This is a genomic window from Microtetraspora glauca (assembly GCF_040656155.1).
GTDB lineage: Bacteria > Actinomycetota > Actinomycetes > Streptosporangiales > Streptosporangiaceae > Microtetraspora > Microtetraspora glauca.
The window spans coordinates 56235-113905 of sequence record NZ_JBFALK010000002.1 but is presented as its reverse complement, the minus strand read 5'-3'; the positions used below and the strand labels follow the sequence as shown (position 1 = coordinate 113905).

At 69.9% G+C, this 57671-nt stretch carries 46 protein-coding genes (2 of these 46 cut by a window edge); 21 read left to right on the top strand and 25 right to left on the bottom strand.

Annotated elements, in window-relative coordinates:
* Both AB0I59_RS03740 and AB0I59_RS03735 read right to left on the bottom strand, forming a co-directional pair.
* Window positions 1–1080 carry the start of a glycoside hydrolase family 3 C-terminal domain-containing protein gene (locus tag AB0I59_RS03740; protein WP_358129691.1) on the bottom strand. The gene continues 1758 nt to the left of window position 1, outside the view, so 1080 of the gene's 2838 nt are visible here — the first part of the coding sequence; the start codon lies at window positions 1078–1080; the stop codon falls past the left edge of the window.
* A 473-nt stretch (window positions 1081–1553) separates the two neighbouring features.
* Window positions 1554–2765: an ROK family protein gene (locus AB0I59_RS03735; protein ID WP_358129688.1), complete on the bottom strand. Its 1212-nt coding sequence runs from the start codon at window positions 2763–2765 to the stop codon at window positions 1554–1556.
* A gap of 291 nt (window positions 2766–3056) precedes the next feature.
* Here AB0I59_RS03735 and AB0I59_RS03730 point away from each other — a divergent pair, with 291 nt between their 5' ends.
* Genes AB0I59_RS03730 through AB0I59_RS03720 form a run of 3 tightly spaced genes read left to right on the top strand, consistent with a single transcriptional unit; the run spans window position 3057 to window position 6724 of the window.
* Window positions 3057–4754 (top strand): extracellular solute-binding protein, encoded by a 1698-nt coding sequence (locus AB0I59_RS03730; protein ID WP_358129686.1) that lies wholly within the window; start codon window positions 3057–3059, stop codon window positions 4752–4754.
* Complete coding sequence (locus AB0I59_RS03725) at window positions 4747–5775, top strand: ABC transporter permease (RefSeq protein WP_358129683.1); 1029 nt, start codon at window positions 4747–4749, stop codon at window positions 5773–5775. Before AB0I59_RS03730 ends, AB0I59_RS03725 begins: the two co-directional genes overlap by 8 nt.
* A 49-nt stretch (window positions 5776–5824) precedes the next feature.
* Window positions 5825–6724, top strand: a complete 900-nt coding sequence (locus tag AB0I59_RS03720) for a carbohydrate ABC transporter permease (RefSeq protein ID WP_358129681.1) — start codon at window positions 5825–5827, stop codon at window positions 6722–6724.
* Between the two features lie 72 nt (window positions 6725–6796).
* Here AB0I59_RS03720 and AB0I59_RS03715 read toward each other — a convergent pair whose 3' ends face one another.
* On the bottom strand, window positions 6797–7042 hold the full coding sequence (locus tag AB0I59_RS03715; RefSeq protein WP_061257380.1) for a metallothionein: 246 nt from the start codon (window positions 7040–7042) through the stop codon (window positions 6797–6799).
* A gap of 1108 nt (window positions 7043–8150) precedes the next feature.
* On the opposite strand from AB0I59_RS03715, the gene AB0I59_RS03710 reads away from it, so the two are divergent.
* Entirely contained in the window at window positions 8151–9326 is a 1176-nt protein-coding gene (locus AB0I59_RS03710; RefSeq protein WP_358129678.1) for an HNH endonuclease signature motif containing protein, read from the top strand.
* A gap of 668 nt (window positions 9327–9994) precedes the next feature.
* Here AB0I59_RS03710 and AB0I59_RS03705 read toward each other — a convergent pair.
* From AB0I59_RS03705 to AB0I59_RS03685, 5 genes are all read right to left on the bottom strand, one after another.
* Complete coding sequence (locus tag AB0I59_RS03705; protein ID WP_358129675.1) at window positions 9995–12931, bottom strand: glycoside hydrolase family 3 protein; 2937 nt, start codon at window positions 12929–12931, stop codon at window positions 9995–9997.
* A 103-nt stretch (window positions 12932–13034) separates the two neighbouring features.
* Window positions 13035–13880 carry a carbohydrate ABC transporter permease gene (locus AB0I59_RS03700; protein WP_061257377.1) on the bottom strand — a complete coding sequence of 282 codons (846 nt, stop codon included), beginning with the start codon at window positions 13878–13880 and terminating at the stop codon, window positions 13035–13037.
* The gene (locus AB0I59_RS03695; RefSeq protein WP_061257376.1) at window positions 13877–14695 is read right to left on the bottom strand and encodes a carbohydrate ABC transporter permease; all 819 of its coding nucleotides are present in this window, start codon (window positions 14693–14695) and stop codon (window positions 13877–13879) included. The genes AB0I59_RS03700 and AB0I59_RS03695 overlap by 4 nt, the downstream gene beginning before the upstream one ends.
* Before the next feature lie 243 nt (window positions 14696–14938).
* Window positions 14939–16258 (bottom strand): ABC transporter substrate-binding protein, encoded by a 1320-nt coding sequence (locus AB0I59_RS03690; RefSeq protein ID WP_358129671.1) that lies wholly within the window; start codon window positions 16256–16258, stop codon window positions 14939–14941.
* A gap of 18 nt (window positions 16259–16276) precedes the next feature.
* On the bottom strand, window positions 16277–18559 hold the full coding sequence (locus AB0I59_RS03685; RefSeq protein WP_358129668.1) for a TIM-barrel domain-containing protein: 2283 nt from the start codon (window positions 18557–18559) through the stop codon (window positions 16277–16279).
* A gap of 431 nt (window positions 18560–18990) precedes the next feature.
* On the opposite strand from AB0I59_RS03685, the gene AB0I59_RS03680 reads away from it, so the two are divergent.
* Together AB0I59_RS03680 and AB0I59_RS03675 are read left to right on the top strand one after the other, a co-directional pair.
* Window positions 18991–19176, top strand: a complete 186-nt coding sequence (locus AB0I59_RS03680; protein ID WP_061257373.1) for a hypothetical protein — start codon at window positions 18991–18993, stop codon at window positions 19174–19176.
* A gap of 84 nt (window positions 19177–19260) precedes the next feature.
* Complete coding sequence (locus AB0I59_RS03675; protein ID WP_358129665.1) at window positions 19261–19743, top strand: spore-associated protein A; 483 nt, start codon at window positions 19261–19263, stop codon at window positions 19741–19743.
* Window positions 19744–19884: 141 nt separating this feature from the next.
* On the opposite strand, the gene AB0I59_RS03670 is transcribed toward AB0I59_RS03675, so the two are convergent.
* The gene (locus AB0I59_RS03670; RefSeq protein ID WP_358129663.1) at window positions 19885–20691 is read right to left on the bottom strand and encodes a hypothetical protein; all 807 of its coding nucleotides are present in this window, start codon (window positions 20689–20691) and stop codon (window positions 19885–19887) included.
* Window positions 20692–21105: 414 nt separating this feature from the next.
* Window positions 21106–21327, bottom strand: a complete 222-nt coding sequence (locus tag AB0I59_RS03665; protein ID WP_358129660.1) for a Beta-galactosidase C-terminal domain — start codon at window positions 21325–21327, stop codon at window positions 21106–21108.
* On the opposite strand from AB0I59_RS03665, the gene AB0I59_RS03660 reads away from it, so the two are divergent.
* On the top strand, window positions 21319–21966 hold the full coding sequence (locus tag AB0I59_RS03660; RefSeq protein WP_358129657.1) for a beta-galactosidase: 648 nt from the start codon (window positions 21319–21321) through the stop codon (window positions 21964–21966). The two genes, AB0I59_RS03665 and AB0I59_RS03660, sit on opposite strands and share 9 nt — an antisense overlap.
* A gap of 187 nt (window positions 21967–22153) precedes the next feature.
* Window positions 22154–24163, top strand: coding sequence for a beta-galactosidase (locus tag AB0I59_RS03655; protein WP_358129655.1), 2010 nt, complete (start codon window positions 22154–22156; stop codon window positions 24161–24163).
* Between the two features lie 154 nt (window positions 24164–24317).
* Here AB0I59_RS03655 and AB0I59_RS03650 read toward each other — a convergent pair whose 3' ends face one another.
* Complete coding sequence (locus tag AB0I59_RS03650) at window positions 24318–27896, bottom strand: serine/threonine-protein kinase (RefSeq protein WP_358129653.1); 3579 nt, start codon at window positions 27894–27896, stop codon at window positions 24318–24320.
* 370 nt (window positions 27897–28266) lie between these two features.
* Between AB0I59_RS03650 and AB0I59_RS03645 the strand changes: the two genes are divergently transcribed.
* Both AB0I59_RS03645 and AB0I59_RS03640 read left to right on the top strand, forming a co-directional pair.
* Complete coding sequence (locus tag AB0I59_RS03645) at window positions 28267–28446, top strand: hypothetical protein (protein ID WP_061257366.1); 180 nt, start codon at window positions 28267–28269, stop codon at window positions 28444–28446.
* 39 nt (window positions 28447–28485) lie between these two features.
* Entirely contained in the window at window positions 28486–29127 is a 642-nt protein-coding gene (locus AB0I59_RS03640; RefSeq protein WP_358129650.1) for a pyridoxamine 5'-phosphate oxidase family protein, read from the top strand.
* Here the strand turns inward: AB0I59_RS03640 and AB0I59_RS03635 are convergent.
* From AB0I59_RS03635 to AB0I59_RS03620, 4 genes are all read right to left on the bottom strand, one after another.
* The gene (locus tag AB0I59_RS03635) at window positions 29091–29228 is read right to left on the bottom strand and encodes a hypothetical protein (protein ID WP_358129647.1); all 138 of its coding nucleotides are present in this window, start codon (window positions 29226–29228) and stop codon (window positions 29091–29093) included. The two genes, AB0I59_RS03640 and AB0I59_RS03635, sit on opposite strands and share 37 nt — an antisense overlap.
* 57 nt (window positions 29229–29285) lie before the next feature.
* A complete protein-coding gene (locus tag AB0I59_RS03630) occupies window positions 29286–29732 on the bottom strand; it encodes a hypothetical protein (RefSeq protein WP_061257364.1) in 447 nt (148 codons plus the stop codon).
* On the bottom strand, window positions 29729–30526 hold the full coding sequence (locus AB0I59_RS03625) for an SDR family oxidoreductase (RefSeq protein ID WP_358129644.1): 798 nt from the start codon (window positions 30524–30526) through the stop codon (window positions 29729–29731). Before AB0I59_RS03625 ends, AB0I59_RS03630 begins: the two co-directional genes overlap by 4 nt.
* Before the next feature lie 101 nt (window positions 30527–30627).
* Window positions 30628–31503 carry an RNA polymerase sigma-70 factor gene (locus AB0I59_RS03620; protein ID WP_358129642.1) on the bottom strand — a complete coding sequence of 292 codons (876 nt, stop codon included), beginning with the start codon at window positions 31501–31503 and terminating at the stop codon, window positions 30628–30630.
* A gap of 43 nt (window positions 31504–31546) precedes the next feature.
* Here AB0I59_RS03620 and AB0I59_RS03615 point away from each other — a divergent pair, with 43 nt between their 5' ends.
* Both AB0I59_RS03615 and AB0I59_RS03610 read left to right on the top strand, forming a co-directional pair.
* A complete protein-coding gene (locus tag AB0I59_RS03615) occupies window positions 31547–31981 on the top strand; it encodes a type III secretion system chaperone family protein (protein ID WP_358129639.1) in 435 nt (144 codons plus the stop codon).
* 66 nt (window positions 31982–32047) lie between these two features.
* On the top strand, window positions 32048–32866 hold the full coding sequence (locus AB0I59_RS03610; RefSeq protein WP_358129636.1) for an Fpg/Nei family DNA glycosylase: 819 nt from the start codon (window positions 32048–32050) through the stop codon (window positions 32864–32866).
* Between the two features lie 83 nt (window positions 32867–32949).
* Here AB0I59_RS03610 and AB0I59_RS03605 read toward each other — a convergent pair whose 3' ends face one another.
* The 4 genes from AB0I59_RS03605 to nrdR form a co-directional block, all read right to left on the bottom strand.
* Window positions 32950–33981, bottom strand: coding sequence for a nitronate monooxygenase (locus AB0I59_RS03605; protein WP_358129633.1), 1032 nt, complete (start codon window positions 33979–33981; stop codon window positions 32950–32952).
* A gap of 34 nt (window positions 33982–34015) precedes the next feature.
* Window positions 34016–34138: a hypothetical protein gene (locus AB0I59_RS03600; protein ID WP_358129630.1), complete on the bottom strand. Its 123-nt coding sequence runs from the start codon at window positions 34136–34138 to the stop codon at window positions 34016–34018.
* A 101-nt stretch (window positions 34139–34239) separates the two neighbouring features.
* The gene (locus tag AB0I59_RS03595) at window positions 34240–37086 is read right to left on the bottom strand and encodes a vitamin B12-dependent ribonucleotide reductase (RefSeq protein WP_358129627.1); all 2847 of its coding nucleotides are present in this window, start codon (window positions 37084–37086) and stop codon (window positions 34240–34242) included.
* Between the two features lie 108 nt (window positions 37087–37194).
* Window positions 37195–37656, bottom strand: a complete 462-nt coding sequence (gene nrdR, locus AB0I59_RS03590; RefSeq protein ID WP_061257357.1) for a transcriptional regulator NrdR — start codon at window positions 37654–37656, stop codon at window positions 37195–37197.
* Between the two features lie 425 nt (window positions 37657–38081).
* On the opposite strand from nrdR, the gene lexA reads away from it, so the two are divergent.
* On the top strand, window positions 38082–38783 hold the full coding sequence (lexA, locus tag AB0I59_RS03585) for a transcriptional repressor LexA (RefSeq protein ID WP_061257356.1): 702 nt from the start codon (window positions 38082–38084) through the stop codon (window positions 38781–38783).
* Between the two features lie 124 nt (window positions 38784–38907).
* The gene (locus AB0I59_RS03580; protein WP_061257355.1) at window positions 38908–40029 is read left to right on the top strand and encodes a MalY/PatB family protein; all 1122 of its coding nucleotides are present in this window, start codon (window positions 38908–38910) and stop codon (window positions 40027–40029) included.
* 72 nt (window positions 40030–40101) lie between these two features.
* Here the strand turns inward: AB0I59_RS03580 and AB0I59_RS03575 are convergent, their stop codons facing one another.
* Complete coding sequence (locus AB0I59_RS03575) at window positions 40102–41706, bottom strand: cellulase family glycosylhydrolase (RefSeq protein WP_358129623.1); 1605 nt, start codon at window positions 41704–41706, stop codon at window positions 40102–40104.
* A gap of 291 nt (window positions 41707–41997) precedes the next feature.
* Window positions 41998–44460 (bottom strand): leucine--tRNA ligase, encoded by a 2463-nt coding sequence (gene leuS / locus AB0I59_RS03570; protein ID WP_358129619.1) that lies wholly within the window; start codon window positions 44458–44460, stop codon window positions 41998–42000.
* A gap of 468 nt (window positions 44461–44928) precedes the next feature.
* Between leuS and AB0I59_RS03565 the strand changes: the two genes are divergently transcribed.
* Window positions 44929–46785, top strand: a complete 1857-nt coding sequence (locus AB0I59_RS03565; protein WP_358129617.1) for a hypothetical protein — start codon at window positions 44929–44931, stop codon at window positions 46783–46785.
* Between the two features lie 108 nt (window positions 46786–46893).
* Here AB0I59_RS03565 and AB0I59_RS03560 read toward each other — a convergent pair whose 3' ends face one another.
* Window positions 46894–48165 (bottom strand): cytochrome P450, encoded by a 1272-nt coding sequence (locus AB0I59_RS03560; RefSeq protein WP_358129614.1) that lies wholly within the window; start codon window positions 48163–48165, stop codon window positions 46894–46896.
* Between the two features lie 170 nt (window positions 48166–48335).
* Here AB0I59_RS03560 and AB0I59_RS03555 point away from each other — a divergent pair, with 170 nt between their 5' ends.
* Entirely contained in the window at window positions 48336–49859 is a 1524-nt protein-coding gene (locus AB0I59_RS03555) for a long-chain-fatty-acid--CoA ligase (protein WP_061257351.1), read from the top strand.
* Window positions 49860–49884: 25 nt separating this feature from the next.
* Here AB0I59_RS03555 and AB0I59_RS03550 read toward each other — a convergent pair whose 3' ends face one another.
* Both AB0I59_RS03550 and AB0I59_RS03545 read right to left on the bottom strand, forming a co-directional pair.
* Window positions 49885–51144: a class I SAM-dependent methyltransferase gene (locus tag AB0I59_RS03550; RefSeq protein WP_358129611.1), complete on the bottom strand. Its 1260-nt coding sequence runs from the start codon at window positions 51142–51144 to the stop codon at window positions 49885–49887.
* A 3-nt stretch (window positions 51145–51147) separates the two neighbouring features.
* Entirely contained in the window at window positions 51148–52518 is a 1371-nt protein-coding gene (locus AB0I59_RS03545) for an FAD-binding oxidoreductase (RefSeq protein WP_358129608.1), read from the bottom strand.
* Window positions 52519–52740: 222 nt separating this feature from the next.
* Between AB0I59_RS03545 and AB0I59_RS03540 the strand changes: the two genes are divergently transcribed.
* Both AB0I59_RS03540 and AB0I59_RS03535 read left to right on the top strand, forming a co-directional pair.
* Entirely contained in the window at window positions 52741–53859 is a 1119-nt protein-coding gene (locus AB0I59_RS03540) for a CaiB/BaiF CoA transferase family protein (protein WP_358129605.1), read from the top strand.
* Window positions 53859–54563 (top strand): nitroreductase family protein, encoded by a 705-nt coding sequence (locus AB0I59_RS03535; RefSeq protein WP_061257347.1) that lies wholly within the window; start codon window positions 53859–53861, stop codon window positions 54561–54563. Before AB0I59_RS03540 ends, AB0I59_RS03535 begins: the two co-directional genes overlap by 1 nt.
* Here AB0I59_RS03535 and AB0I59_RS03530 read toward each other — a convergent pair.
* Window positions 54527–55000 (bottom strand): GyrI-like domain-containing protein, encoded by a 474-nt coding sequence (locus AB0I59_RS03530; protein WP_061257346.1) that lies wholly within the window; start codon window positions 54998–55000, stop codon window positions 54527–54529. The genes AB0I59_RS03535 and AB0I59_RS03530 overlap by 37 nt on opposite strands.
* Before the next feature lie 118 nt (window positions 55001–55118).
* Here AB0I59_RS03530 and AB0I59_RS03525 point away from each other — a divergent pair, with 118 nt between their 5' ends.
* From AB0I59_RS03525 to AB0I59_RS03515, 3 genes are all read left to right on the top strand, one after another.
* On the top strand, window positions 55119–56558 hold the full coding sequence (locus tag AB0I59_RS03525) for a GuaB1 family IMP dehydrogenase-related protein (protein ID WP_228643741.1): 1440 nt from the start codon (window positions 55119–55121) through the stop codon (window positions 56556–56558).
* Between the two features lie 127 nt (window positions 56559–56685).
* Entirely contained in the window at window positions 56686–57060 is a 375-nt protein-coding gene (locus AB0I59_RS03520; RefSeq protein ID WP_061257344.1) for an FKBP-type peptidyl-prolyl cis-trans isomerase, read from the top strand.
* A 95-nt stretch (window positions 57061–57155) separates the two neighbouring features.
* Window positions 57156–57671, top strand: partial view of a glycosyltransferase family 39 protein gene (locus AB0I59_RS03515; RefSeq protein WP_358129601.1) — the beginning only. It continues 972 nt past the right edge of the window; 516 of the gene's 1488 nt are visible here — the first part of the coding sequence; it begins with the start codon at window positions 57156–57158; its stop codon lies off the right edge, out of view.

The following is a 57671-nucleotide window of genomic DNA, read 5'->3' as shown; positions in this document are numbered from 1 at the left end:
CAGCGTGATCGACTGCCGGGCCGCCTCCCGGGCGAGCCGCTGGTGCTCGGGGCGGTTGACGACCTCCTCGTCGATCCCGTCGTACGGCGTGGCCGGGTCGAACTCGCCCAGCCTGACCCTGATCGAGAGGGCGTGGCGTACCGCGGCGTCGATGTCCTCCTCGGCCAGCAGGCCGCGGTCGAGCGCCGTCCTGATGTGGCCGAGCGTGGCCTCGGTGTCGGCGTCGTCCTGGGTGAAGCTGTCCAGGCCGGCCCGGATCGCGTGCGCGTACGCCGTGGGAAGGTCCTCGTGGTAGCCCTGCAGCCCGGCGAGGTTGGCCGGGGCGTAGGCGTCGCTGACCACGAGGACGTCGTCGTCGCTCCAGGTGCGCAGCTCCTCGTTGATCAGCGGCGACAGGTGCGCGGGGCGGCCGTTGACCAGGTTGTACGACGGCATGACGGCGACGGCGGCTCCCGACTCGATGGCGGGCCTGAATGCCTTGAGCTCGTACTCGCGCAGCACCCGGGGCGGCAGGTTGCTGGAGCTGACACACCGGTCGGTCTCGTTGTTGTACGCCAGGAAGTGCTTGAGCGTGGGCGCGGTCTTGAGGACGTCGAGGTCGCCGCGCAGCCCCCGGGCGTAGGCGGTGCCCATGAGGCCGGTCAGCCAGGGGTCCTCGGAGTAGCCCTCCTCGTTGCGTCCCCAGCGGGGGTCGCGCAGCGGGTTGACGACGGGCGCCCAGACATTGCGCCCGGCGCCCGCGGGGTCCTTGTGGTGGAAGGCGATGACCTCGTCGGCGGTCGCCTCTCCCACCCGCCGGACCAGCTCGGGGTTCCAGGTGCTGGCCAGGCCGATCGCCTGGGGGAACACCGTGGCCGGGCCGAGCCAGGCGAGGCCGTGCAGCGCCTCCGTGCCGGTGCGGAACGCCGTGACGCCGAGCCGCTCGACCGGCGCCTGGTACTGGTGCAGCAGGCCGATCTTCTCCTCCAGCGTGAGCCGGCCGAGCAGGTCGCGCACCCGGTCGGCCACGGGGGCTCCGGGGTCGCGGAACGTGTCCTGCCGGGGGTCCGGCCGTTCGGGAGAGGTGATCGGTTCGTTCATCGGGGGGATCCACCTTCGTGTCGAAGCGCTTCGATGAGCCGGCGAGAGAGCGCTTCGATCGAAGCGCTTCGATTGGGACGCGGCTTGGGCAGAAAGGCGTTGCTCAGGGGGCGAAGCGCGTCTCGGCCTCGAATCGTCGAAGCGCTTCGAAGAAGAAGGAGAGGTTTCTTGCGTGTTAAATCGGGACTTAATCGGAAGGGTGCCGCCAACCCGGGCTTCGGTCAACCCCCACCCGCCAAAAAGATCGGATGACATCGCGGCGGTGCCGGTCCACCAGCGCGTACGGCACGGCGACGTGGCGGCCCTCCGCACGACGCCCTGAAAGAACGCTGAAACGGCGCTCCGAGAGGACCCGGCGCGTGTGGAAGGAACGCACACGGCGACCGGCGGGACGGCGGGAAACCGCCCCGGCGGAACCCGGGTAGGTGGGACGGCCGGCGGAACGCCCTGTGATCCGGAGGGTCGTACGGAGCTCAGGCGGGTGCGGGAAGGCGTCCGGAGTCGACCGAGTCGAGAACGCGGGCGGCGGCTCCCAGCGCGGCCGCGCCGTACCCGAGGGTGGAGACCTCGAGCCGGCAGCCGCCTCCGCCGGGCGCGATGGCCCGGCGGAACATCTCCTCCTCGGCGGGCGCGAGCAGCCACGGGGCGAGGGGCACGTAGTACCCACCCAGGACGATGACCTCGGGGTTCACCAGGTTGGCCACGACGGCGAGCCCCTTGCCGAGGTTGGCGCCGACCTCGGCGAGCAGGTCGAGGACCTCGCGGTCTCCGCCCCTGGCCCGCTGGACGACCTCGTCGATCTCCAGCTCCAGGTCGGCGGGCGAGGCGTCGGGGGCGGTGCGCGCGAGGACGGCGCCGATCCCGGCCGTGGCCTCGATGCATCCGCGGCGGCCGCAGCGGCAGTCGGGCCCGAGGGGGTCGATCTGGATGTGGCCGATCTCGCCGGTGTAGCCGCGGCCGCCCCGCCTGAGCCTGCCGTCCATGATCACACCGGCGCCGACGCCCACCTCGCCGGTGATGTAGACGAGGTCGTCCACGTTGCCGTGCGGTCCGAAGCGGCGTTCGGCCAGAGCTCCGAGGTTCGCGTCGTTGTCGACCATGACGGGGAATCCCGGATCGCGCAGCGCCTTGGCGAGGTCTCCGCACAGATCGACGTCGTGCCAGCCCAGGTTGGGCGCGATGCGCACCGCCCCCTGTACGTCGACCAGGCCGGGCACCGCGACGGTGAGGCCGAGGACCTGCCTGGCCTCCTTGCTCATGCGGCTGACGACACGGCGGGCGATGGCGGCGACCGCCGCGATGGCCTGGCCGGCGCTCGACGTGCTGCCGGGGAAGGACCGGCGCCAGTTGAGCAGTTCCTCGCCCTTGAGGTCCACGGCGACCGCGGTGATGTAGTCGACGTTCACCTCGACCCCGATCGCGGCGTACGGCGAGCCGTCCAGGACGAGCATGGTGGCGGGGCGGCCGACCCGGTTCTCGGTGAGGCCGGTCTCGCGCAGCAGCCGCCGGTCGATGAGATCGGCGACGAGGCTGGACACCGTGGCCTTGTTGAGTCCCGTCGAGGCCGCGATGTCCGCCCGCGAGCAGGGCGCGTTCTCGCGGACGAAACGGAGCACCACGGCCAGATTGGTGGCGCGGACGTCGGTGAAGTCCGCCGGCTGAGGCCCGTTGTGCGTAGTGATCAAAAGTCAGCCCCGTTCCTGCTCAGGCTCATCATGCCGCATGCGCGCGCGGGTCGACATGCCGTTGCCCCTGCCCGATCATGCTGTCCGATCACGCTGTCCGGCCGCGCGGCCGATCCGCGTCCCGCCGTCACCGATCTGTGATCGGCCGATCGCGGGAACGTGGCCGGCGAAGCCTTGTGACAACCGTCACCCTGGACTAATTTGTTTGGTCAAAAGACGAACTAACTCTACCCCGGAGATCCTCTCTCCGACACCCCTCACTGCCTCAAACATAAAGGAAGGGAACGCGCCGTGACATATCACCCCGAAGGCGCGACGACCAGCCGCCGCGGGTTCCTCGGCCTGGTGGGCCTGACGGCCGCCGTCGCCGCCGGCGGCGGGCTGCTCTCCGCGTGCAGCACGCCGACCACGCCGCGGCCCGGCTCGGGCGGGGCCACCGCGGCAGCCGCCGAGAAGCTGACGTCGCTCGTGCCCAACTTCACCGCGTTCTCCGGCGCCACCCCGGACATTCCAGGTACGGTCTCCACGCTGCCCGGCGTGCCAGACTACGCAGGCGGTTTCACGAAATATCCGGCTAACGTGGTCACGGCGCTCAGCACCAAGCAGGGCAAGGGCGGCACATACAAGGCCATGACCCCGCTGTGGGGCCCGCTCCCGCCGCCACTGTCGGACAACTCCTTCTTCCAGGACGTCAACGCCGCGATCGGCGCGACCGTGGAGTTCCAGATCGCGGACGGCAACACCTACGTCGACAAGGTCACCGCCCGCCTGGCCGGAGGCGACATCCCCGACATCATGGTCATCCCGAGCTGGGAGATCGACAAGATGGCGGACTTCAACATCGCCGTCGACAAGGCCTTCGAGGACCTCACTCCGTACCTGCAGGGAGACAAGGTCACGCCGTACACGATGCTGGCCGCGCTGCCCACCGCCGCCTGGCAGTGGTCGGTGTGGAACGGCAAGCTGATGGCGGTGCCGTTCCCCACCGAGCCCTATCCGTACGCGCTGCTGTACCGCAAGGACCTGTTCGACAAGAACGGCTGGAACGCCAACCCCAAGAACGCGGACGAGCTGTACGCACTGGGCAAGGAGATCACCGACGCCAAGGCGAAGCGCTGGGCGTTCGGCGACATCCACGAGATGGTCTGGCCGATCTTCCGCATCCCGCAGGAATGGCGGTACGAGGGCGGCAAGCTGACGCACAAGTACGAGACGCCCGAGTATGAGGCGATGCTCGAGTTCATGCGCAAGCTGTTCACCGAGAAGCTGATCCACCCGAGCGTCGCGGGCAGCAAGAACGCAGGCGAGAAGGAGCTGTTCGCCTCCGGGCAGCTGGTCGTCTACCGGGACGGCCTCGGCGGCTGGAAGGACCACCTCTACCAGCAGCGGCCGAAGAACCCCGAGTTCAACGTCGGCGCCTTCCCCCTCTTCGCGTTCGACGGCGGCAAGCCGATCATGTACCACAACAACGCGGCGGGCATCTTCACCTTCATCAAGAAGGGGCTTCCCAAGGAGCAGGTCGAGGAGATCCTCGGCATCCTCAACTACACCGCCGCGCCGTTCGGCACCAAGGAGTTCGAGACCTACATGTACGGCGTGGAGGGCAAACACTTCACCCGTGACGCGAACGGGGCGCCGCAGAAGAACGAGCTGGGCCTCAAGGAGAACACCGACACCTACATCTTCCTGGGCGGGCGCACCCTCCCGACCGACTGGGTGGCCTTCCCCGACGCGGTCAAGGCCAACGCCGCCTGGCAGAACGCGTCGTTCCAGTACATCGAGGCGCAGCCGACCGACGGCATCCGGATCCAGCGGCCGTCCAAGCTGTCCGGCCTGCAGGTCCCCACCGAGGACAAGTTCACCGACATCATGCGCGGGCGGCGTCCCGTGAGCGACGTCAAGAAGATCGTCGAGGAGTGGCGCAGGGACGGCGGGGACGAGGCCCGCGACTTCTACATGAAGGTGCTGCAGGACAACGGCCGTGCCTGAGAACCACGCGACAACCGATGTGGCGGGTGACCTGTCCGCACCCGCCACGCCGGTGACGGCGTCCGCCGACGGTGCCGGCGCCAGTGCCGCTGCCGGCGCCGGCACCGACCGCCCTCCGCTGCGCGCGCGGCTGCGGCGGGACTGGCCGCTGCTGCTGATGACGCTGCCCGCGATCGGCCTACTCGCGGTGTTCTACTACGTCCCCATCATGGGCAGCGTCATCGCCTTCCAGGACTACTCGCCGTACGTCGGGATCAAGGAGAGCCCGTGGGTCGGGCTGGCCAACTTCCAGTGGCTGATCCTGGACGCGAGCTTCTGGGACGCGACGCTGAACACGCTCGGGATCACGACCTTCCAGCTGTTCTTCTACTTCCCCGTCCCGATCCTGCTGGCGATCCTGCTGGACAGCGTCGTACGGCCCCGGCTGCGCCTGTTCATCCAGAGTGTCGTGTACATGCCGCACTTCTTCTCGTGGGTGCTGGTCGTCACGCTCTTCCAGCAGATGTTCGGCGGCGCCGGTCTGATCTCGCAGATCCTGCGCGACCACGGGTACGAGGGCCTCGACCTCATGACGAACCCGGACACCTTCCTGCTGCTCGTCACGGGCGAGACGATCTGGAAGGACGCGGGCTGGGGCACCATCATCTTCCTGGCCGCGCTGGCGGCGATCGACCAGAACCTGTACGAGGCGGCGGCCGTCGACGGCGCGAGCAGGTGGAAGCGGCTGTGGCACATCACGCTGCCGGGACTGCGTCCCGTGGTGATCCTGCTGCTGATCCTGCGGCTCGGTGACGCGCTCAACGTCGGGTTCGAACAGTTCTTCCTGCAGCGCGACGCGGTCGGCCGGGACGCGGCCGAGGTGCTCGACACGTTCGTGTACTGGCGCACGCTGCTGACCGGAGAGTGGAGCTACGGCGCCGCGGCGGGCCTGGTCAAGGGCGTCGTGGGCCTGATCCTCATCGTGATCGCGAACAAGGTCGCACACCGGTTCGGCGAGCAAGGGATCTACAAGAAGTCATGACCTCCTCCCCACGGCAGGCGTCCGGAGGCTCCCCACTTAAGGAGATTCGATGACGGCACTTCCTTCATGGGCGGAGCGCCCGAGTCCCGCCGGGCGGACGGCGAAGGGGCTGCTCCTGACGCTCATCGTGGTCAGCGTCCTGTTCCCCATCTACATGGTCGTGCTGACCAGCCTGTCCCCGCAGGAGGCGGTAACGAAGGCGGGCGGCCTGGTGACGGTGCCCGACGGGCTGTCCTTCGGCGCCTACCGGGAGCTGTTCGCCGGTGGTGTCGTGACCCGGTCCGTGCTGGTCAGCCTCGGCGTGACCGCCGTCGGCACCACCATCAGCCTGACCGTCACCGTGCTCGCCGCGTACGGGCTGTCCCGGCCGGGGTCGGTGCTGCACCGCACGTTGCTGTTCACGGTGCTGCTGACGTTCCTGTTCGTGCCGGGCCTGATCCCGAGCTATCTCGTGGTCAGCTCGCTCGGGCTGCTGGACAGCTACTGGGCGCTGATCCTGCCCAGCGCCGTCTGGGCGTTCAACCTCGTGGTCATGCGGGCGTTCTTCATGAACATCCCCAAGGAGGTGACCGACAGCGCGCGGATCGACGGCGCGAGCGAGTTCCGCATCCTCTGGCGGATCGTCCTGCCCATGTCCAAGGGCGTCACGGCGGTCATCGGCCTGTTCTACGCCGTGGGCTACTGGAACGCGTTCTTCAACGCCGTGCTGTACCTGAACGACAACGCCAAGTGGCCGCTCCAGCTCGTGCTCAGACAGTACGTCCTGCAGGGGCAGTCGCTGATCACGGGACAGGCGTCGGTCAGCTCGATCCCCGGGCAGGCGCTGCCGCCCAGCCTCGCCATCCAGATGTCGATCGTCGTCGTCGCCCTCGTCCCCGTGCTGTTCATCTATCCCTTCGTGCAGAAGCACTTCACCAAGGGCGTGATCATCGGGGCGGTCAAGGGCTGAGCCCGTCCCTCCCGCATGGCCGTGCGCGGCCCGCCGGACGTGTGCGCCGTACGGGAGGAACGGGGCGGGCCGTCACCGGCCGGCGCCGACCTTGTCGACGATCTGGGTGGCGCCCATCTCCCGCGCGCAGTGGGCACAGCAGCAGAAGTGCCCGCCGACGTCGACTCCGTGCCCCACGATGCGGCACCCGCAGTGCTCGCACACCGGCGCCATCTTGGTGATCGCGCACTCGAAGCTGTCGAAGACGTGCACCGCTCCCTGCGCGTGAACCTCGAAGCTCATGTCGTAGTCGTTGCCGCAGACTTCGCAAGCCGCCATGATTCCCCCTGAATCCTCTGCTGGCTGTCGTCTACCCTCGCGGCTCTGACGATCACCACACATAATGGTCAATCTCCCGCATGTTTCGCTGAAAGATGTGAGGGGTTGACGTGGGCCGCCACTGGCCCGTTACGACCCGAGGATCCTGAGCGGCTCGGCGACTACCGGTGTCGGACGCCGGGCTCTCGCCGTCGGTACGGCTGCTCGCCACCCCGTGTCCGGGCAAGGTGGCGAGCGCCTGCCTGGTGCCGTAGCCGAAGTATCGAGACCAGCCCGCCCATCACGAGACCAGCCCGCCCGACGCCCGTCACGAGACCGGTCCGCCCGTCAACGGTGCCCGAGCCGACCGATGGTCTCCCCCGCCACCCCGACAGCCTCCCTCCGCCACCTCGGCCGAGCTATCCACTTCTCACTGACGCGTCAGAGGCCAGTAGCGACCGGTGCCCTTGGTGCTCACCCCAGAAAGCAATTCCCCCCGAACAGAACATTCAGCAGGTTGCCTACATTAAGTACGTTAGTGACTACTCAGAGTTGTCTATAGAACGTGTGAGCGATATATTTGCCGCGGGCCGAGCGCCCAGAGGGGGAAGGGAGGCATACTCAGATGGTTGCTTCAGGTGGTGTGCTGCTGTCACCTCGCGCCGACGGCTCACAGCCTTGCTCACAGGGCTCATCTGTGCTGCCGCCGTCTTCCTCGGGGCGGCGTGCGCACCGGCGGCACAGGTCGCCGGTCGGAGCTGGTCGTTTCGCCGGTGACGCATACGGTGCCGTGCTGTTGCTCGACCGCTCTCGTCTTCGTCAGCCGGTCTCACCCCCGCCCGCCGCCGTCCAGCCCGACCTCGCTGCTGCTGCGGAGCCCGGTCCTGCCGGACAGATGACGGCAGGAGCAGGCCGCCGGGGTGAGGGGTCACGGCCGGTAAGGGAGGCGAGGAAGGCGGGCGGGGCGAGCGGGGAGGCGTCAGCCTGGGACGGGATCTGGCAGGACCGCCGAGAGACGCCGGACTCGGCCGGAGCATCCGGCAGGGGCGACCGGCCCGATCCCGGCAGGGGCGACCAGCCCGCCCCCGGGTGGGGGGACAGGCCCGATCCCGGACTTGCCGGGGCGGCGGTGGCCGACCTGCTGCGCCGCGCTGAGCAGATCGCGGTCGACACCGGCCGGATACCGGTGGATACGGAGGTGGCGATGGCGGAGATCGTGGCGCTGGCACGCGCGATCGATCTGGCCGAAGCCGCGCTGGCCGCCCGGCTCCAGGTGGCTGAGGCAGGGAAAGGCCACCAGCTGTATGGGCGGCGGTCGATCGGGGCGTGGCTGGCCCGCGCGACCGAGTCGCGTGCCGCTCGCGCGAACGAGCGCCTCACCTTGGCCCGGCAGCTACCCCGGCTGCCGGACGTGGCGGCCCGCCTGGCCCAGGGCAGCCTGTCTTTCGGTTACGCCACCACGATCGCTTCCGCTGTGCGGCATCTGGACGACGCCGAGACCGGTCTGGCTGAGCCGATCCTGCTGGAGTTGGCTGATACTTCGGCCTCCACGGTCGAGGATGTCGCCCGCGCCGGGCAGGCCATCATTGAGACCATCGATCCCGACGGTCGTCTGGCCCGGGCCGCGGCCGCAACCGAACGCCAGCATCTGACTATCGCCGACACTCTGGACGGGATGGGCCGTGTCACCGGTCTGCTGGATCCCGAGCTGACGATGCAGTTGCGGACCTGGTTGGAACCCCTCGCGGCCGCAACCGGAAGCGCTGACACGCGTGGGCATGCCCGCCGGATGGCCGATGCTTTGGCCGTCCGCTTGTCGCAGGGCGGCCGCCGCACGGTCATGCACGTGTCCGTCAGTGAGGAGACCCTGACCGGTGAGTCCGACGCTCCCGCCCATCTGGAGAACGGCAGGGCCATCCCCGCGCAGGACGCGCGCCGGATGGCTTACACCGCCGAGTTGCGGCGGGTGCTTCGTGACGCGCGGGGGATCGTCATCGGCTTCGGCCGTGCTCGCCGTCTGGCTTCCAACGATCAGCGGGAAGCGATCTTCGCCAGATATGCCACATGTTGCCGGGAGGGGTGTGACGTGCCGGCGTATCTGGCCGAGGTTGACCATATCGAGCCGTGGTACCCGTCCGGCCGGACCGATCTGGACAACCTGGCTCCGTTGTGCGCGCCTGACAACAAGTGGAAATCCCGTCATCCGGACAAGGTCGAGGTCATCGACCTACCGGATGGCACGGTGACGATGCGCTTCCACCGTTATTCCAAGCTCCGTCCCCGAGCCTGGGCCCGCAGGCAATGACAGTGACCGTAATGGACGGTGACGCAAGCCCATCGCCGTGGCCCGGGCCGCTACCGAGAGGCTACGGCCGAACGCCGCCCACGGCCACAGCCACGGGCAGGGCAGGGGCAGAACACGAAGGCCGAAGCATGCGATCGGATAGGCCGCGGTGCACGGAAGACACGAGGGCCGAGAGCATGCGATCGGATGAGCCGCAGGACAGAGAAGACACGAGGCCTGGGAGATCCTCGGCCTGGAGGTCACCTCCGCGGGCGATACGGCGGGAAAGCGGGGCGCGGGGGCGGGGGTTTGTGGAGGCCGGCGTAAGACCGTGCCGGCAACCACCGCGCCCGCGACCGCGACAGCGGTATGCACCTGATCGCAACTATCACGGCCGGCCGGAGCAAGCCCCCGTCGCCGTGCCTACGGACACCGGCCCCGGCCCCGACCCGGCTCCAACCTCCATCCTCCGCCCTGCGACGCATCATCCCGTGACGCACCATCCCGTGACGCACCATCCCGTGACGCACCATCCGTGACGCACCATCCGTGACGCCTCCCGAGCACGTGACTCCGGGCCCCCAGCATCACCGCTCAATGCATCACCCCCGGATACGCCGCGTGATGAAACCACCCTCATGTGTCGTGCCGGGGACCGGTCATTCAGGGGCGAACCTGCCCGTATGGCGCTACCTGGTGAGGGCGAGATCCTTGATCCGCAAGTCGCCGGTGAACACCAGGTAGAGGTCCTTCACGCCGGACGCCCCGCTCAGCGAAGCGGTCGCCGTACCCCAGGTGCGGACGTCACCGGTGGCGGCGACGGGGACGGTCGCGACGAGCCTTCCCGTGGGCGAGCCGAGGCGCAGTTCGAAGGAGCCGCCGCCGATCGAAGCGACACCGGCGGTCACCCGGACGGGCTTGCGCTTGAGGTCGACGTCCTCGAACACGATCCAGTCGCCCCGGGAGCCGGCCACGGCGTCGCCGCGCGCCTTCGTCTCGTCGACCAGATCGACGCCCGAGTAGCCGTCGAAGTCGATCGCCCGCGTCGTCGTGCTCAGGTCGCGGTCGGGGATCTTCTCGCCTCTGACGTCGACGGTGGTCCGCTGCCGGATGTCACCGGACGACGGGCCGACCATGACGTCGTGCGTGGCGGTCTCGACCGCGAACCTGTTCCTGGTCGCGTCCCACAGCGCCAGGTCCGCCTTGGGCAGGGTGAACGTGACGGTGGTGCTCCCGCCGGGCGCGAGGCTGACCCGCTGGAAGGCGCGCAGCTGCTTGACCGGCTGCTTCACCCGCGACTGCCGCTGGTGGGTGTAGAGCTGGACGACCTCGTCGCCCGCGCGCGATCCGGTGTTGGTGACCTTCACGCCGATCTCGTAGCCGTCGCCCTTCGGGGTGACCCGCAGTCCCTGGTATCTGAACGCGGTGTACGACAGGCCGTGGCCGAACGGATAGAGCGGGTCGCCCTTGAAGTACAGGTACGTCCGGTCGCGCTGGACGATGTCGTAGTCGAGGATGTCCGGCAGGTCGGCGGCGGAGCGGTACCAGGTCTGGGTGAGCCGCCCGGCCGGGTTGACGTCGCCGTAGAGCACGTCGGCGAGGGCGTTCCCGGTCTCGGCCCCGGCGTGGGTGGTCCACAGGATGGCCGGGACGTTCGCCTGCTCCCAGGTGATCGTCGTCGGATAGCTGTTCTCCAGCACGACGACCGTGTTCGGGTTGGCCTGCCGTACGGCCTTGACCAGCGCCTCCTGTCCTTCGGCGAGGTTCATGTCGGTCCGGTCGTGGTCCTCGCGGCCGTTGATGAACGGCATGCTGCCGACGACGACCACGGCCACGTCGGCGTCCTTGGCCTTGGCGACCGCGTCGTCCACGCCGCTGCCGACGACCTCCTTGGCGAACCTGCTCGCTTCGGCGGCCGTGGTGAGACTGAGCGTGCCGTCGGCCGCCGCCTTCACGTAGGTGTTGGGCCCGAACCAGTCGTAGGCGGTCTCGTATCCGGCGTATCTGATCAGGTAGGAGCCGTCGCCCTGCTTCTCCAGCTTGAACTGCTCCTGGACGAACCATCCGGTCGGCTGCTCCTGGTTGTTCACCAGCGTGGACCAGTTGGCGCGGCTGACGTACCTGCCGTTGGCGACGCTGCGCAGGGTCACGACGCCCTGGCCCCAGTCGAACACGTCGAACTTCTCGGTGTCGCCGGCGGTGGTCACGCCGGCCTTGAGGTCGGCTCCGGCGTCTCCGGTCCCGGCGGTGATGTACCGGCCGGTCGCGACGTCCTTGAGCGCGATCCTGTCGACGCCCTCGGAGGAGGTGACGGACGCGGCCCGCTCCTTGATCCCGGCGAGCGGTGTCACCTTGTACGGCAGCCTGCCGGAGTACCAGTCGGTGTAGAGCACGTCCGACAGCGGCCCGATGACGGCGACCTTCTTGCCGGGGGCGAGCGGCAGCGTGTTCCCCGAGTTCTTGAGCAGCACCGCCGCCTTGGCCGCGGTCTCCCTGGCCAGCTTCCGGTTCGCCGGGCTGTTCACCACGTCCTTGGTGATCGCCGCGTACGGCCCGCCGTCGGGGTCGAATTCGCCGAGCCGGAACCGGATGCTCAGGATGTGCCGTACGGCGGTGTCGACGTCGGACTCCTGGAGGAGGCCCTGGGACAGCGCGGCCTTGACGGCGGTGACGGTGGGGCCGCCCCTGTTGTCGTCCACGGTGAAGCTGTCGAGCCCGGCCTTCAGGGTCGCGGCGTCGGCCTCGGCCTGGGTGGTGTGGTACTGCTCGGAGCCGGTGAGGTTGTTGGGCCCGCCCGCGTCGGAGACGTTGAGGAGGTCTCTCGACGTCCAGGTGCGTACGACGTCGTTCAGGTCGGGGTTGACGGTGCTCGGCCGGCCGTTGACGAGGTTGTAGGCGGCCATGACGCCGGTCGCGGCGTCGGCGGAGATGGCGGGTTTGAAAGCGGCTTCGTCGTACTCGTGCTTCACCCGCGGCGGCAGGTTCGACGAGGTGGTGTCGCGGCGGATCTCGTTGTTGTTGGCGAGGTAGTGCTTGAGCGTCGGCGCCGCCTTGAGGTGGTCGGGGTCGTCGCCCTGGATGCCGGAGCCGTACGCGGTGGAGATCGCGCCGGTCAGGGTGGGGTCCTCGGAGTATCCCTCCTCGTTGCGGCCCCAGCGCGGGTCGCGCAGCAGGTTGACGACCGGCGCCCACAGGTTGAGGCCCCAGACGGTGGGGTTCTCGGCGTTGTAGCCGCGGGCCTCGTCGCCGACGGCGGAGCCGACCCGCTTGATCAGGTCCGGGTCCCAGGTGCTGGCCAGCCCGACGGCCTGCGGGAACACCGTGCCGGACGCGGTCACGACGGCGCCGTTGGCGTCGTAGTCGGTGGACCAGGCGACGCCGTGCAGCGCCTCGGTGCCGGTCTTGAACATCCGGATGCCGAGACGGTCGATGGCGGGCTGGTACTGGTGGAGCAGCGAGACCTTCTCGTCGAGGGTCAGCCTTCCGAGCAGGTCGCCGATCCGCTGGTTCAGCGGCAGCGACGGGTCGCGGAAGGGGAAGGTCTCCGCCGCCTGTGCGGGCGAGGTGCATAAGGCCGCGGCGAGGGCGAGCGCTGCCGCCGCCCACAGGGGTCGTCGAAGGGACATTGCGCCTCCAGGTCAGGTGAAGTGACGCGTGATGCCGGTCGTGCGGTGTCGGCCGCCCAGGATGCACGGCACCCTCGACGCGCGGCCGACGCCGCACGACGGGCTACTTGATCGCCCCGACCGTGATGCCGCGGGTGAGCGTGCGCTGGAAGATCAGGAAGAAGGCGACGGCGGGCACGATGCCGAGCAGCGCCGAGGCGCTCGACATGGTGGCGTCCATCATCTTCTCGCCCTGGAGCACGCCGAGAGCCACGGGCACGGTCTGGTTGTCGTTGGAGATCAGGAAGATCAGGGGCAGGAAGAACTCGTTCCAGGTCCAGATGAAGAAGAAGATCAGCAGGACGCTGAGCGTGGGGCGGCTGATCGGGACCACGATGGTCCACAGGGCCCGCCACCGGCCGGCGCCGTCGAGGGAGGCGGCCTCCAGGATCTCGCCGGGGAACTGCCCCAGGACCGCCGAGAGCAGATAAGTCCCGAAAGCCGCCTGGATAACGGTAAATATCAGGATCACGGCGAGCTTGCTGTCATACAGCCCGACTTCCTTGGACAGGTAGTAGAGCGGGTAGGCCAGCGCCTCCTGCGGCAGCGTGTTGGCCACGAGGAACAGCACCAGGATCCACAGCCGCCCCCGGACCCGCCCGATCCCCAGCGCGTACGCGTTGAGCACGGAGAGGACGACCGCGGCGACCGCGACGGTGCCGCTGATGACGAAGCTGTTCCAGAGCTTCTCCCCGAAGGCGACCCGGTTCCAGAAGTCGATGATCGCGTCGAGGTGGAAACCCTGGGGCGGGGTCAGCGGCCCACCCGCGGCGTACTCGGCGGGAGTCTTGAACGCGTTGAACGTGACGATGACGAACGGGGACAGCATCACGACGGCGAGCACGACGAGGGCCGCGAGCACCGCCCACCCGCCCGGCCCGGCTCCCGGGCGCCCGGCCGCACGGCTCATCGGTCACGCTCCTGGACCCGCAGGAAGAGGAACGTCACCACGACGATGATCAGGGCGAGCACGGTCGCGATGGCCGAGCCGTATCCGACGTTCACCTTCTGGAAGAAGTTCAGGTACGAGAAGTAGGAGGGCACCATCGTGGCGGAGCCCGGCCCTCCCCTGGTGAGCACGAAGATCGGGCCGAACACCTTCAGCGCGGCGATCGTGCAGGTGAGCAGCACGACGTAGACCTCCGGCCTGATCTGCGGGACCGTGATGTGCCAGAACCTGCGGCCCCACGAGGCCCCGTCGATCTCGGCGGCCTCGTACAGCGCGGGGTCCACCCGCTGGAGCCCCGCCATGAAGATCACGACCGGGTAGCCGAGCTGGAACCACACCATGATCGCCATGACGCTGGCCAGCGCGACGTCCGGATCACCGAGCCAGTTGACCTTCAGCCCGAAGATCTCGTTGACCGCGCCGTAGGACGGGTGCAGCATCCAGCCCCACACGACGCCCGCCACCGCGACCGGCAGCACCTGCGGCAGGTAGAACGCGGCCCGCAGGCCCGCCGCCGTACGCGTGCCGAACTTCTTGCCGATGTAGTCGAACAGCGTGGCCGCGAGGACGAGGCCGAGCATCGTCGGTAGGATCGCCATCGCGACGATGAGGGCGACGTTGTGCTGGAAGGACGTCCAGAAGCGCTCGTCCCCGGCGAGCTTGACGTAGTTGTCGAACCCGATCCACGTGGGAGTGCCGACCCCGGACCACCGGGTGAAGCTCGTCGCGACGTTCATCAGGAACGGCACGACGACGACCGCGAGGAACAGCACCATGCTGGGGATCAGGTAGGGCCAGTACCCGCCGCGTCCGGGCCGTCCCGGACGTCCCGGACGCGCGGATCGCCGAACGCGTCCCTGCCGCGCGGGCCGCGCGGGCCGCGCGGGGGGACCGCCCGTCGCCGTCGCTGGGAGTGTCACTGTTGAGCCTTTCGATCGGTACGGCTCCCGCCCGCCCGAGGCGTGGGCGGGGCGGCGGCGGAGGCCGGTCAGGTCGCCCCCGCCGCCGGATGAGCCCGGCTACTCGCCGATGTCCGCGAGGTTGTCGTTGTACGGCTGGGCGATCTCGTCGAGGACCTCGGACGGCTTCTTGCCGCCGTTGATGAGCTCCTGGACTCCGGCGACGAGGACGTCGTAGTACCCGGGGGCCGGCCAGTCGGGATAGAAGGCGAGGCCGTCCTTGGCGGAGAGCGCGTTGAAGTTCTCGATCAGCTCCTTGCTCTTCGGGTCGGTGATCGCCGCGGGGTCGGCCGCGACGGGTACGCCTCCCGAGTTGCCGAGCAGGTTCTGGATCTCCTTCTTCATCGTGATGTCGATGAAGTCGTAGGCGAGGTCCTTGTTCTTCGCCTTCTCGGGGACGACCCAGAGGTTGCCGCTGGAGCCGGGGGACATCTGGTTGCCCGGCCACAGGAAGGAGCCCCACTCGAAGTCCTTGATGTCGGACTGGAAGCGTCCGTACCACCAGCTTCCCGAGACCAGGAGGGGGAACTTGCCGGACATGAACGCCGTGCCCATGTCCTCGGCCTTCATCCCGGCCGAGTCCTTGGCGATGTAGCCCTTCTTCACCCAGTCGGCGAACGTCTCGGCGGCGTAGGTGAGCTGGGGGCCGTGGAAGTCGGTCGTGCCCTTGTAGAGCTGGTAGCCGTCGACCCAGGCCCGGTCGGCCTTGCTCAGCGCGAGCAGGTAGAAGATCTGCTGGGCGGGGTACTCGGCGCCCGCGTTGGCGATCGGCGTCACGCCCGCCTTGACGAACGTGTCCAGGGCGGCGGTGAACTCGTCGTACGTCGTGGGCACCTCGACGCCGTGCTTCGTGAAGGCGTCCTTGTTGTAGTAGACCATGACGTACTCGCCGTAGTTGGGCACGCCGTACCACTTGCCGGAGCCCATGATGCCGCGCTCGTCGTATCGCGCGGTCGTCTGCAGCGACGCGCTGAGCAGCTTGTCCCAGCCGCGTTTCGCGGCCTCGTCGGACAGGTCGGCGAGCAGCCCCTGCTTGGAGAGCAGTCCGGCGGTGGCGTTGCCCTTGTTGTACTCCATGAGGTCGGGCGCCTCGTCGGAGTTCAGCACCATGCCCGCGGTCTTCTGGATCTGCTCGAAGCCCTTCTCCTCGAACTTCACCTTCACGTTCGGGTGGCTCGCCTCGAACTGCTTGACGGCCTCGGCCCACGCCTTGCCCATGGCGCTGTCCGCGCCCTCGTAGTGCCAGAGCGTGAGCGTCCGCGCCTCCCCCGTCCCGCCGTCCTTGCCGCCCGGTGAGTCCGCCGACCCTCCGCAGGCGGCGATGGTCAGCGCGGCCGCGGCGAGGGCCGCCGCCACCGCGGTCTTGCGTGTCTTGCGCATGGTCCTTCTCCAGGGGTGCTAGTTGATGACGACCTCGGCGCCGGGGCCCACGAACTCGACGCCGGAGATCCGCTTGGGGCCCTCGACGGCGACGATCAGGCGGTCGCCGTCGCGGGTGGCGGTGACGGTGGTGTCACCGTCGGGGTCCCTGATGACCTGCCGGGTCCCGTCGTCCGCGACGCCGTAGCCGACCAGCGTGATCAGGGGGTCGTCCGCGACCGTGTCACCGGGCTCGGTCACCGGGATGAGCGCGCCGTGCCGTACGAACAGGGGGATCCGGTCGAGCGGCGGCGCGACCCTGATGTGGCGGCCGCCGTCGTGGATGTCACCGGTCCAGTGGTCCACCCACCGGCCCGCCGGGAGGTAGACGTCACGGACGCCGTCCGCCGAGATCATCGGCGCGACGAGCAGGTCCGTGCCGAGGAGGTACTCCAGGTCGGCCTGCCAGGCCGCGGGGTCGTCCGGGTGGTCCACGCACAGCGCGCGCATCATGGGCGCGCCGGTCCGCGCGGCGTCCACCGCGGCCGAGTAGATGTACGGCATGAGCCGGTAGCGGAGCCGGAGCGCCTCGATCGCGGCCCGCTCGGCGTCCGGCGGGAACTCCCACGGCTCGCGGCTGGTGGTGCCGTGGAACCGGACGAGCGGCGACAGCGCCGCGAACTGGGACCAGCGGATGTAGAGGTCGGGCGTCGGGGTGCCGGTGAAGCCGCCCGCGTCGTGGCTCCAGTACGGGATGCCGGACAGGCCGTGCGACAGGCCGCCGCGGATCGTGCTGCCCATCGCCGGATAGATCGCGTCGACGTCGCCGCTCCACTGCGCCGCGTGCCGCTGGCCGCCGAGGAAGGAGGAGCGCGCCCACACCATGCCGTGCCCGGCGACCTCCCGGGTGACGCCCGCGACCAGGTCGTTGAACAGCAGTGCGTAGACGTTGTGCAGGTCGGTGCCGGTCATCCCGTTGGCGGCCACCGCGTCGTACGGCACGCCCTCGGCGAAGTCGGTCTTGAATACGGCGACGCCCTCGCGGAGCCGGTCGCGCAGCAGGCCCCTGAACCACTCCGCGGCGCCGGGGTGGGTGAAGTCGACGATGCCGCACGGCGGGTACGAGCCGTGCCAGGAGTCGGCGACGTACACCTCGCCGTCGGGTTTGGTGAGGAAGTATCCCTTCTCGGCGGCCTCGGCGAAGGCCGGGCTGAGGTGGGAGATGTACGGGTTCATCCAGAGGCAGACCTGGAAGCCCTGCTCCTTGAGCGTGGCGAGCATGCCTTCCGGGTCGGGGAAGTTCTCGCTGTCCCACCGCAGGTCGGACCAATGCCCGTCGGTCTGCCAGTAGGTGTCCAGGTGGAGGACGTCGCACGGGATGCCCCGCTCCCTGATCTTCCTCGCCCGCTCCAGCACCCGCTCCTGGCTGTCGCGGAAGAACCCCGAGGAGATCCAGGTGCCGAACGCCCACCTGGGCGGCAGTTCGGGCCGGCAGGTCAGCCCGTCGAACCGGTCGAGCACCTCAGCCGGGGTGGGCCCGGCGATCACGTAGTAGTCGATCAGGTCGTCCGGCGCGATGATCTGCACGTCGCTGTGCGTGGACTGGCACATGTCGAACTCCACCGGCGTGCCGCTGTCCACGAGGACGCCGTAGCCCCTGGAGGACAGGTAGAACGGCACGTTCTTGTACGCGCGCTGCGAGTCGGCGCCGAACGCGTCGAAGTTCCACATCAGCGGCCGCTGGCCGCGCTTGTTCACGGGGGTGAACGACTCGCCGAACCCGGCGAACGCCTCGTCCGCGGGCGCGAGGAAGGTCTCGTGGTAGGCCACTGCGGCGCCGTCGACGAGCGAGCGGCCAAATGGGAGGGTGCGCAGCCGCCCGCTGATGTCCTTCCTGCCGGGATCCTGCTCGACCAGCGTGCGCCCGGCCCTGTCGGTGAAGCGGACGTTCCACGGGTCCAGCCGGATCTCGGCCCGCAGCGACCCCGCGTCCAGCGCCACCCGGCCTTCACCGGCCTCCACCACCGCCCCGCCGTACACACCCGGGGTGACCATGGTGATCGCGCGGGCGGACCGGGTCCGGGCGTCGGCGTCCTGGCCGAGCCGTACCCGGATCACGCCCTCGCCCGCAACGGCGACCCGCACGACGAGCGTCTCCTCCGCCGAGGTGACCACTTTCAGCGTCACGCCGTGGCCGTCTGAGGCCACCACCTCGGCACGCCGCACCGCGGACAGCCCCTCCTCCCCGTGCTCGCGTACGGGGAGCTCCGGGGGGTCCGCGCTGAAGTACTCGTGCGCGATCAGGGGAGGACGGTACGGCATCGCTGCACTCCATCGGTCATCCGAATACTGTGCGAATTAGTTTGCCGACCATCCCAACAAACGTCAACGGGTCCATGGCCGCGGAGGCAGCCCAGGGGATGCCACATTCGGATATTTCGGATCTTCCCTAATGATCCTTTACAGACGCGGTCAATTTCGGCATACTCGACCGGGCCAAGATCGGGTCGCCCGGACCGGGCGGTCTCCCCCGAAGGATTGGAACCGGATGATCAAGTTCGTCAAGGCGGGGGCCCTGACGCTCACCACGATCACAACCGTCACCCTCCCCCCGCCGGCTCCCCCGACGGCTAGAAGTCCGCGCACGGAGGCCGCCTCGACCGGGGCAACTGCGGCTAATTAAGGAATCGCTGTCCGTTTTATCCACTTTTGAGGTAATATCGGGGGTTAATTGACGCGGAAGGGATGCCCCCATGGCCAGCTTCGTTCACGTGATGCCACTCGACGACGTCATCGGCCATGAAGGCACCCCCGACTGTGTCTGCGGGCCGGGAGGCGAGCCGGTCGAGACCGTCGCCACCCGCGAGCCGGTGGGCATGATCTACCACCACCACGCCGTCCGCCCCTGCCACCAATGGGAAGCCTCGGCCGAGGCGTAAGCCCGAATTTGGGGTAAACGTCACACCCAAAAGCGGATAAACGATCTAGCGTGACTCTCTGAAATGATCGGAGAAAGGACACCAGTGATCAGTTCCTCCGCCAAGAGGGCGTGCGTCGGCGTGGCCCTCACGATGACGGCCTTCGCCGGCGTCACCGCCGCCGCCATGCCCGCGCAGGCGGCCGCCACCAGCGCACGGAGCATCTGCGGATCGGGCTACACCGTCCAGGTCAACAAGGTTCCCGTGAAGACCCACTACGGCGACGTCTACGGGTACCTCTACCTGCTGTACAACCGCAGCAACGGGTACAACTGCGTCACCGTTGTCAAAACCAAGTACGTGGGCAAGGCCAGCTACATGACGGCCTCGCTGGACGTGAAGCGCGGCGGCAGCCGTACCGACAGCGGCAACTTCAAGAAGTACGCCGGCCCGGTGCGGCTGGAGGCCGCGGGCAAGTGCGTCAAGTACTGGGCGACCATGCACCTGCCGAGCGACTCGCCGAACGCCCGGAACCAGAGCACCGTCGCCTACGGCGGCAGCCTGAAGACGTGGAAGCACTGCCGCTGACCCCGTGGTGACCGTACGGCTCCCGCCGCTCGTCGTGGGAGCCGTACGGCGCGCGCGCCAGTGCTTGACCGCCGGCTCACCGTGCACGTGCGAGGCGGCCGGGGTGCCGAAAGTCCGGCAGCTCGGCGAGCCTGGACACGATCAGATCTCGGCGACCGACCCGCACTCCCCCTCCTTGAGGGCGGGCGTGTCGTCGTCGTAGGCGTCCGCCTGGCCGATGCTGTTCCACTCGCCCACGTACGCGGGATGCGCGAACCCGTCCTTCGAATCGCACTCCGTACCCGCCGTCCACATGTCGACGCTCTCGCCGTCCCAGTGACGTAGCGGGCCGCCCGGCTCGTCCCGCCAGTACTCGTGCCGAGCCTTGACGAAGGCCATCACGCGGATGATGGGGGTCTCCTCACCCAAGGGGCGAACCGCGTAGATCGTCCTGATCGTGTAGTTCACCCGCAGCTCGGGCCGGCCTTGCTCGTTATTGCCCACCTCGGCGGCCATCTGGCCCTGGACCTTGATGGCGTCGCCGACCAGTTCAGCCGAGCCAGGGGCGAAACTGGTCACCCAGACCCGGGTGTTCTTCTTCTGGTCCTTGCTGTCCAGGTTCTCCAGGAAGAACGTCCGCTGCTCGGGATCCAGCAGGTTCGCGAAGGCGTCGGGTTTCCCACCGAGCAGCGTCCGCCGGTCGAGATGGGCCGCCTCCAGCAGCCGCTTGCTCATCTGGAAGGCCTCTTCGACGTCCTTCGCGGAGAAGCTCCCCACCTCCCGTGCCTCGGGAACAACGATGCCGTCGGCTCCCTCGGCGAAGTTCTCCGCGGGCGACCCCTGGAAGGGCCGGCTCTCGGTGATCACCGCCGGGTCGGTCACCATGTCCTCAATCACTCCGCAACCCGTGAGCGCTGCGGCGACCAGGGATCCCGCCATCATGATCCGCGCCATACCGTGGTTCGACATGGCAGGAATTATGCAGTGATCTACCACTCCTTTTTCGCCGCGTTCGCCGCGAAAGCCCTCGCCCGGGAGACGGCCACGTACTGCCGACCTGGGGCGCCCGCCCCTCCGGCTGAGGAGCGGGCGCCTTTCGTGTCAGCGGCCGGCTGAGGTGACGAGCCGGTCCGCTTCCTCATGCAGTGCCTCGACGAGGACGAGCTCGAGGCGGAGCTCGGCGACGAGGCGGTCGAGTGGATCCATCCGGGCCTCCCTGCCCCGGGAGACGCCCCATCAGTCACACTGGTTCACAAACCCGGGCGAATCCGGACGCAAGCCGGCGGGAAGCCATCGGAGGACACCGGCGGCCATCGGAAAGCCCGAAGTCATGCAGGCGCCGGGTCAGGCCCCACCGGGAGACGCTCATCGACGTCATCACTGTCAGGCGCGGATCACGGTGACCTCGCCGGGCGGTACGGTGACCGCCCCCGCGTGCGACACACCGTCGAACACGTCGACCCCCGTCACCCCGTGGACCGTGACCGGCTCGTCACCGTGGTTGACGAGGAAGACGTGCGCGCCCCGCCGTACGAACTCCAGAGTGTCGGGCAGGTCGCGCGGCCGGGACACGCCCGCCTGGTCGAGGGCCTCGCGATGTGGCACGTGCACAACGAGTACGGCTGGGCGAACGCGCACTGCTACTGCGAGACCTCCGCCGAGGCGTTCCGGGACTGGCTGCGTGACCGGCACGGCTCCGTCGCCGCGCTGAACCGCGCGTGGGGGACGACCTTCTGGGGGCTCAGCTACGGCTCGTTCGACAAGGTGGAGCCCCCCAGGCTCGCCCCGCCGGGGCTGCTCACCGCGCTCCAGCTCGACTTCATGCGCTTCTCCGTCGACGCGCACATCGCCAACTTCCGCCGCGAGCGCGACATCATCCGCCGGCACTGCGACCTGCCGGTCACCACCAACTGGACCCGGCGGAGCGGCGAGACCGCGATGGCGCAGCTGCTTGAGCGCTCCCCCGACCTGGACGCCGTCTTCGTGGCCAGCGACCTGATGGCGGCCGGCGCCCTGGCGACGCTCAGGGCCGCCGGGCGTGAGGTCCCGGACGACGTGGCCGTCGGGGGCTTCGACGACTCCTCCGTCGCGGTGTCCACCCATCCCCCGCTGACCACGGTCCGCCGGCCGCTGGCGCAGGTCGCCGAGGAGACCGTACGGCTGCTGCTCGACCTCATCGACGGCGCTCCCCACGTGGACTCGGTGATCCTCCCCACCACTCTCGTCGTACGCGCCTCCGCCTGACCGTGGACGCCTGACCGTGGACGCCTGACCCTGGACGCCTGACCGTGGACGCCTGACCGTGGACGCCTGACCGGGGCCGTCGGCGTGGTGGCGAGCGCGCGCCGTCAGACGGTGTCCGCCCGGCTCTCGTGCCGTTGACTCCGCGATCTCCGCCAATTAGTTTGACCTCCAGACAAAGGGAGGGCCGATGGCGGCGTGGCCGGGAGGAACCGAGGGTCTCCGCTACGGCGGGGACTACAACCCGGAGCAGTGGCCGGAGGAGGTCTGGCACGAGGACGTCGCGCTCATGCGCCGCGCCGGGGTGAACATGGTGACCGTCGGCGTCTTCTCCTGGTCCCGGCTCGAACCCGCCGAGGGGCGGTACACCTTCGGGTGGCTCGACCGTGTCCTCGACCTGCTCGGCGACGCCGGGATCGCCGTCAACCTCGCCACGCCCACCGCCTCGCCCCCGCCCTGGTTCTCCCTCGCCCATCCTGACGCGCTCACCGTCACCCGTGACGGTGTACGGCTCACGCACGGCAGCAGGGACACGTACTGCGTGAGCGCCCCGCCCTACCGCGAGGCGGCGAAGCGGATCGCGGCGGCGCTGGGCGAACGGTACGGCGGGCACCCGGCCCTCGCCATGTGGCACGTACACAACGAGTACGGCACCGGCTGCCACTGCGACCACGCGGCGGCGGCGTTCCGGAGCTGGCTGCTGGAGCGCCACGGGTCCCTCGACGCGCTCAACGACGCCTGGACGACCGCGTTCTGGAGCCAGCACCACTCGGACTGGGCGCAGGTCACCACACCGCGCGCGACGCAGTACCTGCCCAACCCGGCCCAGGTCCTGGACTTCCGGCGGTTCCTGTCCGACGAGATGCTCGGGTGCTACCGCGAGCAGCGTGACGTGCTCCGCGCCTTCACCCCGGACGTGCCGATCACCACGAACTACGTCCTCGGCGGCTGGGTTCCGGTGGACCACTGGAAATGGTCGGCGGAGGCCGACCTGGTGGCGATCGACCACTACCCCTCGGAGCCGGGGATCGCGGCGGCGGAGCAGACGGCGTTCGCCGCCGACCTGGCCAGGTCCTGGGCGGGCGGGCGGCCGTGGCTTCTCATGGAGCAGGCCGCCGGGGTGGTGTACACGGCACGCCGCATGGCGGCCAAGGCGCCCGGCGAGATCGCCAGGCACAGCCTGCAGCATGTCGCGCGTGGATCGGGGGGCGCCATGTTCTTCCAGTGGCGTGCCTCCCGTGGCGGCGCGGAACTGTGGCACCACGGCATGGTGCCCCACGCGGGCCCCGACTCCCGCGTCTTCCGCGAGGTGGCCGAACTCGGCGACACACTCTCCCGGATCCCCGCCCCGCCCCCGGCGGGGAGGGTCGTCGAGGCGGATGTCGCGATCCTCTGGGACGACGAGGCGTGGTGGGCGCTCCAGTCCCCCGGCCTGCCGTCCGCCGAGCTCGACTACCTCGACGCCGTGCGACAGGCGCACCGGGTGCTGTGGCGGCAGGGCATCACCGCCGACTTCGCCCACCCTTCCCACGATATTTCGGGATATCGCGTCGTACTCGTGCCGAGCCTCTACCTGATCACGGACGCGGACGCGGCGAACCTCAGGTCGTACGTCGAGCGGGGCGGCACGCTGGTCGTGTCCTTCTTCTGCGGCGTCGCCGACGAGCACACCCGAGTACGGCTCGGCGGCCATCCCGGCGCGTTCCGCGAGCTCCTGGGCGTACGGGTGGAGGAGTTCCAACCCCTGGCCGAGCCCGTCCCCCTCGCGGCGACCGCCTTCGGCGTTTCTCCCGCCTTCGACCGTGCCGCCGCACCCGGCCAAGCCCTCGCCACTCCGATGATCCCGGCGTTCACCGCCACGGTGTGGAGCGAGGTCGTCCATCTGGAGGGGGCCGACGCGGTGGCGGTCTACCCCGGAGGAGGTCCGGCGATCACCCGGAACCTCCACGGCGCCGGCGCGGCCTGGTACCTCTCCACCCGGCTCGACGACGACGGCTACACCCGGCTCCTCGCCGCCGCCGGGCTCTCCGGCACCGACACACCCGGGGTCGAGCTGGTACGGCGGGCGGACCTGGTTTTCGCGATCAACCACACGTCGGCCGAACAGCCGGTCCCCGTGCACGGCCGCGACCTGGTCACGGACGCCCCCGTCACCGGCACGCTGGGACCGGGCGCCTTCGCGGTCGTCCGGGCGGACTGACCCGCCCGGACGACGTCACGCGTCGACGCCGGAACCGCGGTGCCTCGCCGAGGCGGGTCGCGCGATCAACGGGTCGCGGCGCGACGGTCCAGGAGCGGCCGGATCCTGACATCCTTCTCAGTGCTTCCCGCCCAGGACGCGCGGCCGCCTCGGCTCAGGACGTACGCGCGCACACGTCCTCGTACGGCAGGCCGGGGAGGTGGTCGCGCCACTCGTCCTCCGAGAGAGTGCGGCCCGCCCGCGCGCACACGGCCGCGGCGACGGCGTCCGGGGTCACCGGCCGGGTCCTGACCGCCCCTCCCGCGTCGAGGCTGGTCAGGACCGGGTCACCGGAACCGGCGGAACCGGCGGAACCTCCGGGATCGGCGGTGGCGCCGGGGCCGAAGGCCACGGACACCACGTCGGCCCCGTGGGCGCTGATCGGTTCCCCGATCGCCGTCCCCGAGCCGATGTCCCACAGCCTGACCTCCCGGCCAGCGCCCGTGGCGAGCAGGGCTCCGTCCGCGGTGAACGCCATCGCGCCCACCGCGTTCCGCTCGGTGCGGAGCACCGGACCGTGCCGCTCACCGCTCCGGGTGTCCCAGGCGATCACCCGGCCGGCGCCGTCCAAGGTGACCACGATCGGGTCGCGCGGATGGAAGGCGACCGCTGTCAGCGTCTGGCCGGTCGCGGCGAAGGACCGCGCCTCCCCCGAGGCGACGTCGACGAGATGGCCGGCGTCCTGCCCGAGCACGGCCAGCAGCCGCCCGTCGGGGCTGAAGACCATCCGCGAGGCGCCCCCGTCGGAGATCTTCGCCGAGACGCGCCACGTGCCTGTGCTCAGGTCGGCGACGTGGATCTCCGCACTCGTCGCCGACGTCACCATGGCCGCGGCGGCTCTCGTACCGTCCGGGCTGACGGCGACGCCGAGGATGGAGGAGTTCGCCGCGTCCCGGACCGTGGTGGTCGCGAGCGTGTGACCGCTCCGGCGGTCCGTCACCCACGCCCGGCTCCCGGCGTCGTCGGCGACCGCCACGATCCGCGCGTCGCGGCTGAAGGCGACCTGCTGCACCGACTCGGTGACCGCGATCGCCGCGCCCGCCGCCCGCCCGGTTCGCGTGTCGCGGAGCGTGACGGCGCCGGAGCCGTTCGCGTCGCCGGCGGCGAACCTCCCGTCCGGCGTGAGCACGGCCGCCTCGTTCGCGGGCCCGGCCGTGGCCGGCCGGGTCAGGTCCGCGATGCCGACCGTGTGGACCGTGTCGTCGAGGACGTACCGCAGCGCCCCTCCGTCGCGGTCGAACCGCACCTGCGCGGCCTCGCCGAGGGTGGGGTGGACGAGCAGCGGCGCGTGGTCGGCCACCCGCCACACCCTGACGGCGTCCTCGCCGCGGACCGCGAGGAAGCGGCCGTCCGCGCTGAAGGTCACCGCCGGCCGTCCCGTCGCGGCGGGCCCGAACGGCTCCCCTGTCTTTCCCTGCGCGAGGTCGGTGAGGGTGATGCCCTCGTCGGCGACGCACGCGAGAGTACGGCCGTCCGGGCTGAACGCGAGCGCCTGCGGTCCGATCCCGTCGTCCGCCGTCGTCGGCGGCCCGGTGCCGCAGACACCCGGGGGCGTACGGCGCCGCGTGGCGCCGGGCAGGTCGAACAGCAGCGGGCGCTCGCCGACGCCGTCGATCGCCGCGATCCGTCCGGCCGGGTCGACGTCCGCCAGGTAACCCGGCCGTTTGGGACTCGCGGCTCCGGTGTCGAGGTCCCAGAGCCGGACCATGCCGCTGAAGCCGATGATCAGCACGCGCGGGCTCGCTCCGAACGCGACCTCGATCGGGTAGTGCGGCTCGTACTCTCCGGCGTCGAGTGGCAGGCTCTTCCCCGTCGCCTTGCCGGTCCGCACGTCCCAGACGCGTACCCACGTGCCGGCGGCGACCGCGAGGAGGCGCCCGTCGCCGCTCAGCGCGATCGAGTGCAGGCGCCGGCCTCGGACGCCGAGGCCGGACCAGCCGCCCGTCCGCCGTCCCGAGGGCACGTCCCAGACGCTGACGCCGTCACCGTCCACGGACGCGGCGGTCCGCCCGTCCCCGCTGAGCGTGTGGGCGGAGCCCTTCAGCCGCAGCACGCCCTGCTCCCGCTGGGAGAGTGAGGTGACCAGGCTGCCGCGTGCCTCCGCGGTGTCGCCCAGCCGCCAGGCGGCGACGCTGAGCAGCATCGCCTTGACCGGGTCGGTCTCCCGCAGCCGGTCCGCCAGGGAGGCGACGCCACGCGACTCGGCCAGGTCCCGCTGCTCGCTCACGACCGCGCTCTGCCGTACGGTCGCGGCGCCGAACCCGATCGCGAGCACCAGCAGCGCGGCGAGGGCGACGGTGACGGCGCGACGGCGTCCCGCCCGGCGGCGGGCCAGCGCGGACCCGGCGTCGAGGAAGTCGCGTTCGAGGCGGCTCAGCGTCAGGTGGCGGCGGCCGGTGGCCGCCCAGCGCAGGACGGTGTCCAGCCTGTCCCCCTGGAGCAGGTCGCCGTCCCCGCCGTGGTTCCAGCGCCGCGCCGCGACCGTGATCTCGCGGAGTACGGCGAGTCCCTCGCGTTCGGCCTGGACCCAGGCGCGGAACCGGGGCCACGCCTGGATCAGGGCCGGGCGGGACAGCCCGATCTCACCGTCACGCTCGGCCAGCACGTACGCGAAGACCTCGATGATCCGGGCGACGGCGGCGGCCTCGTCCTCCGGGCGGCCGTCGACCAGTTCGGCGCGCGGCGCCCTCCTGGCGACGACCTCGCCGTCGTCGGTCACCGTGGCGAGGCGCAGGAACACCTCGGGGACCAGCTCACGCTCGGCCGCGGTGAGCATGCCGTACCCGTCCTCGGCGAGCATGCCGAGTCCCGGGTCGCCGGGTCCCGGCACGGTCAGCAGCCCGGCCTCCGCGCTGCCGAGCGCCAGCAGGTCCCCCGAGTCGGCGCCGTGGGTGCCGGAGATCAGGCCGTGCAGCAGCTCGCGGGCGGCAGGACGGGCCTTCGGGTCCTTCGCCAGCGCCGCGGACACGAGGGGGCGGAGCGAGCGCGGCAGCACCCCGAGCTCGGGGTCCTCCGAGAGCACCCGGTGCATGACACCGCCGAGGCTCTCGGCCGTGAACGGATCCGTGCCGGTGGCGGCGAACAGCACGATGCCGCCCCAGGCGAACAGGTCGGCGGGCGGGCCGGCCCGTTCCCCGACGAACACCTCGGGCGCCATGTAGGTGGGGGTGCCGGCGACCAGCCCGGTCGCGGTGAGGGACATCTCCAGGGTGCGGGCGACGCCGAAGTCGATGACCCGCGGCCCGTCCGGGCCGAGCAGCACGTTGTCCGGCTTGAGGTCGCGGTGGATCACGCCGGCGTCGTGGATCGCCGCGACCGCCGTGGCCACGGCGGTGGCGAGGCGGTGCAGCTCGTCTCCGGCGAACCGGCGGCCCTCGCCGACCGCCTGGCGCAGGCTCACTCCCTCGACGTACTCGCTCACGATGTACGGCCGGGGGCCGTCGAGGACGGCGTCGATCACCTGGGCGGTGCAGAACGACGCCACCCTGCGGGCCGCCTCCGCCTCGCGGCCGAAGCGGCGCCGCAGGTCGTCGTCCTCCGCCGCGTCGCCGTGCAGCACCTTGATCGCGACCCGGCGGCCGTCGGGGCCGTACGCCTCGTAGACCACGCCCTGCCCGCCCGCGCCGAGCCGCCCGGCGATCCAGTAGTCCCCAAGGCGCGCCGGGTCCTCGGCCATCAGCGTTCCCGATGTCATGTTCTCTCTGACGCGTGAAATTCGAACTCCGTTGGGTCGGACTCGGACCGGAGTCGCACTCTACGCTGCTCGTACTCCCTGGCGTCCGCCGACGATCGACCCGGCCCAGCTACCGGTGGGCCTTGGCCATCACTGCGGCGACCGCCGCGCCGGCCGTGTTCTCGCGGCCGTGTCCGGCCTGCCCCGACCGGCGGCTCGGCCGCCCCTGACCGGCTCGCCGGACGGCGGCGGCATGGAGGGGTACCGGACCGCAGGCGGAACAGGGGTCACCATAAACTCAAAAACCTCAATTGCTTTACACCGGTCTTACGGGTAGATCGGTAGACATCTTGGTAAATAACGGAATCATCACGGTCGGGGGGATCGGAAGATGCTGAGGGTGGTCACGTCGCTCGACGAGTCGCTCGACATGTCGTTCGGCAAGGTGAGGGACATCAGGTCGGTACTGCGCCGCAGGCAGAATCGCGACACCAAGATCGTCGATCTGCGGGCGTACACGGGCCGCAACGTCATCCGGTTCCCCAAGCCGGGACCGACCTCGGCCGCCTGACTTTCCAACGGCTCTGCCGTACTGATTGGATGTCACCTCATGGGTGATCTGTCCACAACTGACCGAACCCGGCACCGCAGGCTGCGCGAGCAGGGCCGTACGGGCAGGCAGGAGCTGTTCGACGTCCTCGGAGCCGGGTTCGTCTGCCATCTCGGGGTGATCGTGGACGGCGCACCCATGGTGGTGCCCACGGTCTACGGCTTCGACTCCGAGCACGTCTACATCCACGGATCGGTCGCCAGCCGCAGCCTTACCGGCGAAGGGCGGACCGTCTGCGTGACGGTCACGCACGTCGACGGCCTCGTCCTGGCCAGGTCGGTCTTCGAACACGGCGTCAACTACCGGAGCGCGGTGATCTACGGGGTCCCGCGCGCTCTGGAGGGCGAGGAGAAGCTGGAGGCCCTCCGCCTCCTCACCGAGCACACCGCCCCCGGGCAGTGGGAGTACGCGCGCCGGCCGAACCGCAAGGAACTGGCGGCCACCACGATCCTGGCGATCTCGCTGGAGGAGGCGTCGGTCAAGATCCGGCAGGGCCCGCCCGACGACGCCGACGATCCGCATGACGTGTGGGCGGGCGTGCTGCCTCTCTCCACCACCTGGCAGGCCCCGGTGACCGACCCGTCGGCCGGCCACGACGTCCCCGATCACGTACGGCGCCGCGCGGGAACCCGTATCGGCTGAACCTCCCGCCGCCCGGCCGTCTCCAGGTTCGCCGCCATCGTGCGGAGAGTGTGGACCGTGACCCGGTACTGCTCGACGGTGAGGCCGTCCATGATCGCCATCAGGCGCTCCCAGCGACGCCGGCACCCGGGCCGGCGGCGGCACCCGCGGGACGAGGTCTACGCGAACGGCGGCTGAGGTCGCCCCCGGCCCGACGCGCACAGCAGGAGGATCGGAAGCACCGCGCCCAGCGTCAGGGTGACCACCTGACCGACCACGTCGAACACGGTGAAGTGGGAGAGGTGTCCGAGATGGAAGGCCAGATGGGTCGCCGAGTACAGCAGGTACCCGAGCAGGACCGTTCGCGTGAGCAGGCGATCCAGCGTGACGGCCGCGATCATGAGCATGACCCCCATCCCGGTGTTGAGGCCGCCGAGGTCGCGCAGCAGGTGCTCGTTGTACGAGGGCAGCATCGCGACCCACGGATGCCCGGGGAGCGGGAAGTCGTCGTAGAACGACCGGGGCAGGAGCAACTGCCAGAGCCCGACGACGATCTCGGTGACGGCGAGGTATCCGAGCCCCAGCCGCGGCATGGCCGTACGGCGGGCGAAAGCGGGTCCGGTCATGCCCACGACCTCCCGTAACCCGCGGCGGGCCGTCCCCGCCTGACGCGCTCCGCCAGGAACTCCCGGTACACGCGACGCCCGTCCGCGTGGTCGGGGGCGAGGTGGACCCCTCTGCGGAATGCCTGCGAAACCTTCCCCGGGACCCGTACCGGCACGAGGGGACGACGCCGACCGACGGCGGCCAGGTACTCCCCGACGAACTCCCGGGCCGGGAGGATCTCGGGTCCGCCCATGTCGGGCACCCGCCCGGCCGGCTCACTCAGCGCCAGCGCGGCCATCCGGTCGGCCACCTCGCCCGTCTCGACCGGCTGGAAACTCCACCCGGAGGGGATCGGCGTCACGGGCAGCCGCGCCAGGGTCTGCGCCATGAAGAGCACCAGGTCGTGGAACTGGGTGGTCCGCAAGATCGTGTACGGCAGCCCGGAGTCCTCGATCATGCCTTCGACCACGTATTTCGCCTGGTAGTACGCGTACGGATGGCGGTCGACGCCGACGATCGAGATGAACACCAGATGTCGCGTGCCCGCCCGCCTGGCGGCGTCGATCAGGCGGCGGGTGCCGTCGACGTCCGTACGCGGCCGGCGAGGGTCGCTCGCGAGGTGGACGATCGTGCCCGCTCCCGCGACCGCCTCATCGAGGCCGATGCCGGTGGCGAGGTCCCCGGCCACGGCGGTGTACGGCGCGCTCGCCCGCGGTGAGCGGGTGAGCACCCGGATGTCGCTCCCGTGGAGCCGGTCGACCACATGACGGCCCAGGGTTCCGGTGCCGCCGGTGACAAGTATCGATTCCCTCATGCCTACAGGAACCGGCGACCACCTTGAATCGTGACAGTCTCAGGAGTGAATCTCCGACCGGCCCGACGAGCCGGCGGACCGACCCGAGGAAGGCTCGCGTATCAACGCGCTGCCTTCGTGTCCGCGAGCTGCCCCACGAGGAAAGCGAGCTTGTCCGGGTTGAGCACGGCGCGCAGGCCGAAGATCTGTTCTCCATCGGTCTCCAGGACGAACACCACTGTGACCGCCCCGTCGACGGACGCGACCACACCGGCCTCCCCGTTGATCTCGGCGTGCGCCAGGCCGAGGGAGGGGCCGCCGAATTTGGCGGCCAGACCCGCGACGAACCGGGCCACGTGGGCCGCCCCGGACACCGCGCGGCGCGCGGCCGCGGCCTTGCCCCCACCGTCGGACCAGGCCACGACATCGGCCGCGAGCAGCCGTTCGAGCCCGGCGAGATCGCCATCCCCCGCCGCGTCGAGAAACCGCTCCACCACGCGTCGGCGGGCGTCGGCCGGGGCGTCGAAGCGTCGCCGGTCCCCGATACGCTGCCGCGCCCGCCGGTGGAGCTGCCTGGCGTTCACCTCCGACAGTTCGAGCACGTCGGCGATCTCGCGATAGCCGTACGAGAACGCCTCGCGCAGCACGAAGACGGCGCGCTCGGCGGGCGTGAGCCGTTCGAGGAGCACCAGGAACGCCATCGAGATCGAGTCACGCCGCTCGGCGGTCTCGAACGGCGCGTCCGTGAGAACGGGCTCGGGCAGCCACGGGCCGATGTACTGCTCGCGCCGCGCCCTGGCCGAGGTCAGCCGGTTGAGGCAGAGGTTCGTCAGCACCTTGGCCAGCCAGGCGCCGGGCGACCGGATCTCGTCGTGGTGGGCCGCACTCCAGCGCAGATAGGTGTCCTGAACGGCGTCCTCGGCCTCGACCGCGGACCCCAGCAACCGGTATGCCAGAGCGAACATCCGTGAGCGATGTTTCTCGAATTCGTCCACCATATCCGCCAGCTTATTGACGGTTACATGGTGCAGGATGGGGTCCGTGACCCCTTCCCCAGCGGTCGTCCAGCCTGATCAGGAGTTGATCAGAGAGATCCTGGACGAGTTGGACCTCGAGCACACCCTCGACTCCGAGGGTGACATCGCCATCTCCACGGCGGAGCTCACGGTCTTCTTCCTGTTCGGTTCCGAGGGAGACCTGTTCACGATCCGCACCTTCTACGAGAGGTACTACTCGGTCGACGACAAGCCGATGCTGGTCACCGCGCTGAACGAGTGGAACGCCGACACCATGTGGCCGAAGGTCTACAGCTTCACCCAGGACAGCGGCGTGATGCGCGTGGTGGGCGACTCCCAGCTCTACATCGGCGCCGGGGTCACCCGCGAGCACCTCACCACGGTGGTCGCCCACTGGGTCAGGTCCGCGATCAAGTTCCACCGCTGGCTGACCGACCGGCTCGCGTTCGAGACGGACTGACCAGCCGGGCAGGGACGCGGATAAGGTGGGCTTCCCCCTCCCCGAATTCCGGAGCGCTGCCCGCCGATGCCCGAAGGTCACATCATTCACCGGCTCGCGGCCGAGTACGGCCGGCGTTTCGCGGGGACCCCGGTCGCGGCGAGCAGTCCCCAGGGCAAGTTCTCCGACAGTGCCGCGCTGATCGACGGACAGCGCCTGGCCGTGACGGACGCTCACGGAAAACACCTCTTCCTCGGGTTCGACGGGTTCGACGGCAACGGCTGGGTGCGCGTCCACCTCGGCCTCTACGGAAAGGTGGCCTTCGGCCCGTCCCCCGCCCCCGCCCCCGTCGGCGCCGTACGGCTCCGCCTGGAGGGCGGGGAGAGCTACGCGGACCTGCGCGGGCCCACGGCGTGCGAGCTGATCACCGCCGGGGAGAAGCAGGCGGTGCACGACCGACTCGGCCCGGACCCGCTGCGCCCGCACGACGACCCCGAACGCGCCTGGTCGCGGATCAGCAGGTCACGGGGGCCGATCGCGGCGCTGCTCATGGACCAGAAGGTGATCGCCGGGGTCGGCAACATCTACCGGGCCGAGGTCCTCTTCCGCCACGGCGTCGACCCCTACCGCGCGGGGCGCGACCTGAGCCGCGCGGAGTGGGACGCGATCTGGGCCGATCTCGCCGTGCTCATGCGCGACGGCGCCGCCTCTGGCCGGATCGACACCGTGCGCCCCGCGCACATGCCCGAGGCCATGGGGCGGCCGCCCCGGGTGGACGACCACGGTGGCGAGGTCTACGTCTACCGCCGGGCCGGGCAGCACTGTCACGTCTGCGGCGGCGAGGTCCGCACCGCCGACCTCGAGTCGCGCGGCCTGTTCTGGTGCCCCGCCTGCCAGCGACACTGACGGCCGGGCGACGGGTTCAGGGCAGCGGCTCCAGCGTCCGGTGCGGCTCGGCATGAGGTCCGGCGCCACCGACACCACGCGGGTCAGGCGAACGCCTCGCCGATCTCGCGCACCACTTCCGCCGCGGGCCGCTCGGCCGCCTGCCGCCAGGCCGTACCCGCCCAGAGGTTGACCCCGCCGGGGTCGCCCTGGGCCACGGCGGCGCGGCGGATCGGCGTCGTCAGGTGGTGAACGGCCGGATAGCCGACCGGTGCGTGCACGTGATCGAGGATGAACCTGTTGGTCAAGCCGCGAGCGGGCCGCCCGGAGAACGCGGTGGTCACCGTGGTGGACGTGTAACGCGGATCGCGCAGCGCGGCCCGGTGCACGGGGTTCGTCCCGCTCTCCGGAGTCAGGAGGAAGGCCGTCCCGAGCTGCACGGCCGCCGCGCCCGCCGCGCGCGCCGCCGCCGCGGCGGCGCCGTCCCCGATGCCTCCCGACGCGATCAACGGCACGCGGGCGGCCTTCCCGACCGCGCTCAGCAGGTCGATCAGCCCGGGTTCACCCTCGCCGTACGGCTTGCGCGGCACGAAGGAGCCCCGGTGCGCGCCCGCCTCCGGTCCCTGGACGCACAGCGCGTCAGCGCCCGCGGCCACGGCGGCGACCGCCTCACCGGGATCGGTGACGGTCACGATGACGGCCGTCCCCACCTCGTGCAGGCGGTCGACGAGGGGCAGGCCGGGGCACCCGAACGTGAAGCTCACCAACGGGACCGGCCGCCGCAGGAGCAGCTGGAGCTTGGCGTCCCAGTCGTCGTCATCGTCGAGCGGGACCTCGGGCAGCTCGACGCCGTACCGCTCGGTCTCCGGGGCGAGCTCCGCGCGGTAGGCCTCCACCACGTCGGGATCGGCCGGCTCGCCCGGCACGAAGAGGTTCACCCCGAACGGCCGGTCCGTGGCCACCCTGACCTGCTCGACCTGGTCCATCATGGCGTCGCCGCTCTTGTATCCGGCGGCCAGGAACCCCAGGCCACCGGCCTCGGACACGGCCACGCACAATTCCGCCGTGCCCGCCCCGCCCGCCATCGGCGACAGGACGACCGGGTGGGCGAGCGAGTGCAGGATGCGATCGAGCATGGCGGCAGCCTAACCCCGCCCGCGCGACCGGCTGTCAGCTCGGGTCGGCCTCGTCCGCGGGCTCGCCCTCGGCGAGGACGGCGACGGCGTGTTCGAGCGACTCCCTCAGCAGCACGAGTTCGTCGGGCGTGAAGGCGTTCACGAGCCGCCGTTCCACGGCCACGACGGGAACACGCAGGGGCGGGGAGCCGGACTCTCGCCGGTTCCCCGCCCCTGACGGGCCTGACGGGCTATTTCACGCCCGTGAATCGCCCGAGGTCAGCTGCAGCCGCTGGTGCTGCCGCAGCCCTCGCAGACGTAGCAGCTGCCCGCCGGGCGCATCTTCGTGCCGCAGGTCATGCACAGCGGCGCGTCGGCCGTACGGCCCTGGTGGCTCTCCAGGGAGTCCACCGAGGCACGCCTGGGCTCGGGCAGCGCCACCTCCGCGCGCTTCTCCTCGATCGGCGCGGACTGGGCCAGCGCCGCCGTGTCCACGACGTCCTGGAGCGCCGCCGGGTCCTCACCGCGCGCCTGCGCGGCGCGCTCGGCGGCCGAGAAGATGCCGAGGGCCGCGCGGTCCTCGTACGGCAGGTAGTCGAGCGCCAGCCGCCGGAAGATGTAGTCCATCACCGACTGGGCCATCCTGACGTCCGGGTCGTCGGTCATGCCGGCCGGCTCGAAGCGCATGTTGACGAACTTCTGGACGTAGGTGTCCAGCGGCACGCCGTACTGCAGGCCGATCGAGATGGCGACGGAGAAGGCGTCCATGACGCCCGCGAGGGTCGAACCCTGCTTGGACATCTTGAGGAAGACCTCGCCGAGACCGTCGTCGGGGTAGGACGACGCGGTCATGTAGCCCTTCGCCCCGCCCACGGTGAAGCGGGTGGTCAGGCTCGGCCGCTGGTTGGGCATCCGGCGGCGGGTCGGCCGCGGCACCTCGATGACCTGGACCTGGGGCGCCTGCTCGGCGGCCTCCTCGGTGATCTCCTCGGTGGTCTTCTTGGCGGCCGAGAGCGGCTGGCCGACCTTGCAGTTGTCGCGGTAGACGGCCAGGGCCTTCAGCCCGAGCTTCCAGCCCTCCAGGTAGACCTGCTCGATGTCGTCCACGGTGGCCGACTCGGGCAGGTTGACGGTCTTGGAGATCGCGCCGGACAGGAACGGCTGGGTCGCCGCCATCATGCGGACGTGGCCCATCGGTGCGATGGCCCGCTCGCCCATGGCGCAGTCGAACACCTCGTAGTGCTCGGGCCGCAGGACGGGGGCGTCGACCACGTGGCCGTGCTCGGCGATGTAATCGACGATCGCCTCGACCTGCTCCTCCTGGTAGCCGAGCTGCCGCAGCGCCCTCGGGATCGTCTGGTTGACGATCTGCATGGAACCGCCGCCGACCAGCTTCTTGAACTTGACCAGCGCGAGGTCGGGCTCGATGCCGGTGGTGTCGCAGTCCATCATCAGACCGATGGTGCCGGTGGGCGCGAGCAGCGACGCCTGGGCGTTGCGGTAGCCGTTCTTCTCACCCAGCCGGAGGCACTCCTGCCACTGCCGGGTGGCCTCGGCGTGGATGACCCGGTCCATGTCGTCGACCGTGCGCATGTCGTCGTTGGCGTGCGCGTGCTTGCGCATGACGCGCTTGTGCGCCTCGGCGTTGCGCGCGTACCCGTCGTACGGCCCGACGATCGCGGCGAGCTCCGCCGAGCGGCGGTAGGAGGCGCCGGTCATCAGCGAGGTGATGGCGCCGGCGATCGCGCGGCCGCCCTCGGAGTCGTAGGCGTGGCCGGTGGCCATCAGCAGGGCGCCGAGGTTGGCGTAGCCGATGCCGAGCTGGCGATAGGCCCGGGTGGTCTCGCCGATCTTCTCGGTCGGGAAGTCGGCGAAGGTGATCGAGATGTCCATCGCGGTGATGATCAGCTCGGTCAGCTTGACGAAGTTCTCCACGTCGAACGTGTCGTCGTCGCGCAGGAACTTCAGCAGGTTGATCGACGCGAGGTTGCAGGAGGAGTTGTCCAGGTGGAGGTACTCCGAGCAGGGGTTGCTCGCGGTGATCCGCCCGGTCTCCGGGCAGGTGTGCCAGTCGTTGATCGTGTCGTCGTACTGCACGCCGGGGTCGGCGCACTCCCAGGCGGCCTTGGCCATCTTGCGGAACAGCGACTTCGCGTCGACCTTCTCGATGATCTCGCCGGTCAGCCGGGCGCGCAGGCCGAAGTCGCCGTTGCTCTCGACGGCGCGCATGAACTCGTCGGAGACCCGGACGGAGTTGTTGGCGTTCTGGTATTGGACGGACACGATGTCCTTGCCGCCGAGGTCCATGTCGAACCCGGCGTCGCGGAGCGCGCGGATCTTGTCCTCCTCACGCGCCTTGGTGTCGATGAACTCCTCGATGTCGGGGTGATCGACGTCCAGGACGACCATCTTGGCCGCCCGGCGGGTCGCGCCGCCGGACTTGATCGTGCCCGCCGAGGCGTCGGCGCCGCGCATGAACGACACCGGGCCGCTGGCCGTGCCACCGCTGGAGAGCAGTTCCTTGCTGGAACGGATGCGGGAGAGGTTGATCCCCGAACCGGAACCGCCCTTGAAGATGACGCCCTCTTCCTTGTACCACTCAAGGATGGACTCCATCTGGTCGTCCACGGCCAGGATGAAGCACGCGCTCACCTGCTGCGGCGAGGCAGTCCCCACGTTGAACCACACCGGCGAGTTGAAGCTGAAGACCTGGTTGATCAGGGCGTGCTTGAGTTCGTGGTCGAAGATCTCGGCGTCCTCGTCGCTGGCGAAGTAGCCGTTCTCGATCCCGGTCCTGGTGTAGACGTCCACGACCCGGTCGACGAGCTGCCGCAGGCTCGACTCGCGCTGGGGCGTGCCGACGGCGCCGCGGAAGTACTTGCTGGTGACGATGTTGGCGGCGTTGACCGACCAGAACTCGGGGAACTCCACTCCGCGCTGCTCGAAGTTGATCGAGCCGTCGCGCCAGTTCGTCATGACGACGTCGCGGCGCTCCCAGGTCACCGCGTCGTACGGGTGGACCCCCGGGGTGGTGAAGACGCGCTTCATCTTGAGCCCCTTACGCGCCGGCCGCTTGCCACCCCGTCCCCCGGTGCCCGTCTCGGTGCCGTTCACGATCTCTGTCATGAATTCCCCCTCCCGGGGCCCGGTGGAGCCCCTCGCATCCGATCACGTGTCTGTTTAACCACCGTGCGTGACGGGCGTCCGCGTCGGCCGTCCCGCCAACTCCCGCCGCTACTGCTGGACGGCGGTGCGCGCGGCTCTGAGCTGCTCGATCTCGGCCTCGAAGTCGGCCAGCGTCTCGAACCCCCGATAGACCGAGGCGAAGCGCAGGTAGGCGACCTCGTCCAGCTCGCGCAGCGGCCCCAGGATGGCCAGGCCCACCTCATGCGAGGCGATCTCGGCGCATCCGGTGGCCCTGATGCTCTCCTCCACGAGCTGCCCGAGCTGCGCGAGCGAATCCTCGCCGACCGGGCGTCCCTGGCAGGCCCGCCGCACACCGGCGACGACCTTGTCACGTGAGAACGGCTCGGTCACTCCGCTGCGCTTGCTGACCATGAGCAGAACGGTTTCCTGGGTGGTGAACCTGCGCCCGCATTCCGAGCAGGTTCGCCGGCGGCGAATCGCGGCCCCGTCCTCGGTAGAGCGGCTGTCGACGACCCGCGTGTCCGGGTGACGGCAAAACGGGCAGTGCACGTCATCGCCTCCCTGGAAACGCTTGCGCCCACCTCACGAAATCGTCGTGAAGCGGTCACGGAAACACAAGCTGTGGTGAAGTACATCGCTGTAACTACTAGATGTTGTGGTCCAACCGTAGAAGTGCCCGACCTTGAACGCAAGTCGGCCGCGACGGCTCGGGCGAAGTCGCTGTTCAACCTGGGGAATCACCCTGAACCCCGGGCGTGTCGCAGGCCCCGATGGCATCGCGCGGGCACATTACAAGAAGATCGGCGAAATCTCGGCAATATCGAACACGATGTCGATCGAACTCCCGTACGATGTTGCTACATCCACACAGGTGGCGGTATTCACATCGAATCGAACAATTGTTTGATGATGATCTTGGATCGAGGTACCGTCGCTCTGTGCGACATGAAGAACACGGATTGGGAGGTGGTTTGGTGAGCGGGCAGGAAGAGAGTGTCAGCGACCTTGCGGTGCGCAGGCGTGACTCCCTTGGTCTCACCCCCAGGCAGCGCAAGATCCTCGAGGTCATCCGCGACTCCGTGCAGCAGCGCGGATATCCGCCCTCGATGCGCGAGATCGGTGAGGCGGTCCAGCTGACCAGCACCTCCAGCGTGTCGCATCAGCTCACGGCGTTGCAGCGTAAGGGGTACCTGCGCCGCGACCCGCACCGCCCCCGGGCGCTCGAGGTCCGCTTGCCCGGCGAGCCGGTGCTGTGGGTCGACCCGGACGCCGCGGAGGTGGAGCCCGGCTTCAGCCGCCCGACCGCCGCGTACGTGCCGCTGGTCGGCCGCATCGCCGCCGGAGGCCCGATCCTGGCCGAGCAGAGCATCGAGGACGTCTTCGCGTTGCCGAAGCAGCTGGTCGGTGAGGGAACGCTGTTCCTCCTCCAGGTCAGCGGTGACTCGATGATCGACGCCGCCATCGCCGACGGCGACTGGGTCGTGGTGCGCCAGCAGCCGGTCGCCGACAACGGCGACGTCGTGGCCGCCATGATCGACGGCGAGGCCACGGTGAAGACCTTCAAGCGCAAGGACGGGCATGTGTGGCTGGTGCCGCACAACGCCAACTACGAGCCGATCCCTGGCGACGAGGCGACCGTCCTGGGCAAGGTCACCGCGGTCCTGCGCAAGCTCTAGGTCCCCGGCCCGCCGAGCGGGCCGACCCTCCGGACCGCGCATCCGGCGTCGCTCCGCGGTGACCTCTGTCACCGCGGAGCGGTCACGGAGCAATCAGGGTGATTGCCGCAAATAGGCTTGCTCTGTGACGCGCAACCTTGACCAGCTCAGCCTGGAGGACGCCTCCCTACGCGACGGTCTCAAGTGGTCGCAGACCTCGCCCGGCGTGATCCCCTCCTGGGTCGCCGACATGGACTTCCCCGTTCCGCAGGCGGTGCGCGAGGCGGTGACGCGCCGCGCCGAGACCGACCTCGGCTATCCCTCGTGGCTGGACGAGCCCTCCGTCGGTCCCCTCGCCGAAGCGTTCGCCGAGCGCATGGAGACCCGGTACGGCTTCCGCCCCGATCCCGGCCACGTCCGGTCCTACAGCGACATCAACCAGGCCCTCCAGGTGTTGCTGCACCTGACGACCCGGCCGGGTGACACCGTCGCCCTGCACACTCCGGCCTACCACCCGTTCCTGGACACCATCGCCGAGATGGGACGGCGGCTGCTGTCCATCCCGATGCTGCCGGACGGCGACGGGTGGCGGTTCGAGGTGCCGGACGAGCCGGCCGCCGTGCTGCTGCTGGTCAACCCGCACAACCCCACTGGCCGGGTGTTCACCGCCGAGGAGTTGGGCGCGCTCGCCGAGTACGCCGAGCGGCACGACGCCCTGGTCCTCTCCGACGAGATCCACGCCGACCTGACGTACGGGCCGCAGTCACACATCCCGTTCGGCACGCTGCTGCCCGCCCGCACCGTCACGCTCACCTCCGCGACGAAGGCGTTCAACATGGGCGGCATCCGCTGCTCCGTCGCGCATCTCGGCGCACCGGCCGTACGCGACGCGGTGAACCGGCAGCCCGCGCACATCTACGGCGCGCCCAACCTGCTCGGTGTGGAGGCGACCGTGGCCGCCTGGCGGCACGGCGACGCCTGGCTGGCCGAGGTCCTCGCCATCCTGGACCGCAACCGCCGGCTCATCGCCGAGCGGCTGCCGTCCCGAGTGGGCTACCGGATCCCCCAGGCCACCTATCTGGGGTGGCTCGACCTCGGCTTCCTCGACGAGGACCCCGCCGCCTACCTGGAGCGGGAGGCGCGGGTCAGGCTCAATCCCGGCCCGTTGTTCGGACCGGGCGGCGAGGGTTACGCGCGGATCAACTTCGGTACCTCGGAGCCGATCCTGGAAGAGATCCTGACCCGGATCTCCACCGCGCTGTCCTGACGGAGCCGCCGCCCGGTGCGGATCGGGCGGCGGCTCGGGTCAGGCGGTGCTACCGGCCGGACCGGGTACGGCTCAGGCGGCGGCGCAGGTGACCGAGGCCGGGCTTCCGTTGGTCCCGGACCAGGACGCCTGGAAGCCGAACGTGGTCGAGGCGTTCACCGCCAGGCCTCCGTTCCAACTCAGGTTGGTCACCGTGACCGCGGATCCGCCGGCGGACAGTGTGCCGTTCCAGAGCTGGCTGATCGTCTGGCCGTTGGGGAAGGTCCACGTCACGGTCCAGCCCGACGTCGCCGTCGTGCCGGTGTTCTTGACGGCGACCTCACCCTGGAAGCCGCCCGCCCACGAGTTGGCCACCATGTAGGTCGCCGTACACGCCTTGCCCGCGGACGGGGACGCGGAGGGCGACGCCGAAGGCGAGGCGGACGGCGACGCCGACGGGGACGGGGACGGGGAGGACGTGCCGCCCACCGGCGGGATCAGGTACGGCTGCAGGATGCTCTGCTTGGCCTGGTCCACGGTGGTCCAGTCGTCCTTGAGGATGCCGCCCGTGTCGCCGGAGTTCGGGTTCCACGACCAGTACGTGAACGACATGCCGTTGACGCCCGTCCCCAGGTACTTCATCAGCTCCTGAAGCCAGATCTTGTCGACGTTGGCGGCCAGAGTGGTGCCGAACTCACCCACCATGATCGGGGCGATGTTCTGCTTGTACAGGTATCCCCAGTACCGGTCCCAGATGGCGGGCATGTTCGCCGGGTAGGCCGGGTCGTCGAACCACGCCTGGTGGTAGACCGAGGTGGCGTACTCGTGGGGTGAGTAGACCAGGCGGTTGGGCACGTCCAGCCGGACCGGGTAGCCCTTGGCCTTGCTGAGGTTGCCGCCCCACCAGCCGCAGTCCTCGTCGTTGCTGGGGTCGTTGTCCCAGATGTTGGACAGGCCGCCGCTCGGGCAGCTCACTCCCTCGACGAAGATCAGCCAGTTGGGCTGGACCGCGAGGATCGCGTTCCCCGCCCGCTCCGCCGCCAGCCGCCAGTCGCGGTTGACGTCGCCGCAGCCCCAGCACGCGCCGGTGGCCGCCGGGTTGGTGCCCTCGGCGTGCGGCTCGTTGTGCAGGTCGGCTCCGATGACGGTCGTGTCGCCCGCGTAGTGCTGCGCGAGCGACTTCCAGTTGGCGATCCAGGTCGCCTCGGAGACCGTGGAGGTGTACCAGAGCGGCGACTGGCCCGCGCTGGACGGCCGGTGCCGGTCGAGGATGATCCGCATGCCCTTGCTGCCGGCGTAGTCCACGACCTTGTCGAGGATCTGCGTCGGGGACAGGCCGACCAGGTCGGGGTTGGTGTAGGTGTTGACGCTCGTGGCGACGGCGCCCGGCTTGACCGCGTCGTCGGACCACGGGACCCGGATGGTGTTGTATCCGAGACTCGCCATCAGGTCGAGCTGGCTCTTCCAGGGGTTCCCCGACCACAGGCCGTGGAACGTCTTGTTGTCGGTCTCCATTCCGAACCAGTTGATGCCGGTCAGCCGGACCGTCGTTCCGGTGCTGTCCACGATCTTGTTGCCGCTGGTGTGCAGGTATCCGGACCCCGTGCCCGCCGCCTGTGCGGGCGAGCCGGTCGCGACGAGCACGGCCGCGGCCATCGCCGCGACGGTCGCCAGCGCGCCGAGAATACGTCTGGACAAGACGTGCCTCCCATCCTGGAGGCACCCCGACGTGAGCCGGACGGTCAGGCGCACGCTCCAGGACCACCGCATGCGCGGTGGATGGTCGTGGCATGCCCTGACCGCACGCCTAACAATGTTCGATATGTGGCTCGCGCGCCATTTTGTCGGGCGGATCGCCCCGCGTCAACGGCCGGTGAGAGCGTCAAGTTCGTCGCGGAACGCCAGATCCCACACCAGCCCCGCGCGCGGGCATGAGCGTGGCCGCGGCACACGACGGTCGCCGGGTATCGCGGCCACGCGCCACGGGCGTCACGGGACGATGTTGACCAGCTTCGGCTCGCGCACGATCACCTTGCGCGGGGCACCGTCGAGGTACTGCCGGACCTTCTCGCTGCCCAGGGCCAGCGCCTCCAGTTCGGCGGCGGAGATTCCCGGCGACACCTCCAGGCGGTCCCGGACCTTGCCGGCGACCTGGACGACGCAGGTGACCGACTCCTGCACCAGCAGCGCCGGGTCGGCGACCGGCCAGCCGGCCTTGGCCACCGACGGCTCGTGGCCGAGCTTCTCCCAGCCCTCCTCCGCGACGTACGGCGCGACGAGTGACAGCATGACGGCCAGCGTCTCGGCGGCCTCACGCACGGCGGTATCGCCGGCACCCGGGCCGGAGTCGATGGCCTTGCGCGCCGCCGAGGTGAGCTCCATCATGCGGGCCACCGCGACATTGAAGCGGTACGACTCGAGCAGCTTGGTGACCTCGTCGATGGTGCGGTGGGTGACCTTGCGCAGTTCCAGGTCCCCGCTCGCGGGGTCGGCGCCGGGCGCGGAGGCGGCACCGGCCTCGGCCATCACGCGGAAGGCGCGGGCCAGGAACTTCTGCGAGGCTGCGGGCGAGACGTCGGCCCAGTCGATGTCGTCCTCCGGCGGGCCGGCGAAGATCATGGTCAGCCGGACCGCGTCCACCCCGAAGTCGTCGATCTGCTTGCCGAGATCGACACCGTTGCCCAGGGACTTGGACATGGCCTTGCCCTGGTTGATGACCTGGCCCTGGTTCAGCAGGCGCATGAACGGTTCGGTGAAGGTCACCATGCCCATGTCGTGCAGCACCTTGATGAAGAACCGCGAGTACAGCAGGTGGAGCACGGCGTGCTCCTGCCCGCCGATGTACTGGTCGATCGGACCCCACTTGCGGACCTGGGCGACGTCGAACGGGCCGTCCTCGTACCCCGGGGAGCAGTAACGCAGGAAGTACCACGACGAGTCGACGAAGGTGTCCATCGTGTCGGTGTCCCGCCTGGCGGCTCCGCCGCACTTGGGGCACTCCACGTTGACCCAGTCCGTGGCCGCGGCCAGGGGCGAGACGCCCTTCGGCTTGAGGTCGGCGCCGCGCAGGTCGGGCAGCGTGACGGGGAGCTGGTCGTCGGGGACGGGCACCTCGCCGCAGTCCGGGCAGTGGATGATCGGGATCGGGGTGCCCCAGAAACGCTGCCGGGACAGCAGCCAGTCGCGCAGCCGGAAGTTGACCGCCGCGTGGCCGGTGCCCCGCTCGGCCAGGACCTGCGTGATCCGCGCGATGGCCTCGGACTTGGACAGGCCGTCCAGCGGCCCGGAGTTGACCAGGGTGCCCTCACCGGGGGTCGCGATACCGGTCTCGCCCGGATCGGCCAGGCCGGTGTGCACGACGACCTTGACCGGCAGCCCGAACTTCACCGCGAAGTCCAGGTCGCGCTGGTCGTGGGCGGGAACCGCCATGATCGCGCCGTGACCGTAGTCGGACAGGACGTAGTCGGCCGCCCAGACCGGGATCCGCTCGCCGTTCACCGGGTTGACGGCGTGCACGCCCAGGAAGACGCCCGTCTTCTCCTTTTCGGTGGACAGGCGCTCGATGTCGGACAGCTTGGCGACCTCGGCGCGGTACGCGGCCAGCGCCTCACGCTGCCCGGGGGCCACGATCTCCTCGGCCAGCGGGGCGTCGGCGGCGACCACGAAGAAGGTCGCGCCGTACAGGGTGTCGGGCCGGGTGGTGTAGACCGTGACCGGCTCGTCCCTGCCCTCGATCTCGAACTGGACGTCGGCGCCGGTCGAGCGGCCGATCCAGTTGCGCTGCATGGTGAGCACGCGTTCCGGCCAGCCGTGCTCGAGCAGCTTCATGTCGTCCAGCAGCCGGTCGGCGTAGTCAGTGATCTTGAAGTACCACTGCGTCAGCTCGCGGCGGACGACGTCGGAGCCGCAGCGCTCGCACTTGCCCGCCACGACCTGCTCGTTGGCCAGCACCGTCTGGTCGGTGGGACACCAGTTGACCAGCCCGCCCCTGCGGTAGGCCAGGCCCCGCTCGAAGAAGCGGTTGAACAGCCACTGGTTCCAGCGGTAGTAGTCCTCGTCGCTGGTGTGCAGCCGCCGCGACCAGTCGAAGGAGACCGCATAACGCTTGAAGGAGTTCGCCTGGGTCTCGATGTTGGCGTAGGTCCACTCGGCGGGGTGCGCGTCGCGCTTGATCGCGGCGTTCTCCGCGGGCAGGCCGAAGGAGTCCCAGCCGACGGGGTGCAGGACGTTGTAGTCCTTCTGGAACCAGTAGCGCGCGATCACGTCGCCGATGGCGAACACCTCGCCGTGCCCCATGTGGAGGTCGCCCGACGGGTAGGCGAACATGTCGAGCATGTACCTGCGCGGCCGGGTGTCCGCCGCGTCCTCCACCGCCGCGAAGGGATTCAGCTCCTCCCAGCGCCGCAGCCACTTGGCCTGCAGCGCCTGCGGGTCGTACACCAGCTCGTCCACGTCAACTCCCGAAGGGATGCTTTCCTTAAAGGCACGGTGAGGGCGCCTGCTCACAACAAAGCCCCCCGCTTCGCACGAGGGGCAGCCGCATCGAGGGGGGTCAGCCCAGGCGATGCGGCCAGGCAAGCAGGGTCACGGCGCGCATATACCAAGGGTAGCGCAGACGGCAAGAGCGTCGCTTCAGGATCTAATGGGAGGCGTTACCCCCTAGACGGGCGATACGCGATGGTGATAGATCCGCTGTGACCGCCTATGTCCCTTTAGTTTACGCTCTTCGCTGTGGTGAACTCAGTCCAGCCGGGATCGGGCCCGGAATTCCCGCAGACGGACCTTCCGATGCAGGACCCGCCGACCGACCCGACGGGCGAGCAATTCCGCGGAGCATTCTCGGGTTTCCATGCGGCGCCCCCAGGTTCGCATGAGATCATGCCAGGCGCACCCAATTCGGGCATGATCTCGGGAGGTAGCATGCCCTCGGAGCACAGTGAGCCGCAACGGACCCCGGCGTGGCCGGAGGTTCCACCGGCCTGGCCCGAAGTCCCCGCGGCCTCCTCTTTCACGCCGTCGGTCAGGTCGTTCGACACCACCAACCCGGGCACGGACCAGTCCGCGCAGCACCACTCGCCGTACCCGCCACAGGGCCAGGCCCCGTCGCAGTACCCGTCGCCGGGCCAGGAGGAGCGGAGCGCGTTCATGCCCCCGCCTCCGTCCTCGTACGGCGACGCGCGTTCCGACGACCCGTACGGCATGCCGCAGTCCTCGCAGCACGCGGCGGGGGCCAATCCCTTCCTGCCGCCGCCCCCGGCGTCCTACGGCGCCGACCCGCTCGGCATGCGCCCGGATCCCATGCGTCAGGACCCGACCCGGCCTGACCCGATGCGATCCGATCCCACGCGCCCGGACCCGATGTGGCCCGATCCCATGCGCTCGGATTCCGCGCGCCCCGACTCCATGCGCCCCGACTCCATGCGCCCCGACCCGATGCGGCCCGACCACCTGCGCGAGGACCCGCTCCGCGTACGGGAGGACCCGCTGGGCATGCGCCCGGACCCCATGCGCTCAGACCCGATGCGTCAGGACCCGATGCGTCAGGACCCGATGCGTCAGGACCCGATGCGGCCGGATCCGCTGCGGTCCGACCCCATGCGCATCGATCCCCTGGGCCAGGACCCCTCGTCGCGGCCGGACCCGCTGAGCGCCGACCGCTCGCCGTTCGCCGCGGCACCGGCGGAGTCGACGATGTCGATGCCCGTGTCGGCGGATTCCACGATGTCGATGCCCGCGCCCGCCGCATATCCCCAGGCGTCCCCCGCCGGACCTCCGCCGGGGGCCCCCGGGATTCCCGGCGCCCCTGGCGTCCCGGGAGCCCCCGGAGCTCCGGGTGGCGCGCAACCCGGATTCCCCGGCCCGGCGGGGCCGTTCGACCGGCCGCAGGAGGGCATGGAGCGCCCCGACGACCCGTACCGCCCGTTCGTCACGGCCGGTCAGATCAGCGGCCCCAAGACCCCTCCGGCACACCGCCAGGAGGAGCTGTGGAACACCGTCTTCGGCGACGGTGAACGCGGGCCCGACGACGACTACTACGACGACGAGGGCGGGCGGCCGATATGGCTGTTCGCGCTGATCGGCTCAGTGGTCGTCGCGCTGATCGCCGCGCTGGTGTGGGCGTTCGTCTCCGGCCCGCTGAGCTCGGGCGACTCCACGGGCGACAGCTCCCCGTCGGCCAAGCCGTCCGCCAAGCCGTCGGCGCCGGTCGCGGCCAAGCCCCAGTCGCTGCCGGCCCTGCCGACCTACAAGGGCACGCCGTCCCCGGTCTCGGGCAAGGTCACCGACACGGCGGGGCGGATCACGCTGCCCCGGCTCGGCGGCCCGTGGCAGCTCGACCAGCGCGCCCAGCACATCCAGGACACGTACGGCTTCGCGACCCGGCAGTACGTCGCGGCGGGGATGACCCCCGAGGGCAAGCCGCAGTTCGCCCAGGTGATGACCGGCCCGCTGGACGAGTCCCTGGCCGCGAAGTACACCTCCGAGGACAACCTCACCCCGGTCATCAACGGGGTGATGCTCCAGGCACGGCAGAAGCTCTTCGACAAGAACACCAAGATCTCCCCGTCGGCTCGGCAGAAGCTGTCACGAGGCGGCATGACCGGGCAGCTCGTCGCCTACACCGCCAAGACCGGCTCCGAGCAGACCACGGCGGTCGTCGCGGCGCTGAACACCGGAGGCGACCTCCCGACGATCGTGTACATGCAGGTGCCGAAGGCGAAGGCCGAGCTGCTGCCCGACATCAACACCGTCTTCAAGACGATCCGCCCGGTCGGCTAGGGGCGTTCCGCGGATCCACACCACGCCACACCACGGCACGTCGTGGGTCCACGGAACCCGACCGGTGAGCCCGCCACTCCCGGCGAACCAGGCGGGCGCCCGGTCCGGTCAGAACGTGCAGGTCATGTGCTTGGTTCCGTTGATGAAGCTGGAGAAGAGGATCTCCGGCTCGCCCGCCTCGATCCTGGGGACCCGGGTGAGCAGCTCGCGGAACATCACACTGATCTCCCGCCGGGCCAGGTGGGCGCCGAGGCAGAAGTGCGGGCCCGGCCCCCCGAATCCGAGGTGCGGGTTGGGGTCGCGGAGGATGTCGAACCGGAGTGGATCGGTGAAGACCGCCTCGTCCCGGTTCGCGGACCAGTAGTAGAGGACGACCTTCTCGCCCTGCCGGTACAGCGTGCCGTTCATCTCGTGGTCGCGGGTGACCTTGCGGCGCATGTAGTTGACCGGTGACGCGAGCCGCACGATCTCCTCGACCGCGCCCGGAGTCCGCCCGGCGAAGTCCTCCGTCCAGAGCCTCCGCTGTTCCGGGTGGAGCGTGAGCAGGCGCATGCCGTACGAGATGGCGTTGCGGGTGGTCTCGTTGCCCGCGACGACGAGCAGGATGAAGAACGAGCCGAGCTCCTGCGCGGTCAGCCGCTCGCCGTCGATGTTGGCGTTGACGAGGGAGGACGTGAGGTCGTCGGTCGGGTTCTCGGTGCGGTGCGCGGCCAGGTCCTGGACGAGTTGCTGCAGGTCCAGCCCGGCGGTGAGCAGTGCGGTGGCGATCGACTCCGGGTCGCTGACGTACTCGGGGTCGGAGGCGCCCAGAATGATGTTGGACCGGTCGAAGACGAAGCCGTAGTCCCGCTCCGAGATCCCCATCATGTCGCAGATGATCTTCAAGGGCAGGCGGGCGGCCACCTCGGCGACGAAGTCGCATCCGGGGCCCTTCGCCAGCAGGTCGTCCACGATGCGTACGGCCGCGGCCTCCACGTCGGCCTCGAACTGCTTGATCATCCTCGGGGTGAACGCCCGGGAGACGATCCGGCGCAGCCGCGCGTGCCGGGGATCGTCCATGTTGATCATCGAGCCGAAGTACTCGACGAACTCGGCGGGCATGTCGACGATGTTGGTCGAGCCGCCGTCACCCGAACAGAAGATCTCGGAGTTCCTGCTCGCCTCGACGATGTCGGCGTGCCGTACCAGGGCGTGGTATCCGGGACCGGCCGGGGCGAACGACAGCTCCGGTTCGGCGTAGAACGCGGGCGTCTCCAGGCCGCGCAGCAGCCGGAACGCGTGCTCTCGCTCATCGATGGGCCGGGCCCAGAAGTCCCAGTCGGTCAGGTTGACGTCGGCCGCCGTCCTGATCGGCGTGCGATCCACGGGCTGAGTCGTCATGGGACGGGCCTCCGGGCCTCAGAGGGACTGGAATCGCGTTCGGTTTTCGATAGTGCCACAGCCCTCCCCCGTCCGCCAGATCCCCACACGATCATGACATTCGAGGCGATCTACTAGTACCTTGTCACCAACCGGTCGGTATGTATCCCCCACGGAACCGAGGAGCGGCGATGCTCAATCTCTCTGTCGTGCTCGAGGACAGCGCTCGGGAAACCCCGGACAGGACCGCCGTCATCTTCGGAGACCTGCGCCTGTCCTACTCCCTGGTCGACACCATCGCGCGCCAGGTGGCCAACCTGCTCGTCTCCCGGGGGATCGGCAAGGGCGACAAGGTGGCGCTGGCCTGTCCGAACCTCCCCTACTTCCCCTTCGTCTACTTCGGCATCCTGAAGACCGGCGCGACCGTCGTCCCGCTGAACGTGCTACTCCAGTCGCGGGAGATCGCCTACCACATCGACGACTCGGACGCGAAGGCGTTCTTCTGCTTCGAGGGCACCCCGGAGCTGCCGCTCGGCGAGCGCGGCCTCAAGGGCTTCCAGGACTCCGGCGCCGAACACTTCTTCGTCCTCCCCGCGCAGGCGTTCGCCACCGAGTCCCAGTACGGCGAGACCCTGTGGGCCGCGCTCGACGGGATGTCCGGCGAGTTCGAGACGGTGCAGACGGCGCCGGACGACACGGCCGTCATCCTCTACACCAGCGGGACCACGGGCCAGCCCAAGGGCGCCGAGCTCAGCCACCAGAACATGCTCCTCAACGCGATGGTCAGCGACGAGATGTTCCCGCGCCAGGGGAACGACGTCTATCTCGCCACGCTGCCGCTGTTCCACTCCTTCGGCCAGACCGTGATCATGAACGCCGGGTTCCGGCGGCGTGCCGCCCTGGTGCTCCTGCCGCGCTTCGACCCCGCGGACGCGCTCGCGCTGATGGCGGCGGAGAACGTCACGCTGTTCGCGGGCGTGCCGACGATGTACTGGGCGATGCTGACGGCGGTCCGCACCGGCGCGGCCGAGGTGCCTTCCACCCTGAAGACCGCCGTCTCCGGCGGCGCGGCGATCCCCGTCGAGGTGCTCAAGGACTTCTCCACGACCTTCGGCACCGACGTGCTGGAGGGGTACGGACTGTCCGAGACCTCGCCGGTGGCGTGCTTCAACCAGCCCGGCAGGCCGGCGAAGGCGGGATCGATCGGGACCCCCATCTGGGGCGTGGAGATGAAGCTGATCGACGCCGAGTGGAACACCCAGGACGAGCTGGGCGAGATCGCCGTCCGCGGCCACAACATCATGAAGGGCTACTACAACCGGCCGGAGGCGACGGCCGAGGTCATGAACGACGGCTGGTTCCGAACCGGCGACGTGGCCAGGCGCGACGAGGACGGCTACTACTTCATCGTCGACCGCGCCAAGGACATGATCATCCGGGGCGGCTTCAACGTCTACCCGCGCGAGATCGAGGAGGTCCTGATGACCCACTCGGACGTCTCGCTCGCCGCGGTCGTCGGCGTCGCGCACGAGTCGCACGGCGAGGAGGTCAAGGCGTACGTCATCCGCAACGCCGGCGCGACGATCACCGAGGACGAACTGGTCGCCTGGAGCCGCGAGACCATGGCGGGCTACAAGTACCCGCGGATCATCGAGTTCCGCGACGCCCTGCCCATGACCGCCACCGGCAAGATCCTCAAGCGCGAGCTGCGGTAGCGGTCACGGACGGCCTCCGCCCGCCTCAGGGCCAGTCGAGCGACGGGCGGAGGGCCACGTGGGAACGGCCCTCGTTGTCGAGCTTGGCGCCGAGGACCTGGTGGAGCTGGACCTTGTTCCGCTCGAACCCGACGACGCATCCGGCCATGTAGAGCCGCCACACCCGGGCGGTGCCCCGGCCGACCTCGCGGACCGCCTCGTCCCAGTGGGCGTCGAGGTTGGCGCACCACTCGCGAAGCGTGAGCGCGTAGTGCTCGCGGAGGTTCTCCTCGTGGCGGATCTCGAAGCCGTTGTCCTCCATCTGCCGGACGAGATGGCCGACCGACTCCAGCTCGCCGTCGGGGAAGACGTAGCGGTTGATGAACCCGCCCTTGTTGAACGTCTTCTCCGTGCCGGTCGGCCGGGTGATGCAGTGGTTGAGGAGCCGCCCGCCCGGCTTGAGCTTGCCGTACAGGAAGGAGAAGTACGCCGGCAGGTTGTCCTTGCCGATGTGCTCGGTGAGGCCGATCGAGCTGATCCGGTCGAAGCCGCCCTCCTTGACGTCCCGGTAGTCCATGTAGCGGACCTCGGCCAGCTCGGACAGGCCCGCCTCGGCGATCGCCTTCTGCGCCCACTCGGCCTGCTGCCGGGAGAGCGTGACACCGAGGCTCTTCACGCCGTACTCGCGAGCGGCGTGCATGACCATGCCGCCCCAGCCGCAGCCGATGTCGAGCAGCCGCATGCCGGGCTGGAGGTCGAGCTTCTTGGCCACCAGGTCGAACTTGGTGTACTGCGCCTCCTCCAGAGTGGCGTCCGCCGTCGGGAAGACCGCGCAGGTGTACGCCATGGAGGGGCCGAGCACCCACTCGTAGAACCGGTTGGAGACGTCGTAGTGGTGGTGGATCGCCTCCGCGTCACGCTGCTTGGCGTGCCTGCTGCCGAGCCGGGCCAGCGTGCTGCGTCGCATCTCCTGCGGCGGCGGGGGCACCCGCATCAGCAGCGGCTTGGTGCCGAGGGCACGCACCGCCGCGACCTTCTCGCTGAGGGGGAGGTCGTTGATCGTCAGCGACCACATCCGGTTGAGCAGCTCGTACATGTCGCCGTGCACGTCGATGTGGCCGGAGATGTACGCGCGGGCCAGACCGAGTTCCCCCGGGGCCTGCGCAAGGTACGCGACCGCGATGGGCGACTTCACTTCGATGCGGACGTCGGCGGTGGGGGGGCCCGCCTTGCTCCCGTCATATGCGACGAACTGAACGTCCGCGTCCGGGCCAACGATCTTCTCGAAGATCTCGGCGAGTTTCATTGATCACCTTCCCCGTACACACTTCTCATACAGGTCGAGCAACCGCCCACCGGGGTCGTAGGAACGTTTGACCGGCCAGTAGGCGTCCCCGTTATACAGCCGCCAGAACTCCTCCCGCTCGTAGAAGGAGGTGGAGTAGAGGGACTTGTGCCCCTCCAACTCGTGCACGGCGTTCTCGATCAACCGGTTGTGATGGCCGTCGTGCGCGCCCCGGGGTAGCGGCACCATTCCCCAGAACCCGAAGTTCACATAGAGCCGCCCCGGCTCCAAGGGGTAGAGGGACCACTCCCCCGTGGCCTTGAGCGGACACATCCAGACGGGCGTCATGCCCACCTGCTCCTGGAAGAACTCCAGGAACTCGGCCCCACGCTCGATCGGCACCTCGACGTCCTGGATGACCGACTCCTGCACCGGGTTGTTCCGCCAGCGGTCCAGCCGCGCGGTCACGCCGTACCTCTGGTCGAGGCCGACGAGCCGCCGGTAGACGTCGGAGCGGAGCCAGCGGCGCGGCAGGAGCGAGCGGACCAGCGGCTGCTGCACGCCGAACGCGCGCGAGCACCAGAACCAGTCGGTGTCCCAGCGCCACAGGTAGTCGCGGATGGTGAGCCAGTCGCGGGTACGGGTGCGCAGCGACTGGTAGTAGATCCGCATGCCCGTGTAGTCGGAGGCGTAGGGCGCCTTGTCGGCGAAGGTGCCGACCGTGACGTAGAGCTCGTCGGGTCCGAAGTACGTCCCGTCGACGAAGTCGACCCGCTCACCGTCGTACTCGCCGCTCTGGCAGATCTCCTGCATGGCGAGCATGCACTTGGCGGCGTCGGTGAACCTGACGTGGGTCAGCCGGACGAACGGCTTGACCGGGGCCAGCTTGATCCGGATCCGCAGGGCGTAGCCCAGCGTGCCGTACGAGTTGGGGAACGAGCGGAACAGGTCGGCGTGCTCGTTGTCGGCGCGGGCGATGACGACCCTGCCGTCGCCGGTCAGGACCTCCAACTCCTCGACCGACTCGTGCGGCAGGCCGTCCCTGAAGCTGCTGGACTCGATCCCGAGCCCGGTCACGGCGCCGCCCAGCGTGATCGTCTTGAGCTGCGGCACGACGTACGGCATCAGGCCGTACGGCAGGGTGGCGTCGACGAGGTTCTCGTACGTCGTCATACCCTGGACCTCGGCCGTCATGGTCTCCGGGTCCACCTCGATCACCTGGTCGAGGTCGCGGGCCGAGAGCTTGGCCGTCTTGGCCGGCTCGCGGAAGCGGAACAGGTTCGTGGTGGCCTTGGCCAGCCGGGGCGCGGCGCCATCGGGAATCGCGGCATACGACTCCCTGATCTGCTCGACCGCCTTGTCATGGGCGGTCATACTGGCCGTGCGCTCTGGCATGAAACCACCCCCAGGAAAATAGAGATCGTCTCTAGGGCACGGTATCCCTGGAAACCATCGCAGACCAGACCGGACACGTTAAGCCCGAGAAAACTATCAGGGCTCCGAAATCGATGATCCGCCAGGGGGGCCTGGTCGGCGCCGCTCCCGCCCCGGCTTGCACGGACAGACCGAACCTTGTTCTACTTGGCGGGCCATGTGACGAGACCGGAGGAGGCTCCCATGAGTGAACCGAAGGGCCCGCTCGCCGGGGTACGCGTGCTGGAGCTTGCCGGGCTCGCTCCCGGGCCGTTCGCCGGAATGATGCTCGCCGATCACGGCGCCGAGGTGCTGCGCGTCGACAGGGTCGCGGCGGTGAGCGACCGGCCGCGCCGGGACGTGATGGACCGGGGCAAGCGCACGATCGGCCTCGATCTGAAGTCCCCCGAGGGCGTCGAGGCGTTCAAGAAGCTCGCCGCGGGCGCGGACGTGGTCATCGAGGTGTTCCGGCCCGGGGTGGCGGAGCGGCTCGGCATCGGCCCGGCCGACCTGCACGCCGTGAACGAGCGGCTGGTGTACGGCCGGATGACCGGCTGGGGCCAGGAGGGTCCGCTGGCGCCGAGGGCCGGGCACGACATCGACTACATCGCCGTCTCGGGCGCGCTGTCCTTGCTGGGCCGTGAGGGCGGCAAGCCCACCCCGCCGATCAACATCCTCGGCGACTTCGCCGGAGGCGGCCTCATGCTCGCGTACGGCGTCCTGCTCGCGCTCTTCGAGCGGGAGCGGACCGGGCGGGGCCGGGTGATCGACGCCGCCATGGTGGACGGCGCGGCCGCCCTTTTCGCGATGTTCTACCACGGCGTCCAGGCCGGCGCCTGGGGTCCGCGGGGCACCAACCTGCTGGACACCGGCGCCCCGATGTACGACACGTACGAGACGGCGGACGGCGGGTTCCTCGCCGTGGGCTCGCTGGAGCCGCAGTTCTGGGCCGAGATGGTGGCGAAGATGGGCCTCTCCGACCTCCCCGACCGGGACGACTCCGCGAACTGGCCGGAGATCCGCAAGCGGCTGGCCACCGAGTTCCGCGCGCGTACGCGGGCCGAGTGGGAGGCGGTCTTCGAAGGCTCCGACGCCTGCGTGTCCCCGGTGCTCTCGATGGACGAGGCCGTGCGCCACCCGCACAACCAGGCGCGCGGCACGTTCGTCGAGGTGGACGGGATGACGCACCCGGCGCCCGCGCCCCGGCTGCTGGGAGCGGGACGGAGCGACCTGGCTCCCGCCACCCGCCTGCTCGACCTCGACGCCTGGGGACTGGACGACGCCTCCGCGGCCGCGCTGCGAGAGAAGGGAGTACTGGCCTGATGGACGTCTTCGAGGCGCTGTACACCACCCGCGCGATGCGCCGGGTGCGGCCGGATCCCATCCCGATGGAGGTCCAGGAGCGCATCATGGACGCCGCGGTGCGCGGGCCGAGCGGCGGAAACACGCAGGGCTGGCGCTTCCTGCTCGTCGACGACCCCGACGTGAAGGCGCGGCTCGGACCGCTCTACCGCGACGCGCTCGCCGTGCTGTTCGAGGGCCACTACCGGCCGATGCGCGAACGAGCCGAGGCGTCCGGCGACACCGCGACGCTGAACGTGCTGAAGTCGGCCAAGCATCTGGCCGACCACTTCGAGGGCTATCCGCTGCTGCTCTTCGCGTTCACCCGGAACGACCCGGGCGGCGGCTCGATCTTCCCCTCGGTCTGGAACGCCCAGCTCGCCGCCCGCGCGTTCGGCGTGGGCAGCGCGCTGACCACGGTCCTGGGCCTGTTCCACGGCGCCGAGGCGATGCGCGTGCTCGGCGTGCCCGAGGACAAGGGGTGGGCGCTCGCCTGCACGGTCACCTTCGGCTACCCCACCGGACGGTGGGGCGTCGCCCCGCGCCGCCCGGTCCACGAGGTGAGCTATCGCAACCGGTGGGGCGAGCCGGTCGGCTTCGAGGTCTCAGAGCCGCTCTGGAACTATCCGGAGCCCGCGCCGGAGGGGGCTCAGGAGTCGCCGAAGGACGGCAGCACGGCGACGTAGAGGTCGACGCCCGACGGATGGTGGATCTCCAGGTCGGTGGTGAACGCGCGCGCCGGGCTGCCGCCGGACTCGGTGTGGTCCCACACCCGCTGCCAGACGTCCAGGAGCGCGTCGGGCATCGGGCCGCGGGCCTCCATGCGGATGGCCGGAACGCCCGGCGCCCGGACGGCCACCATGCCCTCGGGCAGCCGGGCCGCGGTGTGCACGGCGACACCGACGATCTGGGTGTAGGCCCCGTGGTGGTCGCTCTCGTAGTCCGTCAGCACGGCGTACAGGTTCTCGTCGACGCGTCCCGGTACGTGCGCGAAGGCTCCGGGCGCGCCCGCGCGCGCCCACAGCGCCGGCAGCAGTGCCCGGGAGGGGTCGGCCTCCGCCGCGTTGGTCGTCCGTACGGCATGGCCGACGACGAGCACCTCCGGCCGATCCACGATGATCACAGTTCCTCCCCAATGGTTCCCTCGCCAACAGGGATCCTACGGAGCGGATCGCGCGCGCACGCCATCGGTGTGGCGGGGAATGCCAACTTTGTCCGTTCACCGCATAGGCTGGACAAACGTGCGATTCCTCAATGATCTGACGCCGCCCTACGATCTCACGTACAGCGACGTGTTCATGGTCCCGTCCCGCTCGGCCGTCGGGTCCCGGCTGGCCGTCGATCTGTCGGCGAAGGACGGCACCGGCACCACCATCCCGATCGTCGTGGCCAACATGACCGCCGTCGCGGGCCGCCGGATGGCGGAGACCGTGGCCAGACGCGGCGGCATCGCCGTGATCCCCCAGGACATCCCGTTCGACGTGGTCGCCGACGTGATCACCTGGGTGAAGGAACGCGACCTCGTCCACGACACGCCGATCGCCCTGACCCCGCACGACACCGTCGGCGAGGCGCTGAACCTGCTGCCCAAGCGGGCGCACGGCGCCGTCATCGTCGTCGACTGGGACAACCGCCCGGTCGGCGTGGTCACGGAGGCCGACTGCCACGGCGTCGACATGTTCACCCAGCTCTCCCAGGTCATGACGCCGTCGCCGCAGACCCTGGCCCAGGGCACCGACCCCAGGGACGCGTTCGACGCGCTGCACGAGCGCAGGCACCGGCTCGCCCCGGTCGTGGACGGGGAGGGCCGCCTGGTCGGCGTCCTGACCCGTACGGGCGCCCTGCGCGCCACGCTGTACCAGCCGGCCGTGGACGCCTCCGGACGGCTGCGCGTCGCCGCGGCGGTCGGCGTCAACGGCGACGTGAGCGCGCGGGCCAAGGAACTGCTCGACGCGGGCGTGGACGTGCTCGTCGTGGACACCGCGCACGGCCACCAGGAGAAGATGCTCTCCGCGCTGCGGGCCGTGCGCGCGCTCGATCCCGGCGTCCCGGTCGCGGCCGGCAACGTGGTGACCGCGGAGGGCGTCCGCGACCTCGTCGAGGCGGGCGCGGACATCGTCAAGGTCGGCGTCGGCCCCGGCGCCATGTGCACCACCCGGATGATGACGGGTGTGGGGCGCCCGCAGTTCTCCGCCGTCCTGGAGTGCGCGGCCGAGGCCCACCGGCTGGGCCGGCACATCTGGGCCGACGGCGGTGTGCGGCACCCGCGCGACGTGGCCCTCGCCCTCGCCGCCGGCGCCTCCAACGTCATGATCGGCTCCTGGTTCGCCGGGACGTACGAGTCGCCGGGCGACACGCGGACGACCGCCGACGGCCGGAAGTACAAGGAGAACTTCGGCATGGCCTCCGCCCGTGCCGTACGGCTGCGCACGGCGGAGGACAGCCCGTTCGAGCGGGCGCGCAAGGCGCTGTTCGAGGAGGGCATCTCCACCTCGCGGATGTACCTCGACCCGGTACGCCCGAGCGTCGAGGACCAGATCGACGCGATCGTGGCCGGCCTGCGCTCCTCGTGCACGTACGCCGGCGCGACCAGCCTGGCCGAGTTCCACGAGCGCGCCGTCGTGGGCGTGCAGAGCGCGTCCGGATACACGGAGGGCATGCCCCTGCACCAGAGCTGGTGACAGGCGGGCGACTCCACCGATCTCGCCCATGCGCCCCGGCCGGCCGCGGGATGCCCGGTAGAGTCATCCGGTTGGCCTGGGCGTGCGCCCGGGACCAGAGTGACGCGAACACGACAAGGAGAGCCAGGTGGCACTGGAAAAGCCCGAGATCGACTTCCCCGAGGGCGCTCCGCCCGCGGACCTGGAGATCGTCGATCTCATCGAAGGGGACGGCCCGGAGGCCAAGCCGGGACACACCGTGAGCGTGCACTACGTCGGCGTCGCGTTCTCGACCGGCGAGGAGTTCGACGCGTCGTGGAACCGCGGCGCGGCCTTCCAGTTCCCGCTGGGCGGCGGCCGGGTCATCGCCGGCTGGGACCAGGGTGTCGCCGGGATGAAGGTCGGCGGCCGCCGCCGGCTGACCATCCCGCCGCACCTCGGGTACGGCGACCGCGGCGCGGGCCACGCCATCAGGCCCGGCGAGACGCTGATCTTCGTGGTCGACCTGCTCGGCGTGAGCTGAGCCGATCGGGCGCGGGCCTTCACACACGCGACGCGTGTCGTGGAGGCTCGTGCCCGGGGGTTCCCCTCCCGGGGTTCCGCGTCGATTATGGTCGCGTGGCCACGATCACCGGAGTCCGTCAGGACGCCGCGCTCCCCCGCTTCGCCGTCCGGCCCGTCGGCGCGATCGCGCTGGCCGCGGCCGCCGTCCTCCTCGCGGTCAGCCCCTGGTACGGCTACCACCGCGACGAGCTGTACTTCCGCCTGCTCGGGGAACACCCCCGGCTCGGCTATTTCGACACCCCGCCGCTCACGCCGCTGGTGGCCCGGGTGTCCACCGAGCTCTTCGGCGACACCGTCACCGCGCTGCGCGTCGTCCCCGCCCTCCTGGCCGGGGTCCTCGTCATCCTCACCGCCTGCGTCACGCGCGAGCTCGGCGGAGGCCGTACCGCGCAGATCCTGGCCGCCACGGGGATCGCGACCGGCCTGTTCCCGCTGGTCGCCGGGCACTCGCTGCTGACCCTGACCCTGGACCTGCCGATATGGACGGCGGCGATCCTGTTCATCCTGAGGGCGCTGCTGCGCGGCGACGGCCGCTGGTGGCTCGCCGTCGGGGCGGTGGTGGGCGTGGCC

What these genes read in the sequence shown, in the direction of transcription:
- AB0I59_RS03720 (WP_358129681.1), top strand. Translation starts at nt 5,825, where the DNA reads ATGACGGCACTTCCTTCATGGGCGGAGCGCCCGAGTCCCGCCGGGCGG.
- AB0I59_RS03715 (WP_061257380.1), bottom strand. Translation starts at nt 7,042, where the DNA reads ATGGCGGCTTGCGAAGTCTGCGGCAACGACTACGACATGAGCTTCGAG.
- AB0I59_RS03705 (WP_358129675.1), bottom strand. Translation starts at nt 12,931, where the DNA reads ATGTCCCTTCGACGACCCCTGTGGGCGGCGGCAGCGCTCGCCCTCGCC.
- AB0I59_RS03700 (WP_061257377.1), bottom strand. Translation starts at nt 13,880, where the DNA reads ATGAGCCGTGCGGCCGGGCGCCCGGGAGCCGGGCCGGGCGGGTGGGCG.
- AB0I59_RS03695 (WP_061257376.1), bottom strand. Translation starts at nt 14,695, where the DNA reads ATGGTGCTGTTCCTCGCGGTCGTCGTCGTGCCGTTCCTGATGAACGTC.
- AB0I59_RS03690 (WP_358129671.1), bottom strand. Translation starts at nt 16,258, where the DNA reads ATGCGCAAGACACGCAAGACCGCGGTGGCGGCGGCCCTCGCCGCGGCC.
- AB0I59_RS03685 (WP_358129668.1), bottom strand. Translation starts at nt 18,559, where the DNA reads ATGCCGTACCGTCCTCCCCTGATCGCGCACGAGTACTTCAGCGCGGAC.
- AB0I59_RS03680 (WP_061257373.1), top strand. Translation starts at nt 18,991, where the DNA reads ATGGCCAGCTTCGTTCACGTGATGCCACTCGACGACGTCATCGGCCAT.
- AB0I59_RS03670 (WP_358129663.1), bottom strand. Translation starts at nt 20,691, where the DNA reads ATGTCGAACCACGGTATGGCGCGGATCATGATGGCGGGATCCCTGGTC.
- AB0I59_RS03660 (WP_358129657.1), top strand. Translation starts at nt 21,319, where the DNA reads ATGTGGCACGTGCACAACGAGTACGGCTGGGCGAACGCGCACTGCTAC.
- AB0I59_RS03655 (WP_358129655.1), top strand. Translation starts at nt 22,154, where the DNA reads ATGGCGGCGTGGCCGGGAGGAACCGAGGGTCTCCGCTACGGCGGGGAC.
- AB0I59_RS03650 (WP_358129653.1), bottom strand. Translation starts at nt 27,896, where the DNA reads ATGACATCGGGAACGCTGATGGCCGAGGACCCGGCGCGCCTTGGGGAC.
- AB0I59_RS03645 (WP_061257366.1), top strand. Translation starts at nt 28,267, where the DNA reads ATGCTGAGGGTGGTCACGTCGCTCGACGAGTCGCTCGACATGTCGTTC.
- AB0I59_RS03640 (WP_358129650.1), top strand. Translation starts at nt 28,486, where the DNA reads ATGGGTGATCTGTCCACAACTGACCGAACCCGGCACCGCAGGCTGCGC.
- AB0I59_RS03635 (WP_358129647.1), bottom strand. Translation starts at nt 29,228, where the DNA reads ATGGCGATCATGGACGGCCTCACCGTCGAGCAGTACCGGGTCACGGTC.
- AB0I59_RS03630 (WP_061257364.1), bottom strand. Translation starts at nt 29,732, where the DNA reads ATGACCGGACCCGCTTTCGCCCGCCGTACGGCCATGCCGCGGCTGGGG.
- AB0I59_RS03625 (WP_358129644.1), bottom strand. Translation starts at nt 30,526, where the DNA reads ATGAGGGAATCGATACTTGTCACCGGCGGCACCGGAACCCTGGGCCGT.
- AB0I59_RS03620 (WP_358129642.1), bottom strand. Translation starts at nt 31,503, where the DNA reads ATGGTGGACGAATTCGAGAAACATCGCTCACGGATGTTCGCTCTGGCA.
- AB0I59_RS03610 (WP_358129636.1), top strand. Translation starts at nt 32,048, where the DNA reads ATGCCCGAAGGTCACATCATTCACCGGCTCGCGGCCGAGTACGGCCGG.
- AB0I59_RS03605 (WP_358129633.1), bottom strand. Translation starts at nt 33,981, where the DNA reads ATGCTCGATCGCATCCTGCACTCGCTCGCCCACCCGGTCGTCCTGTCG.
- AB0I59_RS03595 (WP_358129627.1), bottom strand. Translation starts at nt 37,086, where the DNA reads ATGACAGAGATCGTGAACGGCACCGAGACGGGCACCGGGGGACGGGGT.
- AB0I59_RS03565 (WP_358129617.1), top strand. Translation starts at nt 44,929, where the DNA reads ATGCCCTCGGAGCACAGTGAGCCGCAACGGACCCCGGCGTGGCCGGAG.
- AB0I59_RS03560 (WP_358129614.1), bottom strand. Translation starts at nt 48,165, where the DNA reads ATGACGACTCAGCCCGTGGATCGCACGCCGATCAGGACGGCGGCCGAC.
- AB0I59_RS03555 (WP_061257351.1), top strand. Translation starts at nt 48,336, where the DNA reads ATGCTCAATCTCTCTGTCGTGCTCGAGGACAGCGCTCGGGAAACCCCG.
- AB0I59_RS03550 (WP_358129611.1), bottom strand. Translation starts at nt 51,144, where the DNA reads ATGAAACTCGCCGAGATCTTCGAGAAGATCGTTGGCCCGGACGCGGAC.
- AB0I59_RS03545 (WP_358129608.1), bottom strand. Translation starts at nt 52,518, where the DNA reads ATGCCAGAGCGCACGGCCAGTATGACCGCCCATGACAAGGCGGTCGAG.
- AB0I59_RS03540 (WP_358129605.1), top strand. Translation starts at nt 52,741, where the DNA reads ATGAGTGAACCGAAGGGCCCGCTCGCCGGGGTACGCGTGCTGGAGCTT.
- AB0I59_RS03535 (WP_061257347.1), top strand. Translation starts at nt 53,859, where the DNA reads ATGGACGTCTTCGAGGCGCTGTACACCACCCGCGCGATGCGCCGGGTG.